The organism is Streptomyces sp. NPDC101152, assembly GCF_044768275.1.
Lineage (GTDB): Bacteria > Actinomycetota > Actinomycetes > Streptomycetales > Streptomycetaceae > Streptomyces.
Window position 1 is genome coordinate 53,808 of the sequence record NZ_JBIWPO010000028.1, and the last position, 54,626, is coordinate 108,433.

The following is a 54,626-nucleotide window of genomic DNA, read 5'->3' on the forward strand; positions in this document are numbered from 1 at the left end:
CCACGACGGCCGCGACTTCCTGGAGTACCGGTCCCACACCTGGGTCCTGGACAACGACGGGAACAAGGTCCGCCCGCTGGAGTCGGAGTCCGGCTTCTGGCGCGTCGACGCCGACCGCAAGGTCGAGGTGACGATGACCCGCGACGACGGTGTCATCGAGATCTGGTACGGCGAGCTGGCGGACAAGAAGCCGCAGATCGACCTGGTGACGGACGCCGTCGCCCGCACGGCCGTCTCCCGCCCCTACACCGGCGGCAAGCGCCTGTACGGCTACGTCAAGAGCGACCTGATGTGGGTCGGGGAGAAGCAGACCCCCGAGGTCGAGCTGCGCCCGTACATGTCCGCCCACCTGAAGAAGGTCGTCACGCCCGAGGACGTCGAACGCTGGGCCAAGGCCCTCCCGGACGACCTGCCGGACGACGGGATCGCCTTCTTCAAGTAGGGCCCTAGACTCGGCGGTGTGGTGAGCATCGACTGGAAGAGCGACCTCAGGCAGCGCGGCTACCGGCTGACGCCGCAGCGTCAGCTTGTCCTCGAGGCCGTGGACACCCTTGAGCACGCGACCCCCGACGACATCCTCACGGAAGTGAAGAAGACGGCGTCGGGGGTCAACATCTCGACGGTCTACCGGACCCTGGAGCTGCTGGAGGAGCTGGGGCTGGTCAGCCACGCCCACCTCGGGCACGGGGCGCCCACCTATCACCTCGCCGACCGCCATCACCACATCCACCTGGTCTGCCGGGACTGCCAGAACGTGATCGAGGCGGATGTCTCCGTGGCGGCCGAGTTCACCGCGAAGCTGCGGCGGGAGTTCGGCTTCGAGACGGACATGAAGCACTTCGCGATCTTCGGCCGCTGCCGGGACTGTTCGCTGAAGGGTTCAACTACCGAGTCGTAGGCTTGTCCCATGAAGAGCCCCCTGCTGTCCCTGCCCGGCGCCGTCCCCGCCGAGGGCGTGGACGAAGGCGTAGCCGCCCACTACGGCGACCTGTTCCGCGAACAGCGCGCCCTCGCCGACGGCACCGGCTTCGTCGACCTCTCGCACCGCGGCGTCGTCACCGTCTCCGGCGAGGACCGGCTGAGCTGGCTGCACCTGCTCCTCACCCAGCATGTGAGCGACCTCGCGACCGGCCAGGCCACGGAAGCCCTGATCCTCTCCGCCCACGGCCACATCGAGCACGCCCTGTACCTGGTGGACGACGGCTCCACGGTCTGGGCCCATGTGGAGCCCGGCACCCAGGACGAGCTGATCGCCTACCTGGAGTCGATGAAGTTCTTCTACCAGGTCGAAGTCGCCGACCGCACGGCCGAGTTCGCGGTCGTGCACCTGCCGGCCGGTTCGATCGCGGAGGTCCCGGACGGGGTCGTCGTGCGCGAGACGCCGTACGGCCGTGACCTGTTCCTGCCGCGCGCGGACCTGGAGTCGTACGCAGGGAAGGCCGGACCGCCGGTCGGGATCCTCGCCCACGAGGCGCTGCGCGTCGAACAGCATCGCCCGCGCCTCGGCTTCGAGACCGACCACCGCACCATCCCCCACGAGCTGGGCTGGATCGGCACCGCGGTCCACCTGCAGAAGGGCTGCTACCGGGGCCAGGAGACGGTGGCCCGCGTGCAGAACCTGGGCAAGCCCCCGCGCCGCCTGGTCTTCCTGCACCTGGACGGCAGCGAGGTCCACCTGCCCACCCCGGGCACCGAGATCCGCCTCGCCGACGAGGACCCCGACGGCCGCAAGATCGGCTTCATCACGACCTCCGTACGCCACCACGAACTCGGCCCCGTCGCCCTGGCCCTGGTGAAGCGGAACGTCCCGCTGGACGCCCGCCTGATGGCGGGGGACACGGCGGCGGCGCAGGAGGTCGTCGTCGAGCCGTAGGCGAGCCGGGCGTCAGCGTGGCACCGCGACCTTTGCCGCGAGGGTGAAGCCCGATCCGGTGATCGTCACGGCGCTGCCGAGCGCTTCGAAAATGCCCGGCGTCACCAGCAGCACGGCGATGCCGCCGACGAGCGCCGCGACGGCGATGATCACCGCGGCGACCGCGTTGACTGTCGGCAACCGGGCGACACCGACGCCGTCGCCCGACTGCCGTGGTGTGGACGGCACGCCGGGATCCTGTCCAGTGGGCGGTTGGTGTTCCATGCCGCTTCCTCCTTCGTTCCATCGATCTCGTCAGCCCAGGTGAGAGGCAGGACAACGGAGGTCGCGGTGCCGACCGCGTGTTCCGTGCTGCGAGAGATGCCCCGGAGGCGGGTAGTCCAACACGCCCTGAACGCAAGGGGATTGGGTCAGCACAATGCAGTGGCCGACCATCCTGTGCACGGCGTACGGAATGCACGGCCGACGACCCGGGCGGCAGATGAGTCGGCCGGGGTCTCTCCGTGAACCTGTGTGCCCGTCTCACCTGGGTTGACAGGGAGAAAGAGGTGTTCGTCAGCCGGTCCGTCCAATTGGACTGGAACTCGTAGGTTGGTTCTGCCCGCCAGGGATGATCCCTTAACTCTTCCTCAGATCTCCAGCAGCACCGTGAACGGGCCGTCGTTCGTCAGGGACACGCGCATACGGGCACCGAAGCGGCCCGTCTCCACGGTCGCGCCGAGCGCGCGCAGTTGGGCGACCACCTCGTCGACGAGGGGCTCGGCGACGTCGCCGGGGGCGGCGGCGTTCCAGGTGGGGCGGCGGCCCTTGCGGGCGTCACCGTAGAGGGTGAACTGGCTGACCACCAGGAGCGGGGCGTCGACGTCGCTGCACGACTTCTCGTCCTGCAGCACGCGCAGCGACCAGAGCTTGCGGGCGAGTTGGGCCGCCTTCTCCTTGGTGTCCTCGTGCGTGACCCCGACCAGGACGCACAGTCCCTCGCCGATGATCTCGCCGACCGTCTCGCCGTCCACGACGACGCTCGCGCCGTCCACCCGCTGCACCACTGCTCGCATACGACCATCATGCCGGGCGGTCCGCGGGGGGCCGTGCGCGGGTTTGTTTTTGTTCCTTAACCCCCCATCTGGGGCCGATCGGGGGCACTCGGTCACATAGCGGCCACTTGGGGTGGCACGATGCTTCCACACACCGGTCGAGGGGACGGTTGAGGCACATGAGCACACCGAGCACCGGGCAGCCGCCCGTCTCGTGCACGGAAGAACGGGTGGCCGCACCACGGCCGCCGACACAGCGCACCGACAGCCCGGCCGGCCCGCCGGTCCCGGACGGCCCGTGGCTGCCGGTCGGGCCGGCCGAGCCCGACCTGGCCGTGCTGAGCCTGCCCGAGTTGCGCACCCTGCGCCGGGACGCCCAGCGCGACGAGGCGGACCTCAGCTATGTCCGGCGGCTGCTGCAGGGCCGGATCGACATCCTGCGCGCGGAGCTGGCGCGGAGGTCACCGGCGGGCGCGGCGTCCGTGGTCGACCGGCTCCCGGAGATCCTGACGGACGGCCCCGCCCGGCACCGCTCCTCGGCCCGCCACGTCACGCTGGGCACCCCGCACAACGAGGAGTACCGGCGGCTGGCGGCCGACATGCTCGCCGAGGTCGAACTCTCCGACCTGGCCGCGCGGACGGACCTGGAGCTGACCACCGCGATGGGCCGGCTGGTGCGGTACGAGCAGCAGGTCTCCCGGCGCCGCCAGCGGCTGCAGCGCACGACGGACGAGTGCAGCGCGGAGATCGCGCGCCGGTACCGCGAGGGGGAGGCGCAGGTCGACGATCTGCTCGTGTGACCGCGCCGCCGGTGCCGTTCGGGACTCCTCCACAGGCTGTGGAGGAGCCGTCGGCGCCCGGAAATCCCCGCGACACCGCGACCGCCTCCCCCTACCGTGATCCCATGAGCCGACCCGCCGACATCGACGTCCGCCCGATCACCGAGGCCGAGTTCCCCGACTGGATACGCGCGGTGAAGACCGGTTTCCTGCGGGAGCCGACTCCCACGGAGGCCGAACTCGAGGCCCGCCGCACCATGTTCGTGCCGGGCCGCTATCTCGGCGCCTTCGACGCGGGCCGCTGTGTCGCGACCTTCTTCTCCTTCGACCAGGAGGTCACCGCCGTGGGCGGCGCCCCGGTCCAGGCGAACGCGGTCTCCGCCGTCACCGTGACCGCCACCCACCGCCGCCGCGGCCTGCTCACCCGCATGATGAGCCAGGACCTCGCGGCCGCGAAGGAGCGCGGCGACGTCGTGGCGACGCTCATCGCCGCCGAGTACCGCATCTACGGCCGCTACGGCTTCGGTCCGGCCACCTCGGCCACCGAGTGGATCGTGGACGTCCCCCGCACGGGCCTAGACGCCCGCTGGTCCGGCCCGGCCGACGGCGCCCGCGTCGACCTCGTGGACGCCGAGGAGGTGCGCAAGTACGGCCCCGAGCTCCACGACCGGTTCCGCCGCGCCACCCCCGGCGCGGTGAGCCGCAGCGACTGGTTCTGGCAGATCAACACCGGTGCCTTGCGATTCGACCCGAAGTGGACCGAGCCGTTCTTCGCCGCGTACCGGGCGGCGGACGGCACCCTTGAGGGGCTGCTCGCCTACGAGGTGGACGACAACTGGGGCGAGGCCAAGCAGCCGCTGGACACGGCGACCGTGCGGGGCATGATCGCGACGACGCCGGCCGCCGAGCGGGCGCTGTGGTACCACCTGTGCTCGATCGACTGGGTGACCCGGGTGAAGACCGGCGAGCGGGCCCCCGACGACCTGCTCCCGCTCCTGCTCCCCGATCCCAGGGCTGCCCGCGTCAGCACCCAGGCGGACTGGCTGTGGGTGCGGATCCTGGACGTCGTACGGGCGCTGGAGGCGCGGACGTACGAGGGCACGGGCTCGCTGGTGCTGGAGGTCGTCGACCGCGCCGGGTACGCGCAGGGCCGCTACCGGCTGGAGGCGTCGCCGCAGGGCGCGTTCTGCGCGCGGACCACCGAGAGCGCGGACCTCTCCCTTGACGTGGCCGAGTTGGCGGCGCTGTGGCTGAGCGACGAGTCCGCCGTGCGGCTGGCGGCGCTGGGCCGCGTCCGGGAAGAACGAGCGGGCGCCGCCCAGGTGGCCGACGCCCTGCTGCGTACGTCCAGGCGGCCTTGGTGCCCGGACATGTTCTGAACCTCCCTGTCGTGGACGGCGGTTGCTGATCGATCTATCCGTAGCCGTGCTCTTCGGTTGTGGCTGTGCTGATGGATCTGCTCTCTTCGGTTGTGACTGTGCTGATGAGCTGTTGAGTTGTCGGTGTTCAGTTGTGACGGTGCGCCTGGTGCGGGCCGACCGGGCTCCCGGCTCCCCTCCGGAAGGGAGCCCGGCCGGCCGAACCGGGTTCGGCCGACTGGGCGTCAGCCCGTCTGGGCGAGCAGCATCACGAGGATGACCGCGCCCAGGCCGCTGATGGCGGTGTTCCTGGCCTTGAGCCCGATGGACAGCGCGAGGAAGGCGATGATGCCCATCGGCCCGTACTTCCACTGGACGAGTTGCTCGAATCCGAAAGCGAGGGCGGCGACAGCGAGGGCGACGAGTGGCATGGCGGTCCCTCCTTCGGGACGGGAGGCGGACCCTGCTGGCCAACCCTCCAGAGTTGGTTACCAACTTGACTGTAGTTATCTCCGCTTGGAAGCGTCTTATAACCACCTTCTCTGGAACTGCCGAAAGATGGCGGGAAGTTGTAGGGTTTGGTCGTGGACCCGAAACACGCCTCCGTCAATGGGCGGAAGAGGTCACAGCGGCCACAGAAGTCCCACAGAGAGGTGGCCGACGAGCTGCGTGCCCGGATCAGGTCGGGCGAGCTCCGCCCGGGTCAGCGCATGCCCACCCAGGCCAGGCTGGCCGACGAGTTCGGCGTCGAGCGCGGTGCCGTACGCCAGGCGCTGCGGATCCTGCAGTCGGAGCACCTGCTGACCAACGTGTCCAAGGGCGCGCCCGCGACCGTCGCCCCCGACCTGGGGCCGAGCGGCGGCCTGACCGGCCCCGAGGCGCCGCCCCTGCCCACCATGGTGGCCCTGGCGCCCCGGATCGCGGCCGCCTTCGCCGAACCCCACGTCGAGATAGACGCCCTCTGCCTGACCTCGGTCTCCCTCACCCTCGCCATCGGCGAACCGCTGCGGCAGATCCACGCCGGACAGCTGAAACCGGCCAAGGTGGACGTCCGCGTCCTGCTGCCGAGCAGCGACATCGACCTGGCCTTCCCGACGCCGGTGGACGCGGGGCAGGACGGCCGGCTGCAACGCCGTTGGCTCGCTCATCGCAACGCCCAGGTGCAGGTGCTCAGGCACAACCTGCTCGCCCTGCGCGGCACGCACGGCATCGACGTGCGCGTCACCTTCCGGGCGCTGCCGTTCACCCCGCCGGTGAAGCTGTACCTGCTCAACGGCATGGAGGCCCTCTTCGCGTACTACACGCTGACGCGCCGCGAGGAGGAGGTCGACCACGAGCCCCTGGAGATGTACGACGCCGAGGGCACCCAGTCCATGCTGTTCGCCTTCGAGCAGGGCGCCGGCCTCCGGGACACCACCTTCGTGGAGCAGTCGCACCTGTGGTTCAACGCACTGTGGGAGACGATCAGTTCGGAGCTGTCGCTCACGACCTGACCGTCTCCCACGGCCGGTGACCCGGACAGTCGCCGCTCACAGGGTGGGCCCGGTGACCAGCAGGGCGAGGACGACGGCGCCGACGGAGCTGACCGTCGGGTTCTTCGCCTTGATGCCGATGGTCAGCAGCGTCAGGCCGATGATGCCGGTGACGCCGTACTTCCACTGGACGGTCTGTTCGACGCCGACGACGAAGACGGCGGAGAGGAGGGCGAGGACGGGCATGGCGGTTCCCCCTTCAGGCTTCGCGGGCGGGACGGTGCGGTGGGGGGTGCGGAGGCGGGACGGGCGGGGCAGGGAGCAGAACTAGAAGCAAAACTTCCGCCAACTCCACTAAGTTGGCAACCAACTTTGACTAAGTTATCCCCACTTGGTCCCTACTCATAAACAAGTTCCAAACAACTCCCGATAGATGGATCGGAGTTGTAGCGTTTGGTCGTGACCCAGGAGAACGTGGCAGTGAACGGCAGCAGAAAGCTCTCCCCCCAGGACATCGCCGACAACCTCCGGGAACGCATCCGCACCGGCGACCTGAAGGCGGGCGACCGCCTGCCCACGCAGGCCGAACTGGCCGACGAGTTCGGCGTGGAACGGGGGGCGGTCCGACAGGCCCTGCGCGTCCTCCAGGACGGCGGCCTGCTGAGCAACGTCAGCAAGGGCAGCCCGCCGAGGATCGCCGAGCCGCCGCCCGCCAAGGGGGCGCCGCAGCCGACGGTGGTGGGGCTGGCGCCCCGGTTGACCGAGGCGTTCTCGGCGCGGGAGGTGTGCGTGGACGTCGTCTGCCACACGTCCGAGACCCTGATGCTGGCCCTGAGCGAGCCGCTGCGCCAGATACACGAGGGCCGCATACGCCCCGAGTCGATCACGTTCCGCGTCCTGCTGCCCAGCCGCGACATCAACCTCGCCTTCCCCGTCCTGATCGAGGGCCCCAGCGACGACGACACCGTCCACCAGCGCTGGCTGTCGATGCGCGACGCACAGGCACGGGTGCTCCAGCACAACCTGCACGCCATACGCGCCACCCACGGCATCGACGTGCACGTCACCTTCCGCGCCCTGCCCTTCACCCCGCCGGTGAAGCTGTACCTGCTCAACGGCGCGGAAGCCCTGATCGGGTACTACATCCCGACCCGGCGCGAGGAGGAGTGGCAGAGCCAGACGCTGGAGATGTACGACGCGCTCGGCTCCAAGTCCGTCCTGTTCTCCTTCGTCAAGCAGGCCGGTCAGCGTGACGGGGCGTTCGTCGACGAGTCACAGAAGTGGTTCGACGCCCTCTGGGAAACCATCACGTCGGACCTGACACTCTCCTAGTGACTTCTGATACGGCGCAGACTGATCCGGTGACAGCAGAGACAGAGAACCTGCGGGGACTGATCACCAACGCTCACTTCGTCCTCTTCGACTTCGACGGCCCCATCTGCCGGCTGTTCGCGGGGCACACGGCGGAGCGGGTGGCGAAGGAACTGGTCGACTGGCTGGAGCGGCAGGGACTGCGCGGCCTGCTGACCGAGGAGGAACGCGTCCACCCGGACCCGATGGTCGTGCTGTACGCCGTCAACCGACGGCATCCCCGCAGCGACCTGGTGGCCGAACTGGAGGAGTGGCTCACCCAGCAGGAGCTCAAGGCCATCACCTCCGCCATGCCGACGGCCTACGCCGACCCGTTGATACGCACCTGGAGCGCCCTGGGCCGAAGGCTCGCCGTGGCCACCAACAACTCGCCGCGCACGGTGGAGGGTTACCTCTCACAGCGCGAACTGGCCGACTGCTTCACCCCGCACGTCTACGGCCGCACCGACGACCTCGATCTCCTGAAGCCCGACCCGCACACCCTCAACCGTGCCCTGAACGCCCTGGGCGCCGCGCCGGCCGCCGCCCTGATGATCGGTGACGCCCCCACCGACCTGCACGCCGCCGAGCGGGCGGGAGTGCCCTTCCTGGGCTACGCGCGCACCGAGACCAAGGAGAAGCTGCTGCGCAACGCGGGCGCCCGCACCGTGGTCGACTCCCTGGAACCCGTCCTGCGCATCCTGCGCGGTCAGGCCTGAGTCATCAGCAGCACGAAGATCACGGCACCGGCGGACAGGCAGGCGGTGTTGCGGGCCCGGAACCCCGCACCGAGCAGGAACAGGCACAGGAACCCGAGGGTCCCGTAGCGGGACTGGAACAGGTGCTGGGCGCCGAGTGCGACGACCGCCCCCACCAACTGGAAGAAGACCATGGGACCCCACCCCTCAAGTCGCTGACAACCGATCAACAACTGGTCCAATTGGACTGGTTGACTCGAATTGGATGTGCCCTGCCCGCGTGATCCCTTAACCGGCCGACAAGTTTGAATGTCGAAAACAGTCACCCCGACCGCCAATGTGACTGCAAGTGGTTTGCTCGCCCGGGCGAAGAGGTACGGTCGCGGTGTGAGCTCAGGACGCGGTGACGGCGGCGGCGTGAAGGGGGCCAACTCCCTTCTGGAGGAACTCCGCGCCCGCATCGCCGACGGCACCTACGCGGTGGGCAGCGTGCTGCCGACGCAGCGTGAGCTGGCGGAGGAGTTCGACGTCTCGCGCGACACCGTGCAGCGGGCGCTTCAGGAGCTGAAGAACGAGCGCTGGATCGAGTCCCGCCAAGGCAGCGGGTCGCGGGTCGTGAAGAGCCCGATCCACTCGGGCAAGGAACCGCAGAAGGCCCCACGGCTGCGCGCCGCGCTCGGCCCCTTCATCACGCGCGCCTTCGCCCAGCCCGTCGTCCAACTGGACGTCTTCACGCTGACGTCGGAGAGCCTGGACGCACACATCCGGCTGCAGGCCGAGCGGATCCGTACGGGCGAGATAGCCACTCCGCAGCGGATCGAGGTACGGCTGCTGCAGCCGTCCGAGTCCATGGTGCTGCCCTATCCGCGGGCGAAGCCGTCCGCGGACAGGGCGGACGACCCTGAACAAGCGGCGCTGCTGGAGCGGCAGATACACGAGCGGCTCGTCGGAATCACCCGGCGCCATACGTCCTCGTTGCGGTCGGCGCTGCGTGACCTGGAGACGGAGGGCCTGGTGCCGTCCGTGGACGTGGAGATCCGGCAGGTTCCGCTGGTTCCCACCTTCAAGCTGTACCTGCGTCGCGGTTCCGAGGCGCTGTTCGGCCCGTACGAGGTGATCGAGCGCAAGATCCTGCTCGACGACGGCACCGAGGTCGAGGCCCTGGACGTCCTGGGCCTCGGCTCGACGCTGACCCGACACGTCAACGACGAGGGCGATCCCAACTCCACCGGGTCCGTGTTCCTGGAGAGCATGCAGACCTGGTTCGACTCGCTCTGGGAGCGGCTGGCCGAAAGGTTCTGACGCGGATCTCGTACGCGCGGCGGTTCTTGCGCCAGGCCTTGCTGGGCTGGCGGGCCCCCCTACCTGGTCGCAGCGGTCCTGGCCCTGCTCCTCGTCAGCGTCTTGGCGTTCGCGGTGCCGACCACCACCCCGTCCTCCCGCCAGCCGTACACAGCGCTCCTGGCCGAGCCGCTGCGCCTGCTGCGTACGAGCCGGACCTGCGCCGCTCGTGCTTCTACCAGGCAACCGTCTTCGCCGGGTTCTCCGCGGTCTGGACCTGCCTCGCACTCCTGCTCACCGGACCGGCCTACGGTCTGGGTGCCCAGGCGGTGGGAACGGTCGCCCTGGTCGGCGCGGCGAGCATGGTCTGCACCCCGCTCGCGGGCCGTCTGGTGGACCGCTACGTCCCTGATCCGGTGAACCCGGTCTGCATGCTCGGCGTCCTCCTCTCGGCCGCGATCCTCACCCTTGGTGCCCGGGGCGGCACGCTGGGTCTGGCCTCCCTGAGAGTCGGCACGCTGCTCCTCGACACCGCGATGCAGTCCGGCATGGTGGCCAATCAAGTCCGCGTCTACGCCCTGCGCGTCGACGCCCGCAGCAGGCTCATCACCGCCTACATGACCTGCGCCTACCTGGGCGGCAGCGCAGGTTCCTGGCTCGGGACACGCGTCTGGAGCCAGGTCGGCTGGTGGGGCGTGTGCGTGCTCGTCGCGCTGCTTGCCGCACTCGCCCTGGCCCGCCGCCTACTGGCGTTCCGATACTCCCTGAGGGGCCAAGTACGGCGACTGATTGTGGCGGTTGTTCAACCTGCGCGCCTCTGGGGCACTACAGTGTGCCCACCCAACGCGTCGTATGAACATCGTCGGCGTCGTACATCCATTCAGGAGTGACCTTTGGGCGGTCCACCCATGCTCCGGACCCCCGCCTCGGCGCGGGACGGGGCGTTCGATCGCCTGGTGGCCCATGCCAGGGCCGAAGGCGAGGCCAGCCGTGGCCACCACAATCTGAACCATGTGGTGCGCCCGCCCAAGGACGCCACCCTGTTCCTTCCGGAACTGGCCGGCCACGACCGGGTGACCGTAAGACGTCGGATCCGTGGGGCCCTGCCGGTCGTCATCAGGACCTGGCAGGACGAGGCGGGGATCCTGGGTGCCCTGCACGGCGTACTCCCGCATGTTCCGCACTGTCTGGCCAAGCGCGGGGACGTGACCATCCTCAGCTATGTGCAGGGTGTGCCGTTGTCGACCATCTGCCGCAACGGCAAGGAGGTGGAACCGGATCTCGTCGCCGCCCTCGCCGATCTGCTCGCGGACATGACGAGGGTACGCAGAAAGGATCTGCCTCCGCTGCCGCAGTCCTGGCCCCGCAGCAGCCGGGACGGCCGGGCCTTCCTGCGAGCCCTCGTACAGGCGACGGAGGAGCAGATCAGGCAGCCCAACTGTGCGAGTTTCGGTGGTCTGTTCGCCGCGCTGGGGATCCCCGCGGACGCGATGGTGGGCTTCGCCGAACGGGTCCCGGCGCTGATCAGCCGTCCGTTCAGCCTGCTCCACACCGATCTGCACCGCGACAACGTCATCTTCTCCTACCACGGGGCCCCGCCCCTGATCTGCGTCGACTGGGAACTGGCCACCTACGGCGACCCGGTACACGACCTCGCCACCCATCTGGTGCGCATGCAGTACCCCACGACCCAGTGGGACGAGGTCATCGACGCCTGGTGCGAGGCCATGGGCCGGCACCGCAGCAAGGCGGTCAACGGCGCCAGGCGGGACCTCAAGCACTATGTGGACTTCGAGCATGCGCAGTCCGTGTATCCGGATGTCATGCGCGCGGTGACCTCGCTCGGCGACAAGTTCGACCAGCGGGACCTGGACGCCGCGACGTCCGCGGTGCACCGGGCGCTCGAGGCGGCGGCCGAACCTCTTCGGCTCAAGAGCGTGCCGGACGAGAAGGCCATCGAGGGCATCCTGCTCCGGTGGAACATGGCCCACGGCAAGCGGCACAACCGCGACCGGGGCGTGATGTCCTTTCCTCTGACCCGCGACACACGGGTCCCCGAGCATCCGAGATTCCCCTCCTGGGCGGTCAGGGAGGCCCTGTTCAACGAGGGTGCCGCCCCGGCCGACCATGTGTTCAAGGGGACCGCCCACCTCAGCACCGCGGTGTGGGTGCGGGGCATTCCGTTCGCCGTCATGGTGCGACGGAAGACGGGATCGGCCCTTCCGCGTGAGCGTCGGTTCCTCAACGAACACGCCGTTCTGAGAGCGATCGAGAAGTCCGGTGTGGCGGTGGCCGCCCCCCGTGTCCTGGCTCTGGGGACGAGCCACCGGGACCAGTTCACCATTCACACCTACGAGGGCCCACCCGGCTTGATCCGGACCCCGAACCATCCCGTGGACGGGCTGCGGCCGCATGAGGCGGACGACCTCGTCGACCAGCTGTCCGCGCTGACCTCGGTCGACTGCGAGGAGCTGGGTCCGGACACCCTCGGCCAGGACTTCTACCACGGGCTGCGCACGGAACTGCAGCGCATGGTGTCCGAACTCCCCAGGGATACGTTGAGACTTGCCCGGGAGCTGGGCCTGCCCGGGAACGCCGACAGACTCGGGGAGATCCTCGACCGGCATCTGCCCGCCCCCCGGCGGGCCGTACTGCTGCACGGTGACCTCAACCCCTGGAACCTGATCCGCCGTGAGGACGGCACGGGGCTGACCCTGATCGACTGGGAAATGGCGATAGTGGGCGATCCGCTCTACGACCTGGTCCGCCACCTGCACCTGACACCGACGCTCCCGGACATCCGGGAACGTCTGTTCTCCCGCTGGTCCCGGTTGTTGCCGGAGGACTGCACCAAGGGCTGGCGCGACGACTGGCGGGTGTACCGCTGGATCGAGATCGTCCGTTCCGCGTACGTGGATCTCGACCGCCTCGTCACCGGCGACAGCCTGGAAGCTCCGAACGTCCGGCGGGCCGTGGACACGTACGCCATGACCCTCAAGTCGGCCACCGCGGCCCTCGGCCTCAAGGACAGGGTGACCACCAACCCCTATCTTGCCTTCGCCTTGCCCCGCCCCGACCATAAGGGAGCGCCCATGGTCGGGGAGCCCATGGAGACCTGACCCGGCCCGGCGCCCGTACGGGGGAGGGGGCTGCGGATGTCCGGTGGCAGGAGTGGGCCGGCCGACGACGGTATGGGTGCTGGAAGGCAAGACCTTCCTCGGCGGAGCCTTGCTCAGCCTGGTCGGCTACGCGCTCTACGACACGGTGAAGGACCTCTCCGCATCCCTCAGGCTGCCGACGCGCGCCCAGGTGAAGTCACGGGAGCCGGGCAGTTTCGTGACCGAGGCGTTCCGCGAGCGGACCGTGGAGATCAGCTTCCAACCGATGACGGTGCCCTCCACGGCCTGCATCGCCCCACGGCAGTGTGACGCCTCAGCACCGCAGCACCACCTTGCCCACCAGCCGCCGGTCCTCGATGGCGGCATGCGCCTCGCTCGCCCGTTCCAGCTCCACCACCTCCCCCACCACCGGCCGCACCCGCCCCGCCGCCGCCTGCGCCAACGCGTACGAGGCCAGGCGCGCGTGTTCGTCAGGGCCGAACTGCACGTCGCCGATGCCGAACAACCTGATCCCCCGGCGCCGGGCCGCCTCCCCGTCGATCCCGGCGAAGCCGCCCGCCGGCGCCCCGTGCGCCGAGAACCGTCCGCCGTCGGCCGTCAACGCGAAGGCCGACGTGCCCAGTTCGCCGCCCACCCCGTCCAGCACCAGGTCGGCTGCCCCGCCCAGCGCCTCCCGCGCCGCGTCCACCCACCCGGAGTCGGAGACGTCCACCGTCGCCGGCGCCCCCAACTCCCGTACCAGCGCCAGTTTCCGCGCCCCCCGAGCCGCCCCGACCACCCGGGCGCCCCGAGCCCGCGCCCACTGCACCAGCACCGTCCCCATACCCCCGGACGCCCCGAGAACCAGCACCCGCTCCCCGTCCGCCGCGCCTGTGAGCTCGAGCAGCGCCGCCGCCGTCACTCCGTCGTGCACCAGTGCCGCCGCGGTCCGCAGCTCCAGCCCCTCCGGTACGGCGGCGAGCCCGGAGACCGGTGCCACGGCCCGGGAGGCGTAGCTGCCGTGGACGTGGGCCACGACCCGGCGCCCCAGCCACTCCTGCGGTACGCCGGGGCCCGTCTCCGTGACCGTCCCCGAGACCCCGCCCCCGGGGACGTACGGCGGTGTCACGTCGAAGTACTCGCGACCCCACCCCGCCCGCACCTGGGTCTCCACGAAGAGCGTGTCGGCGTACGCGACGTCGATCAGCACCTCGCCCGGTCCGGGCAACGGGTCCGGCAGGTCCACCGGCACCAGGACCTCCGGTCCGCCGAACTCCTTCGCCTGTACCGCTCGCATGACATGCCCCCGGTCGTCAGGTTCCTCAAGGACTCCCGCGCAGTCTTCGACCTCAAGCAGAGTTGAGGTCAAGCGGCACTGGTCAGGCTCGTCGCATGGGCGAGATCGGTCTGCGTGAGCGCAAGAGGCAGCGGATGTGCCGGGACGTCTCCGAGACCGCCATCCGGCTGTTCCTGGAGCGCGGCTTCGACGCCGTGTCCGTCGCCGAGATCGCGGCCGCCGCCGAGATCTCCAAGCCGACGCTCTTCCGGTACTTCCCGGCCAAGGAGGACCTGGTCCTGCACCGGATCGCCGACCACGAGCGGGAGGCCGCCCGGGTGGCCGCCGAGGGACCCACGCCGATCGCCGCCCTGCGCCGGCACTTCCTCGACGGCCTCGAGCGGTCCGATCCGGTCACCGGGCTCAACGGCCACCCGGCCGTCCTCGCCTTCCGCTCCCGAACGCCTGGGCGCAGACGATCTCGCGGTCGCAGGCGGTGAAGGAGTACGTCGACCTGGTGTGGCCCCCCCCGTGCGGCCGACGGAGGTCCTCGCCCGACTGCTCACCGACCCGGCGGCGTTGAGCGGGGCCGCCGACGGCCTGCTGGACGCGGACGAACAACGGGCCCTCCTCTGGGCGAGGCCGCCGCGGTCGTGGAAGTCGGCTCGCTGGTCCGCCGCCGATCTCGTCCTCCTCGACGAGGTCGCGGGCCTGATCGAACACCCCGAGGGGTACGGCCATCTCGTCGTCGACGAGGCGCAGGACCTCTCCCCGATGGAGTGCCGGGCCATCGCACGCCGGGCGCGCTTCGGTTCGCTCACCGTGCTCGGCGATCTCGCCCAGGGCACCACACCATGGGCCGCCCGGTCCTGGGAGACCACCCTGCGCCATCTCGGCAAGCCGGACGCGGCCGTCGTACCGCTGACGACCGGGTTCCGGGTGCCCGAGGCCGTCGTGACGCTCGCCAACCGGCCGCTGGAACGGCTCGACGTCGATGTCCCGGCCGGGCGGTCCCTGCGCCGGGACGGGGAGTTGAGGGTGCGGGAGGTGGCGGGGGAGGTGGCCGGCGCGGTCGTGGACGCCGTACGCGACGCGCTCGGGCGGGAGGGGTCCGTGGGGGTCGTCGCCGCGGACCAGGACGTGGAGCGGGTGCGGGCGGCGCTCACCGCGGCCGGGATCGGGGCGGCGGGGCCGCGAGAGCTGGGGGCCCGCGTGACCGTCGTACCGGCCACCCTGGTCAAGGGGCTCGAGTACGACCACGTCGTCGCCGTGGAGCCGGCGGCCATCGCGGAGGCCGAGGCGCGCGGGCTGCACCGGCTGTACGTCGTGCTGACCCGGGCGGTGTCACGGCTGGAGGTGGTGCACGGGCGGCCGTTGCCTTTCCAGGGCGTACTCCCACGGCAGTCGGCGACGGCCGCCCGGCATTCAGGCGTCGAGGAGGGGGATCAACTCCTCCTCCTCGTACGTCAGATGGGCCTCCAGGGCACCCGTCAGGCGCTCCACCTCCGCCCGTGCGACGGCCGGGTCGGCATCCGCGGCGGCCACCGTGCGGCGCAGCTCCTCGACGAGTTCCGCGATCCGGCCGTGTTCCTCCCGCAGGCGTCGGAGCGCGCCGGCCGCCGAGGGGTGGCGGTCCTCGACGTACGGGAACAGGGACAGGTCCTCGCCGGCGTGGTGGTGGTGCAGGCCCTGGCAGAAGGTCAGGCAGTTGATCCGCAGTTGCGCACCGAGTGTGCTCGACCCCGCCGTCATCTCCCCTCTGATCAGGGCGAGTTCACGGCGGAAGGCGTCGTGCACCACCTTGATCGCCTCGCCGGGGGAGGAGGCGTCGACGTTCGGCGGACCGCCGTCCGGGATCGTGTGCAGGGCGACCACGGGGATCGTCCGCGCGGTCTTCCTCTGGTACGCCGCCCACCCCTCGTCCGCCTCGACGACCCGCGCCCAGGCCCGCTCGCGCTCCTCGCCGGTCAGGACGACGGCCCGCGCCGAGTAGGTGAACACCCCGCTCTCGACGGTTACTTGGGGATGGGCGAGGAGGTTGCGGTACCAGTGCGGGTGCCGGTCGGCGCCCCCGGCCGAGGCGATGACCAGGACACGGTCGCCGCCGTCGGGGAGGTAGCCGACGGGGGTGGTGTGGCGGGCGCCGGTACGGGCGCCGGTGGTGGTCAGCAGGAGCAGGCGGGCGGCGGCGAAGTAGCCGGTCAGACGGCCCTTGTTGGCCCGGAACTCGTCGATGACCCGTTGGTTGAAGTCGTTGGGCAAGGGAGTGGTTCTCCTTCTCTGTCGCTGGTGTCTTCGGTGGATCGCGAAGGCGGCGCAGAGAGGACGGCGGGCTCCTGGCCCGCCCCTGCCTCACTCGGAGGCCGGGTACCCGACTCGTTCACGGCTCAAGGCCGACCCGGCAGTCATGGGAGGGAAGGTAGCGTCACCGGTACGACCGACGCCAGCGCATTCCGGGCCGTCCCCACCACGACCCTCGCCGACCTGCTCGGCCGTGCGCAGGTCATGGACATCGGGATCCGCCCGCTGTGGGGGCCGGCGGGACGGGTGGCGGGGCCCGCGTTCACCGTGCGGTGCCCTCCCGGGCACAACCCATGCTGCACGCGGCGATCCACCGTGCCGCCCCCGGTTCGGTCGTGGTCGTGGAGTCCGGTCCGGCGACCTCGACCGGGCGCTGGCCGGCGGCAACGTGTGTGCGGTGGCCCGGCGGCGGGGCATCGCCGGCTTCGTCCTGGACGGCCTGATCCGCGATCTCGCCGAGGTCCGCGAGGCCCGCTTCCCGGTGTTCGCCCGCGGGGTGATCCCGATCCCCGGCGCCAAGTCCGCCGCGGCGCCGCTGGGTCAGCCGGTGACCTGCGGTGGCGTACGGGTCGAGGCCGGTGACGTGGTCGTGGCCGACGAGGAGGGCGTGGTCGCCGTCCCCGCGGCCCGACGGGCGGAGATCCGCGACCCGGCCCGCGCCAAGCTCGCCAAGGAGGCCGCCGAGTCCCTGGACGCGTGGGAATCGGCGCACGGGCACGGATCGACAAGATCCTCGCGGAACAGGGGTTCCAGGGCTGAGACGCGGCCCTTCAGCCGGCCTTCGGCGCGCGGTACGAGAAGTCGTAGGCGGCGAAGTCGGTGACGCGGACATAACCGAGGCGTTGGTAGAGGGCGTTGCTGGTGGGGTTGGCGGCGTTCGTGAAGAGGACGACCTCCTTCGCGCCCGCGGCGAGCGCGGCCCGGCTGACCTCGACGGTCACGGCGCCCGCGTAGCCCTGGCCGCGCAGGTGGGCCGGGGTGTAGACGGGGTCCACCCGGACCTGGCCGCCGACCATCGGGTTGGCGCCCGCCATGGAGACGGGCGTGCCGTCCGGCGTCTCCCAGAAGGTGTAGCGCTTCTCGGCGAAGCGGGTGCCCGCCCAGGAGGCGGCGTCGATGGTGACGTCCTCCCCGACGTCCGCCGCGAACTCCCGGCACCAGCGCATCAGGTGTTCCTGGTCTCCCTCGCCGACGAGGCGGCCCCGGCCCGCCGGGAACGGCTCCGGCGGGGTGAGGGTGCCGAGGCGGTAGAGGTGAAGCTGGACCCGCAGCGCCCAGGTCGCGCCGGTGTGGCGCTGCCAGGCGTCGGTGAAGGCGATGGCGGTGCCGTGGTCCGCGGTGACGGAGGGCAGGGTGTGTCCGAGGCCGACCAGGTACGCGGCGAGCGTGTCGGCCTGCTCGGGGGTGAGGGCGGTGACGCTGAGCCCGCGGGGCGGAAAGCGGTAGAAGACGGCCTGGACCTCGCCCCCTTGCTCCAGCCGGCCGAAGAGGGGGACTCCGGCGCCGTGCGCGGCCATCCCGACCCTGCGCAGTTTCTCGGTCAGCGTCAGGGGCGTGTTGTGCAGGACGGGGCGCGAACGCAGGAAGTCCCCCGCCCGGGTGAGGAAGTCGTCGACGTCTTCGGTGAGGTACCAGCCATCGGGCAACATGTGGACATGATCCCGGAGGCCGCGGGGGCACCCGCCTGGTTTCCGCCACACCCGAACCACGTGGCATGGCGCACTATTGCAAGCAGGTGCTTGCAATAGTTAGCGTCGGTGGTGCACAGTGGAGTCATGGCATCGCTCAACGTCGGCAATCTCGGTGAGTACCTGCGTGAGCAGCGGCGCAGTGCGCAGCTCTCGCTCAGGCAACTCGCCGACGCCGCCGGGGTGTCCAATCCGTATCTGAGCCAGATCGAGCGCGGGCTGCGCAAGCCGAGCGCGGAGGTGTTGCAGCAGGTCGCCAAGGCGCTGCGGATCTCCGCGGAGACGCTGTACGTGCGGGCCGGCATCCTCGACGCCGAGCGCGACCGCGACGAGGTGGAGACGCGCGCCGTCATCCTTGCCGACCCCACGCTCAACGAGCGGCAGAAGCAGGTCCTGCTGCAGATCTACGAGTCGTTCAGGAAAGAGAACGGCTTCGGGGCCGACGACGGCGAGGCGGCCGACGCGGTCGCGCAGACGAACGCTGCGGTCGTCGAGGCCGTGACGTCGGGCGACGGTGCGGTGGGCACGGACGGCGACGCCGCCGCCGTACGCCAGGCGCGCAAGGGCTCCGGCGCGGCCATACCCCGCACGTCCGACGGCAGCGACGCCGAACCGCACGACCCGCAGCGGCCCACCGGCTGAGCAGGGCGACCAGGCTGCCCCGCGGGACCAAAACCCTCAACTGAAAGCGACCGGAGGACCATCACCATGGCCATCACCGACGACCTCCGCAAGACCCTCAGCGACCCCACGCCGCTCTACTTCGCCGCCGGCACCGCCGACCTGGCCCTCCAGCAGGCCAAGAAGGTCCCCGGCCTGGTGGAGCAGCTGCGCGCCGAGGCCCCGGCCCGTATCGAGGCCGTCCGCAACACCGACCCGAAGGCCGTCCAGGAGAAGGCCCAGGCGCGCGCCAAGGAGGCCGGCGCCAAGGTCAAGGAGACCCAGGAGTCCTTCCAGGCCAAGGTCAACGAGTTCATCGCGACCCTCGACGGCGACATCAAGAAGCTCGGCTCCACCCTCGACGCCGACCTGAAGAAGCTCGGCGAGTCCGCCCAGGACCTCGCGCTGCGCGGTGTCGGCGTGGCCGCCGAGTACGCCGTCAAGGCCCGTGAGACCTACGAGAAGGTCGCCGAGCACGGCGAGCAGGCCGTACGGACCTGGCGCGGCGAGGCCTCCGAGGGCATCGAGAGCATCGCCGAGGAGGTCGAGGAGCTCGCCGTCGCCGTCGAGCCGAAGGCCGAGCCGGTCACCGTCAAGGACGAGCCCGGGAAGCCCGCCACGGCGGTGGCCGCCCCGGCCAAGAAGGTCCCCGCCGCCAAGAAGGCGCCGGCCCGCAAGCCCACCACCGCGAAGAAGACCACCCCGCCCGCCATGTGACACGAACGGGTGACAGAGCACGGGCCGGGCACTCCTGGAGGGCCCGGCCCGTTCCCTGTGTAGCGGGAACGCCTGAACGGGTACGGTGACCGCGTAAGGACTAGCCGAAACGGGTGGTGGACGTTGTGCTGATGTCGGGCTTCGCAGGGTTCATGTGGCTGCTCTACCTCGCCATGCTGGCCCTCGCCGTGGTGGCGCTCCTGATGGCCGCCCTCTTCCGTGACGACGCGTACCGCGCCGCCGACAAGCAGAACAAGGGCTTCTGGCTGATCATCCTGGGCATCGCGGTCGCGGTGAACCTCCTGGTCCCGATGCTCTTCCTCCAACTGGCGGGCCTTGTCGCGTCCATCGTCTTCTTCGTCGACGTCCGCCCGGCCCTCCGGCATGTCTCGGGAGGCGGCTTCGGCCGCAGAAAGGGCGGCAGCAGCAGCGACGGCCCTTACGGCCCCTGGAACGGCGGCCGGTAGAAACCCGAGGGGGTCACCCCTCCCGATCCAGCAGCAGCACCGCGACATCGTCCGTCAGCTCGCCGCCGTTCAGCTCCCGCACCTCGGTGACGGCGGCCCGCAGCAACTCCTCGCCGGCGAGCCCCTCACCCAGCAGCCGCCGGACGATCTCCACCATCCCGTCCTGCCCGAGCCGCTCCCGGCCCGCCCCGACCCGCCCCTCGATCAGCCCGTCCGTATAGAGCATGAGGCTCCACTCGCGCCCCAGCTCCACCTGCATCCGGGGCCACCGGGCCCCGGGCAGCAGCCCGAGCGCCGGCCCGTTGTTGTCGTACGGCAGCAGCTTCGCGTTCCGCCCCGGCCGGGCGAGCAGCGGCGAGGGATGCCCGGCCAGGCACAGCCCGGCCCGCCGGCCGTCCGGTGCGATGTCCACCGTGCACAGGGTCGCGAAGATCTCGTCGTCGGACCGCTCGTGCTCCAGCACCTGCTGCAAGGTACCCAGCAACTCGTCCCCGCACAGACCGGCCAGGGTCAGCGCACGCCAGGCGATCCGCAGCTCCACCCCGAGCGCGGCCTCGTCCGGCCCGTGCCCGCAGACGTCACCGATCATGGCGTGCACGGTCCCGTCCGGGGTGCGCACGACGTCGTAGAAGTCCCCGCCGAGCAGCGCCCGCGAGCGCCCCGGCCGATACCGCGCGGCGAACCGCAGTGACGACCCCTCGAGGAGCGGTGTCGGCAGCAGACCCCGCTCCAGGCGCCGGTTCTCCTGCGCCCGTACCCGCCCCTCAGCGAGCCGCCGCTCCGCCGTGTCGGAACGTTTCCGCTCCACCGCGTACCGGATCGCCCGGCTCAGCAGCCGCTCGTCCAGCTCGTCCCGGAAGAGATAGTCCTGGGCGCCCACCCGCACGGCCTCGGCGCCCCGCTCGGCGTCCCCGGAGGGCGCCAGGGCGAGAACGGCATGCCGCGGAGCGAGCCGCAGCACGTGCCGGAGCACGGCGAGCTCGTCGGCGTTGTCCCCACCGCGCCCCGGCGCCGGCAGTGCGAGGTCCAGCAGGATGCAGTGCACGTCGTCGGTCAGCAGCCGCTCCGCCTCGGTGAGGTTGCGGGCGTGCCGGACACGGATCGGCCGGCCGGCCGCGTCCCGGGGTTCGGGCACGACCGTGGAGCCGCCGGGATCGTCCTCGATCAGCAGCAGCGTGAGATGAGTGGTGGCGTTGTTGTCGACCGTGGCTTCCTGGTGCGTGGAGGGACCGCCGAGCGTGGTCTGCGCCGGACCGCTCTCCGCGGCCGGGACCGATCGCTGCCGCGGTATGGGTGCGGGCATCGCCTTCAGTTCCTTCCCTCCCCCCGAGGGCGCGGCGGACCGAGGGGTCTCGATCCACCGACGGGGACCATAGCGGTAGTCGGCGGGCGAGCGGAATGGTGTGAGCCACGTCGCCCGCACACCGGCCACCGTCATATGCCACGTTCCGTACCGCAGTTGGACAGCTCGGCCCACCAGGAGGAATGACGAAGGTCACGTCCGCAAGGGGTTTGAGAGCCACCGGACGTGCGCTGGATCACGCGTCGGGCCGTACCACCCCGAGGATCGGCATCGACCCGGCCCCCGCGATGGTCACGGTCCGCCCCGGCCGGGGCGCGTGCACGATCGCCCCGTCACCGATGTACAGGGCGACATGGCTGGCGTCGTCGAAATAGATGATCAGATCCCCGGGCCGCATGTCCTTGATGTCCACGTGCTTGAGCTGCTTCCACTGCTCCTGGGAGGTCCGCGGTATGGGCTTCCCCGCGCTCAGCCAGGCCTGCGAGGTCAGCCCCGAGCAGTCGTAGGACAGCGGCCCTTCCGCCCCCCACTCGTACGGCTTCCCGATCTGCTGCGTGGCGAACTGAACGGCCTGCTTCCCCTGCGCGGACGCCGCCCCCTTGATCTGATCAAGAATCCCGGTCCCGAGCCAGGCGCTCTGCGCCTGGTAGGCGGCCTGCTGCTCCAAGGCGGCCAGCCGCTCCTTCTCCTTCGCCTGCAACCGGGACTCGATCTCCTCAGCGGCCGCGATCTGCTCCTTGATCCTCTTCCGGGCCGCGTCCTTGGCCTTCCGGTCGGCGTCGAGCCGCTGCCACTGCTCGGAGGCGTCCGCCGCGTACTGCTGCAAGTCCTGCTGCGTCCGCGTCAGTTCCGTGATCAGCCCCTTGGCGGCCCGCTCGCCCTCCACCACGCGCCCCGCCCCGTCGAGGAACCCCTGCGGATCGTTACTGAGGAGCAACTGGGCCGCGTCCGGCAACCCACCCGTACGGTACTGGGCCGCGGCAGCGGCCCCGGCCCGCTGCTTCAAGTCGTCGAGCTTCTTCTGCCCCTCGACGATCTTCTTGGCCAGATCGACGATGGCGGCGGACTGCTGCTTGGCCTTCTCCTCGGCGGCGTTGTACGAATCCGTGGCGACGGCCGCATCGTGATACAGGCCGTCGAGCTTCGCCCGCACCGCCTCAAGCCCCGCATCCGGCGCGGGAGTAGACGAGGCCGAAGGGGTCGGATCCGGACTCGCGAACGCCACGCCCGGTGCGGTCAGCACAGCCACACAGACCGCGGCAGCCACCACCAGGCGACGCTCGCCCGCACCCATACCGCTTCCCCCAACCTGATTTACCGTCAGTAACTTACGGCACCCGGGGGATCGTGCCACGACCAACGGCAAAACGACAGAGGCCGTCCCCCTGCTCCTGTGACGAACGACTCACAAAGATCGTTCCCGGCGTGGGGGCTCACCCGCGCGGCGCCAAAGCCCCCCACGCCACGGTGACTTCCCCCTCCCGCCACCGACGCGGCCCATCGACCACCGGCCAGTCAGCCGCCACCTGCCGCACCGCCCGCATCCACCGCTGCCGGGCACCGTAGGAGGCGAGCGGCGCCGCGGACGCCCAGGCGCGGTCGAAGTCCCGCAAAAAGGCATGAACCCCTTCACCGGGAACGTTGCGATGAATAAGAACCTTCGGCAGCCGGGCAGCAAGCTCCGACGGCCGCTCCAGAGACCCCAACCGAGCGGCAAAGGTGACCGTACGGGCCCCCTCCCCACCCAGAGCGATCCACACGTGCAGACGCCCGATCTCGTCACAGGTGCCGTCGACCACCACCCCACCCGGCGCGAGCCGCCCGCACAGCCGCTCCCACACCCCGGCGACCTCCTCCTCCCCGTACTGCCGCAGCACATTGGCGGCCCGAATCAAAACCGGCCGCTCAGGCACAGGAACCTCGAACCCCCCGTGCACAAAGACAAGCCCCTCCCGCTCGTAGGGCTTGGCGGCAGCAACCCGTTCGGGCTCGATCTCCACCCCCACCACCCGCACACGAGGAGCGACACCCCGCAAATGCCGCAACAACTCCACCGCGGTCCAGGGCGCGGCCCCGTACCCGAGATCAACAACGACGGGATCCACGGCCCGCCGCAACTCGGCACCCAGCGTCACACCGATCCAGCGATCCATCCGCCGCAGCCGATTGGGATTGGTGGTCCCGCGCGTGACGGTGCCCACAGGACGGGCGCGGCTGCTCATACGGCGAGGGTATGCGCCCGCACTGGCGCAACGGCGAGCAGGGGACGTGGCGGGCGATCTCCGCCCGCAGCGTCGGGCGGAGATCGCCGGTCCCCTCCCAGCCAACGGAGGCGCCCGACCGAGGACGGACACCCCCCGCCGCGGCCCCGGCCCCCCACCCACCGCCACGCGCAACGCGCACCCCCACCGCGCCGCACAGGCCGCCGCAGGCACCCACCCACGCACCTCACCCCCCAACGGTTGAGCGCCCCCGGGTAACGGCCAGGCAAAATTCAGAACCCCCGGAATGGGAACCCACCCCTCCGCTGTTGCACCCCTTCGGAGGCGCCCCACACCTCCACCCCGGCATGCCCGCTGCAAGGAGGACCGCCACGTGAGCCAGTACGTCAGCAGGCTCGGGCGCCGCTCCCCGGCAACGCCCTCCCGACTCAGGCTCCACCGCCGCCCCCGCCGCGTGGCGATGCTCTCCGTCCACACCTCCCCCCTCCACCAACCAGGCACCGGCGACGCGGGCGGCATGAACGTCTACATCGTCGAACTCGCCCAGCGCCTGGCAGCGATCAACATCGAAGTGGAGATCTTCACCCGCTCCACCACCGCCGCGCTCCCGCCCACCGTCGAGCTGTCCCCCGGCGTCCTTGTCCGGCACGTGGACGCCGGCCCCTACGAGGGCCTCGCCAAGGAAGACCTCCCGGCCCAGCTCTGCGCCTTCACCCACGGCGTGATGCAGGCGTGGGCCGGCCACCGCCCCGGCCACTACGACCTCGTCCACTCCCACTACTGGCTCTCCGGCCACGTCGGCTGGCTGGCGGCCCAACGCTGGGGCGTCCCCCTCGTCCACGCCATGCACACCATGGCCAAGGTCAAGAATGCCAACCTCGCCGAGGGCGACACCCCCGAACCCCCGGCCAGGGTCATCGGCGAGACCCAGATCGTCGAGGCGGCGGACCGCCTGATCGCGAACACCGCCGAAGAGGCGACCGAGCTGATCCGCCACTACAGCGCCGACCCCGCCAAGGTCGCGGTCGTCCACCCCGGCGTCAACCTCGACCGCTTCCGCCCCGCCGACGGCCGAGCCGCCGCCCGGGCCCGCCTCGGCCTCCCCCAGGATGCCCTGATCCCCCTCTTCGCCGGCCGTATCCAGCCCCTCAAGGCGCCGGACATCCTCCTCCGAGCGGTGGCGAAGCTCCTGGACGACCGCCCCGACCTCCGCTCCCGCATCGTCGTCCCCGTCGTCGGCGGCCCGAGCGGCAGCGGCCTGGCCAAGCCGGAGGGCCTGCAGAAGCTGGCCGCCCGCCTCGGCATCGCGGACGTCGTACGGTTCCGCCCACCCGTCGGCCAGGACCAACTGGCGGACTGGTTCCGGGCGGCCTCCGTCCTCGTCATGCCGTCCTACAGCGAGTCCTTCGGCCTGGTCGCCATAGAGGCCCAGGCGACCGGCACCCCGGTGCTCGCGGCAGCGGTGGGCGGACTCCCGGTCGCCGTACGCGACAACGTCACCGGTTTTCTCGTACGGGGCCACAACCCCGCCGACTACGCCCGCGTCCTCCGCGACTTCGCCGACAACCCCACCCTCACGCCACGGATGGGGGTGGCGGCCGCCCGGCACGCGCAGTCCTTCGGCTGGGACACCGCGGCGGCCGCCACGGCGGACGTCTACACGGCCGCGATGCAGGCGCACCGCCGTCGCGTACGCTCGCAGCATGGCTGACGAAGCGAAGGCGGCGCAGGTCATCGAGGGCGCGCTCAAGGACGCCGAGGTCGAGTGGGAGAGCCCCAGCCCCGGCACGTACGTCGCGCAACTCCCCGGCACCCGCAAGCTGAAAACAACGGTGTCCCTCCTGGTCGGCCGCCACTCCCTCTCCGTCAACGCCTTCGTCATCCGCCATCCCGACGAGAACGAACCGGCCGTCCACCGCTGGCTCCTGGAGCGCAACCTCAAGCTGTACGGGGTGAGTTACGCGGTCGACCACCTGGGCGACGTCTACGTCACCGCGAAACTCCCCCTCTCCGCGGTCACCCCGGACGAGATCGACCGGCTGCTCGGCCAGGTCCTGGAGGCGGCGGACGGCAGCTTCAACACCCTCCTGGAACTCGGCTTCGCTTCAGCGATCCGCAAGGAGTACGCGTGGCGGGTATCCCGAGGCGAGTCCACACGAAACCTGGACGCGTTCACCCACCTGACCCAACGGCCCACTGACTGAATTCAGGTCCGTACCTGATTAACCTCTGCATGCCCCCTTCACGGCAAGGGGGCGTCATGGCATGCTCACGGCCAACGCAGATCTGAACGTCGTTCACATCCATGAAGAGCCGCATGGAAGGGCGTACGGAATGAGCACCGCGCACCACGGCATGACCAGACGGAGCCTCCTGGCCGGAACCACGGCGGTGGCGGCCGCGGCGATCACCGCCACACCGGCGCTCGCCGCCCGCCGGACAACCGCGGGCCAAGTCCCCGCCCTCTGGCATGAGTTCGTCCGAACCCCCTTCACCCACCCTCAGATCCCCTTCATCGGAAGGGCCGGCTGCCGAGGCGGTGAGGAGTGCTTCCCCCGCCACCGTGCCGTCGTCGACGTCCGCCACTACGGAGCCGTACCGGACGGCACGACCGACTGCGCCCCCGCGATCAACCGTGCCATCGCCGCCGCCGCGAAGGCCGGCGGTGGCACGGTCACCATCCCGCCCGGCACCTTCCGCATCGACGGCCTGATCCAGATCGGCTACGACAACGTCGTGCTGCGCGGAGCCGGCAGCACCCGCACCACCCTCCACGCCACCAGGAGCCTCACCGAACTGATCGGCGTGTACGGCTCCCGCTACGGCGGCACCAAGTCGGCCTGGTCCTGGTCCGGCGGCCTCATCTGGCTCGCCCCGAAGGCCCGTTGGGACTCGCTCACCGCGGCGATCAAGGCCAAGACGTGGCCCTTCGAGGGCTGGACCGGCAATAAACGGGACGAGTGGCAGACGCTCACCCCCGTAGAACCAGCCCACCAGGGCGACTGGACGGTCACGGTGACCGACCCCGCCCGCCTCCGCCCCGGCGCCCTGGTCCTGCTCCGCATCGCCGACGACGCCACCCACACCCTCCTCCAGCACATGTCGGGCGGCGGCCTCGGCCCGGCGGCGTACAACTGGGACGACAAGACCAAGCTCCTCTCCTACGTCCCCTACGAATGGCCCGTCCGCATAGCCCACGTCCGAGGCCGCAAGGTCACCCTCGAACGCCCCCTCCCCCTCGACCTGCGCCCCGAGTGGAACCCGCAATTCACCACTCACATCCGTGAGGTGACCGGCTCCGGAGTCGAGGGCCTCACCCTGGACGTGGTGGAGACCCCCCAGTCCCCGCACCTCCTCGACAAGGGCTACAACGGAGTCGTCCTGCAGTGCGCGTATGACTGCTGGGTGGACGACGTCACCGTCCGCAACGTCGACAACGGCTTTGGCCTGGTCGCCGCGTCCTCCTGCACCCTGCGCCGCACCCGCGTGGGCGGCCGGGGCGAACACCACCCGTACTTCTGCCGCGAGGGCTCGCACGACAACCTGATCGAGGACTTCACCATCGAGCAGCGCACGGTCCCGGCCCCCGCCGACACCCAACTGCACGGCATCAACGTCGAGGGCCTGTCCTCCTACAACGTGTGGTCGCGCGGAGACATGCAGATGGGCACCTTCGACTCCCACCGCGGTCTGCCCTTCGCCAACGTCCGCACCGACATCACGGTCGACAACAACGGTCGCCACGGCGGCGACGCGAACGCCGGGCCGCTGTACGGCGCCCGCTTCACCCACTGGAACATCCGCGACACCAACCACCGCGCGGGCCTGGTCAAGATCGACGGCCTGGCACCGTGGAGCGCCACCGTCGGTCTGGACCCGTGCACCGAGTTCGACCAGATCGACGTCCCCGACTTCACGGGCGACCTGCACTCACGGCTGGAGCTCTACGGCACTACCGACGAGGTGCGCCCGAGGAACCTGTATGAGGCCCAGCGCCGGCTGTAGACCGCGCCTCCTGCCCCGCGTACCGCCCCGGCGTCACCCCCACCAGCCTCCGGAAGTGACGCGTGAGATGGGACTGGTCGAAGAACCCCGTCGCCGACGCCACCTCGCCCGGCGTCCCCCCGTCCAGCAGGAGCCGGCGGGCCCGGTCGATGCGGCGGGAAGTGAGGTACTGGTGCGGTGCGATGCCGTAGGCGGTGCTGAACGCCCGTACCAGATGGGCGGGATGGGCGTGCAGCGCTCCCGCCGCGGCGTCGAGCGTGAGGCCGTCGAGCACGTGCTCGTCGAGCAGTTCCCGCAGCCGGCCGGCGAGGACGGGGTCGGCCCGCATGGTCCGCGCGCGTGCCGGCGGCCGCAGCAGGGCCCGCATCCGGTCGCCGATCAGCGTCAGCCTGCTCTCGGCCTCCAGCTCCTCGCCGGGCCGCCCCAGAGCGGTGTGCAACTGCCCGACCCGCCGTCGCAGCACCGGATCGCGCAGGTCGGGGCCGTCGACGGCGGGACCGATGAGGTCGTCGCCGAGACGGGTGCCGTCGAGATAGACGACACGCTTGCGGAAGCCGTGCGGGGTGGCCGGCGAGCCGTTGTGCGGGACGTGCGGCGGGAGCAGGGTGACCGTGTCGTGCGGGGTGCCGTGCTCGTGCCGCTCGAGGTCGTACCGTACGGCCCCGTCGTCCACGATGAGCAGCGTCCACGCCTCGTGGACGTGCATCGGGTAGGCGTACTCGGTGAAGTGCGCGTGGAAGACCTCCACCACGCCCCGGACCTGGGGGCGCCATGCGGAGACCTCCGGTCGGGAACGCTGAGCGGCCATGCAAAAAACGTACAAGACGCGGAGACGGACCGGTCGGCAGTCTCGGAGCATGAGCGACACACCCCTCGACGAACCCCTCCGCTTCGACACCAAGATCGCCGTCCTGCTGCGCGCGGACCTGGAGTCCTGGCAGCGGCTGAACGTCACCGCGTTCCTGGTCAGCGGCCTCGGCACGACGGTCCCCGAGGTGATCGGCGAGCCGTACGCGGACGCGGACGACGTCCCCTACCTGCCGATGTTCCGCCAGCCGGTGCTGGTCTTCGAGGGCACGAAGGAGACCCTGACGGCGGCCCACACGCGGGCCCTGTCCCGCGCGCTGCCACGGGCCCTGTTCACCTCGGACCTCTTCACGAGCGGCAACGACCGCGACAACCGCGCGGCCGTACGGGCCGTGGGGACCGCGGAGCTGGACCTGGTCGGGCTCGCGGTGTACGGGCCGAAGAACGCGGTGGACAAGGTGTTGAAGGGCGCCCGAATGCACCCGTGACGGGCGTTGTCACCGAATCCGCGACCGAACTGCACAGTGCGTACGCAACGGCAGGAGGGGTGGAGCCTGTTGGTGTGGAGTTGTCCCGCTTCGGTGCCGCTGGAACCCCACCTGTCGGCTCCACCGGGGGCCCGTGACGTGGAGAACCCGGCCTCAATTGGTGTGCACGCCCTCACGGATCGGTCGTGGACCCGCCCAACTGCCCTGTCCTGAGGGTCCGTCGACTGGCCGCCGCGCGCGCCCCGTGGTTTGATCCTGCGCACCGCGGCCCGTCGTCTGTCCCCCCAGCCGAGCCGCTTCCCCCCTGGAACATCCATGTGAAGGGCAGTTTCGTCATGAACTCCGCTCCCCAGGTTCAGACCCTCGAGATCTCCGACGCCGACCTCGACGCCGTCTCCGGCGGCCTGAGCCCGCAGGCCAGCCTCACCGTCGGCTCGACCACCCTGAGCAGCGCCGGCCTGCTGGCCGAGGTGGACTCCGTCAAGGCGACGGCCCTGGGCACCCTCGGCGGCAGCCTCGGCGTCCTGCCCCACGAGGTCGGCGTGAACGTCGGTTTCTGATCGACTCGACGCACACGGCAACGAGCCCCCTACCGCAGGAGAAGTGCGGGTAGGGGGCTTGTCTTTGCACGAGCCGCCACCCGCAGCCGCCGGCCGGCCCGCCCTCAGCCCGCAGTCGCCTCGGCCTTCGCCGTTACCGGCGTCTCCGGCGCCGGCCGCTCCTGCGGCATCCGTCGCATCAGCGCCCCGTACCCCACCGCCGCCACCGTGCCGACGGCCGCGCACAGACCCCACAGCCAGTCGGCGCCGAAGCGGTCGATGACCAGGCCGGACATCAGGGGGGCGACCAGGGCGGCCAGGGACCAGGAGAGGGTGTAGACGCCCTGGTAGCGACCGCGTCCGTGGACGGGGGAGAGGCGGACGACCAGGCCCGTCTGCGTCGGCGCGTTGATCATCTCGCCGAGCGTCCACACGCACACCGTGAGCGCGAAGACGCCGATGGAGCCGGCGAAAGCGGTGAGCCCGAATCCGTACCCGGCGAGGATCGAGGAGGCCATCAGCAGCCGCCGCGGGTCGCGGGTCGCGATGAACCGGGTGACCGGGATCTGCAGGGCGACGATCAGGATGCCGTTGACGGCGATCGCCACCCCGTAGTCGGCGGGCGTGAACCCGGCCTTCCCCATCGCGACCGGCAGCCCGACCGAGCCCTGCTGGAAGACGAGGGAGACCAGGAAGGACAGGCCGACGACGCCCATGTAGCGTCCGTCGCGCAGGACGGTGCCGAGGCCGACCTCCGCCGCCGCCGCCTTCTGGGCGGCCGTCCGCTCGGGCCGCGACTCGGGCAGCTTCAGGAACACCACGACGGCGCACAGACCCGTCATGCCCGCCTCGATCAGGAACCCGGCGCGGTAGCTGAACTCGGCGATGAACCCGGCGGCCATGGAGGAGACGGCGAACCCGAGGTTGATCGCCCAGTAGTTGAGCGAGAAGGCCCGCACCCGGTCCTCGGGCCGCACGATGTCCGCCATCATCGCCTGCACGGCCGGCCGGGAGGCGTTGGACGCCATCCCGACGAGGAACGCGACGGCGGCGATCGCGACCGGATCCCGTACGAAGCCGAGCAGGGCCACGGACGCGGCGGTGGAGGCCTGTGCGACCAGCAGCGTCGGCCGCCGTCCGAGCCGGTCGGCCATCACCCCGCCGCCGAGTGAGGAGACGACCCCGCCGAGCCCGTGCAGCGAGGCGACGAGACCGGCGTAGGAGGCGGAGTAGCCGCGGTCGAGCGTGAGGTAGAGCGCCATGAAGGTCGCGACGAACGCGCCGAGCCGGTTGACGAGGGTGCTGGTCCACAGCCACCAGAACGCCCGGGGGAGTCCGGAGACGGTCTCGCGGGTGGCGCGTCTCAGGCTGGCGACAAGCATGGCGATCCCCCAGATGTAAGCGGCTCAAGCGGCGAGCACAACTTACTGTCGGCGGTCTCCCGTCGGCCACCCGATTAACAGATGCCGTCAACTGTCCGGCCCTCGGGCAGCCACGCGAACGGGCGAAAGCGTGGATTACGCTCTGTCCCATGGCCGACGCACCGTACAAGCTGATCCTCCTCCGCCACGGCGAGAGCGAGTGGAACGCGAAGAACCTGTTCACCGGCTGGGTGGACGTCAACCTGAACGAGAAGGGCGAGAAGGAGGCGGTCCGCGGTGGCGAACTCCTGAAGGACGCCGACCTCCTGCCCGACGTGGTCCACACGTCCCTCCAGAAGCGCGCGATCCGCACGGCCCAGCTGGCCCTCGAATCCGCCGACCGCCACTGGATCCCGGTCCACCGTTCCTGGCGCCTCAACGAGCGCCACTACGGCGCCCTGCAGGGCAAGGACAAGGCACAGACTCTCGCGGAGTTCGGCGAGGAGCAGTTCATGCTGTGGCGCCGCTCCTACGACACCCCGCCGCCGCCGCTCGAGGACGGCACGGAGTTCTCCCAGTCCGACGACCCGCGCTACGCCTCCATCCCGCCGGAGCTCCGCCCCCGCACGGAGTGCCTGAAGGACGTCGTGGCGCGCATGCTCCCCTACTGGTACGACGGCATCGTCCCGGACCTCCTGACCGGCCGCACGGTCCTGGTCGCCGCCCACGGAAACAGCCTCCGCGCCCTGGTCAAGCACCTGGACGACATCTCGGACGCCGACATCGCGGGCCTCAACATCCCCACCGGCATCCCCCTGTACTACGAACTGACCCCCGACTTCAAGCCGGTCACCCCCGGCGGCAAGTACCTGGACCCCGAGGCGGCCGCGGCGGCCATCGAGGCGGTCAAGAACCAGGGCAAGAAGAAGTAACCCGCCCTGAGCAAGCCCTCCGCCCGTGGGTTTTCCGCCGGCGGAGGGCTTGTTCACTGGCGGGGCCCGTCTGGGGGCCGGAGTGCCGTTATCCGGCCCGGTGGGTCGCTGGTTCGGCGAACTGGTTGGTGTCGAACAGCTCGTTGATGTGCCCGCCGAGTTCGGACCAGTGCCGTCCGGAGAGTTCGGCTGCGGCGTGCGCGTCGCCGCCGGCGCAGACGGCGACGAGTTGGTCGTGGTGTTCGATGGTGTTGCGGCCCCCGAGCAGGGTGGAGAACTTGCGGTAGAGGATGCGGTGGATCTGCGGGTGGAGCTGCTCGACGATCCGGCTGAGCACGGGGTTGTCCGCGGCCGTGATGGGGACGGCGTGGAAGCGGTCGTCGGCGGCGAGTGCGGCGGCGATGTCGTTGGCGGCAACGGCCCGTTCGAAGTCGCGGTTGGCCTCGCGCATGCGCTGTCGGTCCTGCTCGGTCATGACCGGAACCGCCGTCTCCAGGGCGAGTTGGTCCAGGGAGCGCAGGACGGCGAGGGTCTTCTCGACGTCGCGGCGGTTGAGGGTGGTGATGCGTGTGTAGACGCCGGGCTTCGCCTCGACCAGGCCGATGTCGGCGAGCCGGGCGAGCGCCTCGCGCACCGGAGTTCGGCTGAGACCGAGGCGCTCGGCGAGCTCACCGTCCCTGACCTTCTCGCCGGGGACGAGTTCCCCGCGCACGATGGAGTCGCGCAGGCGGTCGAAGACCTCGTCACTGAGGAGACGGCGGGAGACGGGGTGGTCGAGTGACATATTGCGTACAGTACATCGCCCATCGCGCCTGCCTAGGGGGCCGTGCGCCCGGGTCCGGCCCGCCGGACGAGCGCCTGGGCCAGGACCAGCGACGGGTCGATGAGGGGGACGTCCACGGCGTCGGCCGGCAGTCCGAGGGGGATCTCGGTGCAGCCGGCGATCACCGCCTGGGCGCCCCGCTCGGTCAGGCGCCGTGCGGCGCGGGACAGGAGCGCGGTCGCCGTGGCGTCGCGAGCGCCCGCCTTCACCGCGTGGATGGCGGTCATGACCTCGTCTTCCTGGTCGGCGGCATCGGGCAGCAGGAGGCGGATCCCGGCGCCCTCCAGCCACTCCTGGTAAAGGCCGGCGCGGAGAGTGCCGCTGGTGGCGAGCAGGCCGACGGTACGGATGCGCGGGTTCAGCGTGGTGAGGTGCCGGGCGACCTCGCCGATCATGTGGACGATAGGCAGGCCGACGTGGTCGACGATCCGCGGGACGAAGGCGTGGGCGGTGTTGCAGGGGATGGCGATGACCGTGGCGCCGGCCTCCCGCAGGACGCGGCCGCCGTCGAGGAGCCAGGGCGTCGGGTCCGGGCCGTCGCCCAGCAGGGCCTCGGTGCGGTCGGGGATGGTGGGGTCGGACCAGATGACCGTCCGCAGGTGGTCCTGGTCGCTGGTGCCGGGGGTGGTCGCGACCAGCTTGGCGTAGAAGTCGGCGGTGGCCGCGGGGCCCATGCCGCCGAGGATGCCGATGACCTCGGGGGTGGGGGTGGTCACGACACGGGTTCCTTCTCGAGGGCGGCGGCGCCGGCCGGGGATGGTTCGCGGGTGCCGTACTTGGCCTCGCGCCGCTTCTCGGAGTTGTCGACGACGGCAGCGGCGAGCGAGTTGCCGATCACGTTCACGCCGGTGCGGGCCATGTCGACGATGAAGTCCACGCCGAGCAGCAGGGCGATGCCCTCGGCGGGCAGGCCGAGGGAGTTGCCGGCGGCGATGAGGACGACGACGGAGGCGGAGGCGACGCCGGCCATGCCCTTGGAGAGGATCACCAGCACGCCGACCATGAGCAGCAGGGCGGGCAGGGACGTGTCGGCGCCGTAGGCGTTGGCCAGGAACACCAGGGCGGCGGCCTGGTAGAGGACGGAGCCGTCGGTGTTGAAGGAGTAGCCGAGGGGGACGACGAAGGAGGTCGTCGACCGGCTGACACCGAAGTCCTCCAGCCTGCCCATCAGTGGCGCGAGCACGGACTCGGAGCTGCGGGTGACGAAGGCGATTCCGGCCAGCCCGCCGATCGACTTCAGCAGTTCGACGTAACGGATGCGGTAGAGCGCTGCGATGAGCGGGAAGAGCACGCCGATGACGACGGCCAGGCCCGCGTAGACCACGGCGACGAAGCCCAGCAGGCTGCGCAGGTTGCCGAAGCCGTAGTGGGCGACGTCGAAGGAGATGAAGCCGAGCACGCCCAGCGGCGCGACCCGGATGACGTAGCCGACGACCTTGAACATCACCGCGGCGACGGACTCCAGGACCGAGGCGAAGGGCGCGGACTTCTCGCCGATCGCGGCCATCGCCACGCCCACGAGGAGGGCGAAGACGATCGCGCCGAGCAGGTTGCCCTCGCCGAACGCGGCGAAGATGTTCTTCGGTACGGCGTGCAGGACCAGTGCGTGGAAGTCGATGCCCTGGCTCAGACCGTCCAGGTCCTTGGCGTCCGCCCGGTGGACGGGGGCGCCCTTGCCGATGCCCGTGAGCTTGGCCAGACCCACCGCGATCAGCAGGACGACGGTGGTGACGATCTCGAAGTAGAGGATCGCCTTGCCCGCGATCCGGCCGACCTTCTTGACCGATTCCATGCGGGCGATGCCCAGCACGATGAGCGGGAAGACCAGGGGCAGGACGACGACCTGCACCAGGTTCAGGAACACGTCTCCGAGGATCTTCAGCTGTTCGCCCGCGGACGGCGCGAGGGATCCGATGAGGGCGCCGAGGCCGACGGCGACGACCGACTGGACGCCGATCGGCAGGCGAAGACAGCGCCGCCACCACCGGGACGGGCGGGGCGGTGAGGTGTCCGCGCTGGTGGGGAGAGGGTGAGCGGTGTCGGTGTCCATGAGGCGGCTCCTGCCATATGCAATATATTGCGTTCTGCGTGTTGGTGGGCAACACTGAGGCCGGACGCGGTGGCCTGTCAAGGGGTCCCGCACCGGTACCCCGCCTGACGTCCGGCGGCAGTGACGAGGAGCAGCAGATGGCCCAGGCCCCACGCATCGAGTACGACCTGGTCGGAGCCGCGGAGGTGCCCGCCGGCGCCTACTACGGCGTGCACACCGTGCGGGCCGTGGAGAACTTCGCGATCACCGGGTCGACCATCGCCCGGTTCCCCGACCTGATCGCCGCACTGGCCGCGGTCAAGCAGGCCGCCGCCCAGGCCAACCGGGACCTCGGCCTGTTGCCCCCGGACACCGCCGCGGCGATCACCGGCGCATGCGAGGAGATCCGGGCCGGACGCTTCGACGAACAGTTCGTCGTCGATCCCGTCCAGGGCGGGGCCGGCACCTCCACGAACATGAACGCCAACGAGGTCATCGCCAACCGGGCCCTGGAGATCCTCGGCCACCCCCGCGGCCGCTACGACGTGATCCACCCCCTCGACCACGTCAACCTCGGCCAGAGCACCAACGACGTCTACCCCACCGCCGTACGCCTGGCCCTGGTCGCCTCACTGCGCCGGCTCGGCGATTCGCTGCGGGCGCTGGCCACGGCCTTCACCGAGAAGGCGACGGAGTTCGGCGACGTACTGAAGATGGGCCGCACCCAGCTCCAGGACGCTGTCCCCATGACACTGGGTCAGGAGTTCACCACCTACGCCGTCATGATCGAGGAGGACCGCCGGCGTCTCGCCGAGGCCGCAGCGCTGCTGCTGGAGTCCCATCTCGGCGGCACGGCCATCGGCACCGGCATCAACGGCCACCCCCGCTACGCCGAACTCGCCTGCGCGTATCTCGCCGAGATCAGCGGCGAACCCGTCCGGCCGGCCTACGACTTCATCGAGGCCACCCAGGACTGCGGCGCCTTCGTCCAGCTCTCCGGCGTCCTCAAGCGCGTCGCCGTGAAACTCTCCAAGACCTGCAACGACCTGCGCCTGACCTCCTCCGGCCCCACCACCGGACTGGGCGAGATCAACCTGCCGCCGGTGCAGGCCGGTTCGTCGATCATGCCCGGCAAGGTCAACCCGGTGATCCCCGAAGTCGTCAACCAGGTCGCCTTCGAGGTCATCGGCAACGACCTGACCGTCACCATGGCCGCCGAAGCCGGACAGCTCCAGCTCAACGCCTTCGAACCGGTCATCGCATACAGCCTGCTGCGGTCCCTGGCCCATCTGCGCGCCGCCTGCGACGCCCTCGCCACCCGCTGCGTCCCGGGCATCACCGCCAACCGCGAACGCCTCCACGACAGCGTCCACCGCTCCGTCGGGCTGGTCACCGCGCTGGCCCCGCACATCGGTTACGCCGCGAGCACCGCTCTCGCCCGTCAGGCCCTGGCCACGGGCCGCACCGTCCGGGACCTCGCCGCCGAGGCCGGCCTGCTCACCGCCGACCGACTGGACACACTCCTGCGGCCCGAGAACCTCACCGGTCACTCCGCCCGACCCTGAAGACGTGGTCCTCGGGGCCGTCGACCGACTTGGGTAAGCCGAAGGCCCCGGTGCGCTCGGGCGCCGGGGCCTTGGTCGTACAGACGTACGTGCTCAGCCGCACTGGCACGGGTTGCCCGACTGGCAGCCGCAGCCGCAGCCCGCGCCGCAGCCGCACGCGGCGACCAACGGGAGGCTGCTGACGCCGGCGGGCTGATCCGTCTCGCGCTCCTGCGTCGGATCGGGCGTGCTGGGGGCTTCGGCCATGGGTCCTCCTGGAGGCTGGGGCGTGCCCGTTCGAGGCTGCTGCCTTCGTTCATTGCATGCCCGCCCCGCCAGCCGCATCAACGGCGCACGGATGCGCCCGGCGTCGTGAAGAAGCGCCCGGCTCCACCGGATTCCGCCGGTTACGCCCCTTCGACGCCCGCCACCGGCTGGATGTCGGTCTGGATCTCGTCCGCGTGCTCGCCGGTGACCAGGAACACCACACGCTTGGCGACGGCGACCGCGTGGTCGGCGAAGCGCTCGTAGTAGCGGCCGAGCAGGGTGACGTCCACGGCGGTCTCGATGCCGTGCTTCCAGCGGTCGTCCAGCAGGTGCTGGAAGAGCGTGCGGTGCAGCAGGTCCATCTCGTCGTCGTCCTGCTCCAGCTGCATCGCCAGATCGACGTCCTTGGTGACGATCACCTCGGCCGCCTTCGCCATCAGCCGCTGCGCGAGCTGGCCCATCTCCAGGATGGTCGCATGCAGGTCGTTGGGGATGGCCCGCTCCGGGAAGCGCAGCCGGGCGAGCTTCGCCACGTGCTGCGCCAGGTCGCCGGAGCGCTCCAGGTCGGCGGACATCCGCAGCGAGGTGACGACGATCCGCAGGTCCGTCGCCACGGGCTGCTGGCGGGCGAGGAGGGCTATGGCCCGCGCCTCCAGGTCGTGCTGGAGCTCGTCGACCTTCTGGTCGCCCTCGATCACGCTCTCGGCCAGCTTCAGGTCGGAGTCGAGGATGGCGGTCGTGGCGCGTCCGATCGCCGACCCGACCAGCCGGGCCATCTCCACCAGACCGTCGCCGATCGAGTCCAGTTCCTCGTGGTACGCGTCCCGCATCAGGGGTCCCTCTCTTACGTCTGCCTCGGGGAGTCCGGGGATGAGAACCAGCCGCGAGAACCGGTCCTGTGAACCCCACGCTCCCACGATCGGCCCCGCACGCGTCGATTTCCGTCACCCCAAATGAACCATCCCTGGCTCCCAGGTGAACTCTGGGCGACGAGTGTTCGAGCTCGCACCTCGACGGCTGTGGGGATGTCGTACCCCCTGCTTAACCTGTTTGCATGGACGTGAACGCGGCGGTCGCCGCAGCGGCAGCGATCGCCGGTGTGCTCACCGGTGTGATCGCCATGCTGGCGTTCCGCTGGAGCGAGCGGGAGCAGAAGCGCCCCACGCGCACCTCCCTGCACACCGACCCGGTGCTCCCGCCGGGTGTGGACACCGTCCTGTCGGTCCTGAGGTCCTCGGCCGTCGTGCTCGACGAAGCGGACGCCGTGGTCAAGGCCAGTTCGGCGGCGTACGCCCTGGGTCTGGTGCGCGGGGGCCGGCTCTCGGTCGAGCCGATGCTCAAGATGGCCCGGGACACCAGGCGGGACGGGGAGATACGTCAGGTCGAGCTGGACCTGCCCCGGCGCGGCACCGGGCGGGGTGAGGCCCTCGCGGTGTCGGCGCGGGTGGCGCCGCTCGGCTCCCGGCTGGTGCTGCTGCTCGTCGAGGACCTGACCGAGGCCCGCCGGATCGAGGCGGTGCGCCGCGACTTCGTGGCGAACGTCAGCCATGAGCTCAAGACACCCGTCGGCGCGCTCTCCCTGCTGTCCGAGGCCGTCATGGACGCCTCAGACGACCCGGAGGCCGTCGAGCGCTTCGCCGGACGCATGCAGATCGAGGCCACCCGGCTGACCAACCTGGTGCAGGAACTCATCGACCTGTCCCGCGTGCAGAACGACGACCCCCTCGAGGACGCCGAGCCCGTCCGGGTGGACGAACTGGTCGCCGAGGCCATCGACCGGTGCCGCCACCAGGCCGGCGCCAAGCAGATCACCATGGCCGCCGGCGGCACCGCCGACCTGCATGTCTGGGGCAACCGCGGCCAGCTCGCCGCCGCCCTCGGCAACCTCGTCGAGAACGCCGTGAACTACTCGCCGGCCCGCACCCGTGTGGGCATCGCCGCCCGCCGGGTGACCTCGCCCGGCGGGGACCTGATCGAGGTCGCCGTGACCGACCAGGGCATCGGTATCTCCGAGAAGGACAAGGAGCGCGTCTTCGAGCGCTTCTACCGCGTCGACCCCGCCCGCTCCCGTGCCACCGGTGGTACGGGCCTGGGGCTGGCGATCGTCAAGCACGTGGCCGCCTCGCACGGCGGGGAGGTCACGGTGTGGAGCGCCGAAGGCCAGGGCTCCACCTTCACTCTGCGGCTGCCGGAGGCGGGTGCGGCCCGAGACCGCGCCCAGCAGCACCCCGACCTCGACGATCTCGACGACGAGGCCGGCGAGTCCCACCCCGAGTCATCCCCGTACGAACCGCTTCCCGCCCCGGAGGTCCTTCCGTGACCCGAGTGCTCGTCGTCGAGGACGAGGAGTCCTTCTCCGACGCCCTGTCGTACATGCTCCGCAAGGAGGGCTTCGAGGTCGCCGTCGCGACCACGGGCCCCGACGGACTCGACGAGTTCGAGCGCAACGGCGCCGACCTCGTCCTCCTCGACCTGATGCTGCCCGGGCTGCCGGGTACCGAGGTGTGTCGCCAGCTGCGCGGCCGCTCCAACGTCCCCGTCATCATGGTGACCGCCAAGGACAGCGAGATCGACAAGGTCGTGGGCCTGGAGATAGGAGCCGACGACTATGTCACCAAGCCCTTCTCGTCGCGTGAGCTCGTCGCCCGTATCCGGGCCGTCCTGCGCCGCCGCGGCGAGCCCGAGGAGGTCACCCCGGCGGCCCTGGAGGCCGGCCCGGTCCGCATGGACGTGGACCGCCATGTGGTCACGGTCTCCGGCTCCAAGGTCGACCTGCCCCTCAAGGAGTTCGACCTGCTCGAGATGCTCCTGCGCAACGCCGGCCGTGTCCTGACCCGTATGCAGCTCATCGACCGGGTCTGGGGCGCCGACTACGTGGGCGACACCAAGACCCTCGACGTCCACGTCAAGCGCCTGCGCGCGAAGATCGAACCGGACCCGGGCGCTCCGCGGTACCTGGTGACGGTGCGCGGCCTCGGGTACAAGTTCGAGCCGTAAACCGGATGTAGCTCGGATGTAGTGATGAAGGGCGGGACCTCACCAGGAGGTCCCGCCCTTCATACGTACGGCTGCTCAGTGGCCGCTGGGCGTGGCGCTCGCGGAGGCCGCACTGGTCGGGTTCGGCGAGGCGGGCGCGGACGGCGACGCCGAGTGGCCCGGCTTCGGGGAGCCGGACGCGGTCTTGCCGGGCGTGGGCTTGCCGGGCGTGGGCTTGCCGGGCGTGGCGCTGGTGGAGGGGACGCCCGTCGGGACGGCGCTGGGGCCCCACTTCGTGAAGTAGCTCTCCGCCGGGACCACGAAGGCGCGCAGGCTCACGTCACCGGTCGTGCTGAAGGTGAAGGTGACCTGGCGGACGCTGCCGTCCTGGACGGCAGCGTGTCCGTTGGGCAGCGAGGCGCTGGCGTTGCCCTTGCCGCCGATCACCAGGGAGCCGTGCGCCGGGACGGTCAGCGGGCCGGTGCCCTTGGCCGCCTTGAGCTCGGCGGTCTGGTTGACGTTCGGGAGGGTGATCGAGTCCACGGTCTGCGCGCTGTCACCGTTGTTGAAGAGCGTCGCGGAGATGACGGCGGGACCCGTCGACTGTCGGTCGGGCTGGGTGATGATCAGCGCGTTCTGGACCTTGATGTCGCCGACCTTGGTCTCTGCGTTGTCCGGCTTGACCTGGAGGGTCTGGGCATCACTGCCGGCGCCACACGCGGCGAGCGAGGCGATCGAGACTGCGATGGCGGCGGCGGCGAGAGCGCCGCGTCGAAGGCTGCTGCTCACGGCGGCGGCAACTCCTTGACTCGAGCGTGGCGACCGATAAAGCCGCCCTAAGTGTCTGTCAGCGCGCTCAGGTTACCGAGCCGTTCCCGCGCCGCCGCACCCGACCCTCCCCAAGCCCCTCCGCTTCCCCCGGCAGGCGGTGGCCCGGAGGCTTCGTCCGGCATTCACATAACGCCGTCCGGCATACCCGGGGCACGCGCGCGCAAATTTTACGTGAAGGAATGCGCGGCCTTCCCGAAAATGGATCATCGGCCGCGCCGTCGGCCCCCCGTGATCAATTCGGGAATCGATACGCAAGCGCCACCCGCCACCGAACGGAGTAGCGGAAGTCGCACATCTGGAACCAGACATTTGGGGACGTTCATCCCCTCGGGGGAGGCTCCGGAGGCGTGTAACGCCCGGGTTTCACCTCCCCCGGAGAGCGCCTCCGACCTGCGAATACCTTCTTCCACTGGGTGTGCGAAGCACGTTCCTGTTGCTGTTGTCAAGCCCCGAGATATGCCCTGACCTGCGAAAACGCCATTCAGAACCGCCGGTTTCCGTGTTACCCTGGATAGCCACGGAAGGGGTACCTGTCACATGACGTTCAAGGTTGGCGACACCGTGGTCTATCCCCATCACGGGGCCGCGCTGATCGAGGCCATCGAAACTCGCCAGATCAAAGGCGTGGACAAGACCTACTTGGTGCTGAAGGTCGCCCAGGGTGACCTGACGGTGCGTGTGCCAGCGGACAATGCGGAGTTCGTCGGCGTACGTGATGTGGTCGGTCAGGACGGGCTGGACCGGGTCTTCGAGGTGCTGCGCGCGCCGTACGCCGAGGAGCCCACGAACTGGTCGCGTCGTTACAAGGCAAACCTGGAGAAGCTCGCCTCCGGCGATGTCATCAAGGTCGCGGAAGTCGTGCGTGACCTGTGGCGTCGTGAGCGCGAGCGTGGACTCTCCGCAGGTGAGAAGCGGATGCTCGCCAAGGCCCGCCAGATCCTGGTGAGCGAACTCGCTCTCGCGGAGAACACGAACGAGGACAAGGCCGAGGCTCTGCTCGACGAGGTCCTCGCGTCCTGAACCACTGACGCAGGCGCCGGCCCGCTTCAGCACTGAGTACATCGAAGTACACGTACACCGAAATGCCGCGGTGCCCGATGACATCTCCACTGTCGCCGGGCGCTGCGGCATGTTCGTGCGCGGGCGCCGTAGGTGCGCGACCCTCGGGGGAATCCCCCCGATACTTGGCGTGCCGGGCCCGGGCAGTCGGCTCGACCAGGGTCACGGAAAGGGTCCGGTCAAGTCGTCGCGCCCGGCACTTCCAACGCCATACCCACGCCAGGCTGGCACACAAACCTGACAGGAACCGATGTCTGACGATTCGCGTCCCTCGCCCTCGGAACGCCGTACCGCGGCCGTGATTCCGGCCGCAGGACGGGGCGTGCGCCTCGGTCCGGGCGCCCCCAAGGCGCTCCGCGCGCTGGGCGGGACACCCATGCTGATCCACGCGGTGCGCGCGATGGCCGCGTCCCGCGCGGTCTCCCTGGTCGTCGTCGTGGCCCCGCCCGACGGCGCCCCCGAGGTCAAGTCGCTCCTCGACGCACACGCGCTGCCCGACCGCACCGACTTCCTGGTGGTCCCCGGCGGCGATTCGCGCCAGGAGTCCGTGCGGCTCGGCCTCGACGCGCTGCCGCCCGAGTACGACATCGTGCTCGTCCACGACGCCGCGCGTCCGCTGGTCCCGGTCGACACCGTGGACGCGGTGATCGAGACCGTACGGGAGGGCGCCCCGGCCGTCGTGCCCGCGCTGCCGCTCGCCGACACCGTCAAGGAGGTCGAGCCCGCGCCGGTCGCCGGTGAGCCCGAGCCGGTGGTGGCCACCCCGGTCCGCGCCCGGCTGCGTGCCGTGCAGACGCCTCAGGGCTTCGACCGGGCCACGCTGGTCCGCGCCCACGAGGAGGTCACCGAGGACGTCACCGACGACGCGAGCATGGTGGAGAAACTCGGCCACACGGTCCTCCTCGTCCCCGGCCACGAGGAGGCCTTCAAGGTCACCCGGCCCCTCGACCTGGTCCTCGCGGAGGCGGTCCTGGCCCGCAGGAGGCTGAACGATGGCTTCTGAGGCGTTCCCCGTCCTGCCACAGGTCGGCATCGGCACCGACATCCACGCCTTCGAGGAGGGCCGCGACCTGTGGTGCGCCGGCCTGAAGTGGGAGGGTGAGGGGACCGGCCTGGCCGGCCACTCCGACGCGGACGTCGTCGCGCACGCCGCGTGCAACGCGCTCTTCTCCGCCGCCGGCCTCGGTGACCTGGGGCAGCACTTCGGCACCGGGCGCCCCGAGTGGTCCGGCGCCTCCGGGGTGACCCTGCTGACGGAGGCCGCCCGCATCGTCCGCGAGGCCGGCTTTCGGATCGGCAACATCGCCGTACAGGTGGTGGGCTCCCGCCCGAAGATCGGCAAGCGGCGGGACGAGGCGCAGAAGATCCTCTCGGAGGCGGCCGGAGCACCGGTGTCGGTGTCCGGGGCGACCACGGACGGTCTCGGCTTCCCGGGCCGCGGCGAGGGTCTGATGGCGGTGGCCACGGCCTTGGTGGTGCGCGCGGGATAAACGAAGGGACTGCGCCATCCACTGCCCCGGGCCCACTACCCTGGTGTCGTGACTATTCGCCTGTACGACACCAGTGCCCGGCAGATCCGTGACTTCGCCCCGCTCAAGCCGGGTTGTGTCTCGATCTACCTCTGTGGCGCCACCGTGCAGGCCGCACCCCACATCGGGCACATCCGCTCGGGCCTCAACTTCGACATCATGCGCCGCTGGTTCGAGTACCGCGGCTATGACGTGACGTTCATCAGGAACGTCACGGACATCGACGACAAGATCATCGCGAAGAGCCACGAGCAGAACCGCCCGTGGTGGTCGATCGGCTACGAGAACGAGCGGGCGTTCAACGACGGCTACACCGCCCTCGGCTGCCTGCCGCCCACCTACGAGCCACGGGCGACCGGGCACGTGACCGAGATGGTCGAGATGATGCAGGGCCTCATCGAGCGCGGTCACGCCTACGAGGCGGACGGCAACGTCTACTTCGACGTGCGGTCCTTCCCGCAGTACCTGGAGCTGTCCCGGCAGGAGCTGGACAACCTGCTCCAGCCCTCGGGCGAGGGCGAGACCGGCAAGCGGGACCCGCGGGACTTCGCCATGTGGAAGACGGCGAAGCCGGGCGAGCCGACCTGGCCGACGCCCTGGGGGCCCGGCCGCCCCGGCTGGCACCTGGAGTGCTCGGCGATGGCGCACAAGTACCTCGGCAGCGCCTTCGACATCCACGGCGGCGGCCTCGACCTGATCTTCCCGCACCACGAGAACGAGATCGCCCAGGCCAAGGCCTACGGCGACGAGTTCGCGCAGTACTGGGTGCACAACGCCTGGGTCACCATGGCCGGCGACAAGATGTCCAAGTCGCTGGGCAACAGCGTCCTGGTGAGCGAGATGGTCAAGACGTGGCGCCCGATCGTGCTGCGCTACTACCTCGGCACCCCGCACTACCGCTCGATGATCGAGTACAGCGAGGACGCCCTGCGCGAGGCGGAGTCGGCGTTCGCGCGGATCGAGGGCTTCGTGCAGCGGGTGGTGGAGAAGGCCGGCGCCGTCGAGCCGTCCGCCGAGGTGCCGCCCGCCTTCGCCGAGGCGATGGACGACGACCTGGGCGTCCCGCAGGCCCTCGCGATCGTGCACACGACGGTACGGCAGGGCAACTCCGCGCTGGCCGCCGACGACAAGGAAGCCGCCGTGGCCCGCCTCGCCGAGGTCCGCGCCATGCTCGGCGTCCTCGGCCTGGACCCGCTCGACGAGCACTGGGCCGGCGAGACCGACCGCGGCGAAACCCTGTTCAACAACCGCGTGCACGGTGTCGTCGACACCCTGGTCCGCATGGTCCTCGACCAGCGCGAGGCCGCCCGCTCCCGCAAGGACTGGGCCACCGCGGACGCCATCCGCGACCAGCTCGGCCAGTCGGGCCTCGCCATCGAGGACAGCCCGCAGGGGCCGCGCTGGAGCCTCGGCCCGCGCTGAGTGCGGGGCGCCGAGCAGAAGATCGATTGTGCCGCCCGGGCCTCCGGGCGGCACACTTCATAGACGTCCGTACGAATTTCACGACAGACAGGTAGGTCATGGCCGCGAACAACCGCCGCATGTCCGGCAAGAAGGGCGCGCAGGTCGGCAGTGGCGGCCAGCGTCGCAGGGGCCTCGAAGGCAAGGGCCCGACCCCGCCCGCCGAGATGCGCAAGGGCCACAAGAAGAACCGCATCGCCAGCGCCAAGGCGAAGCAGACCGCGCGCCGTCCCGCGCCCCGCGGGCGCGGCGGCAAGTCGTCCTCCGAACTGGTCGTCGGCCGCAACCCGGTGGTCGAGGCGCTGCGCGAGGGCGTGCCCGCGTCCACGCTCTACGTCCAGCAGTTCATCGACAACGACGAGCGCGTCCGCGAGGCCCTGCAGCTCGCCGCCGAGCGCGGCGGCATCAACCTCATGGAGGCCCCGCGCCCCGAGCTCGACCGCATGACCAACGGGCTCAACCACCAGGGACTCGTGCTCCAGGTCCCGCCGTACGAGTACGCGCACCCCGAGGACCTGGCCGAAGCGGCCTACGGCGAGGGCGAGGACCCGCTGATCGTCGCCCTCGACGGGGTGACCGACCCGCGCAACCTCGGCGCCGTCGTCCGGTCCGTCTCCGCGTTCGGCGGCCACGGTGTCGTCGTACCCGAGCGGCGCGCGGCGGGCATGACGGCCGGTGCGTGGAAGACCTCGGCCGGTACGGCGGCCCGTACGCCCGTCGCCCGTGCCACCAACCTGACCCGCGCCCTGGAGGGGTACAAGAAGGCGGGCATCGTGATCGTCGGTCTCGCCGCCGACGGCGAGCACGAGATCGGCGAGCTGGAGGCCCTGGGGGGCCCGGTCGTGATCGTGGTCGGCAGCGAGGGCAAGGGCCTGTCCCGACTGGTCGGCGAAACCTGCGACTTCCGCGTCCGCATCCCGATGCCGGGCGGCGCGGAGTCGCTCAACGCGGGTGTGGCGGCCGGGGTCGTGCTGTACGAGGCGGCGCGTCGGCGGGGCTGACCGGCGGTCGACGTAAGGAGGCGGAGCCCGCCGGTCGGAGGCCGGCGCGGCCGTCCGAAGCGCGAAGCTGCGAGGGCGGCGGACAAGAGCGGTCGAGGCGGCGCGTCGGCGGGGCTGAACACCCGTGCTCCTTTTCACCCGTGCGGGTCAATCTGGGCGTCTTGGGCGAGCTTGACGGGGTCCGGACACATCCGGCCGGTCAGAGCAGTGTCCTAACCACACGTCACTCGGTTAGATGAGTGTGGACACCAGAACACCCCGCACACCCACGGGGGGCCGCTCGCCGGGGTTCGATTCCGGATTCGACGACGCTCCCGCGCTGAGCATGGTGAAGGTGCCGAGCGATCCGGCGCAGGTCATCGTCAATCATGCGAGCTTCCGCGTGCAGCTCGGCGCGTCGACGCGCGCCCAGGTTCCGCGGATCGCACGGCACCCGGGCGCCGGCCTGGACGCGACCGGGATGCCGGGCTTGGGCGGCGTGCCGGCCTCCCGTCGCCGGCCCGTCGTGTGGAGCGGCAGGTCCGCTCCCGACGACACCGGCGCCCACCGCCTGCTCCAGGCCGTGCGGGCCGGCGTCCGGCACGGCGAGGACCCCTCCGCCGGCGCCGGCGCCACCCAGGTCATCCCGCGCCTCGAGACCGGCCCCGGCTACCACGAGATCTACGACGGTCTCGAGCAGACCGTCGAGACCCCCCTGGTCGGTGCCCAGCGCAGCCACAGGGACACCGGCGGCACCCGCCTCCTGCCGAACATGCGCACCGCTGGCAGCGCCTACGAGGAGGAACAGCACTACGGCGACGAGGACTTCGGGGCGGACGACCCGGAGACCGGCGACCGCCTGGCCAGCCGCCACGGCGACGACCCGGCCCGGCACGCCTACTACCCCGGCCGCCGCATGAACCTGGGCGTGGTCCTCCTCCCCCTGCGCATCTTCCTCGGCTTCATCTCCGTGTACGCCGGCATGGGCAAGCTCTGCGACCCCGTCTACTTCGACGGCGGCAAGCGCGGCTCCATGGTCAAGTGGCTCAACACCCTGCACCCCTGGGACGTCGCCGAGCCGCTGCGCCAGTTCGCCCTGCACCACCCGGTCGGCTCGGGCCTGGTCATCGCCTTCGCGCAGGTGATCGTCGGTGTCCTGACGGTCCTCGGCTGCTGGCAGCGGGTGGCCGCCGTCTTCGGCGCGCTGCTGTCCGCCGCGCTCATCGTCACCGTCAGCTGGAAGACCGTCCCGGCCTACGACGCCCCCGACATCATCTATCTCGCCGCCTGGTCGCCGCTGATCATCGCCGGCGCGCCCGTCTACTCCGTCGACGGCCGCCTCGCGGGCAGCGCCTGGCGGCGGCTCGGCCCGCGCGCCGACATCTGGGAGCTGCGCCGGTACGTCCTGCGCCGCGGCGCCCTGATCACCGCGCTCTCCGTCGGCCTCACCCTGCTCATCGGCTCCCTGCTCGGCGGCGCGGTCCGGGACGCCGGCCGGGTGGTCGCCCCGGGCCCCGGCGAGGCGCCGCGCAACGAACTGCCGGGCTCCCCGCTCCCGCAGGCGCCGGGCAAGCGGCACAGCCAGTCGCCCTCCGCATCCCACAAGCCCTCTCACGGTTCCACCCGGAAGCCCTCCGGCGCCGCGACGACTCCGAGCAGCGCCGTCACCGGCGGCACCCCCAGCCAGACCCAGGGCACCGTGGGACAGACCTTGCCCCGCCACTCCACCCCGTCCGGCGGCCATGCCCCCAGCACCACGGCGGGCCCCACCTCCGGCGGTTCCACCTCGAGCCGCGGCACCGGCTCCGGAGGCACGTCCTCCGGCCAACCGGGCCTGGTGGGCGGCCTGTTGGGGTAACCAGGCCGGTGGGCGACATCCTGGGCGGGCCCACCGGCTAGAACTCCGGCCCACAGAAAGGGGTCCCGCACCTGTGCGGGACCCCTTGGTCGTACGGGAAATCACCCATTTGGCGCCTGAACGGCTCAGCGCCCCAGCGCCGCCAGTTCCTTCGCGGCCTCCGTCAGGTCCTTCGCCGTGTCGATGGCGCGCCAGTAGGCGCCCTGGGGGATTGTGAAGCCCGCCAGACGCCGTTCCCGGGCCAGGTGGGGGAAGGTCGTCCGCTCGTGGTCCCCACGCTCCGGGAGCAGTCCGGCGAACTCGGCCGAGAAGACGTACACGCCCGCGTTGATCTCGAATGTGGACGGCGGCGCCTCGATGAAGTCGGTGATGTGCCCGAAGCCGTCCGTCTTCACGGCCCCCCACGGGATGCGCGGCCGCGCCAGGGCCAGCGTGGCCACCGCGTCGCGCTCGGTGTGGAAGTCGGCCATGTCCCGCAGGGAGAAGCGGGTCCAGATGTCGCCGTTGGTGGCGTACCAGGGCTTGTCGGGGTGGGGGAGGTGCGCGGCGGCGTACTTGAGGCCGCCGCCACGGCCGAGCGGCTCGGTCTCGACGACCGTCGTCACCTTCACCGGCAGCTCCGTCGACTTCAGCCAGTCCTGCAGCACCTCGGCGAGATGCCCGCAGCTGACGACGACGTCCGTCACGCCCTCCTCGGCCAGCCAGTCGAGCTGATGGCCGATGATCGGCGTCCCCGTGCCGGGGATCTCGACCATCGGCTTGGGTCGGTCGTCGGTGTACGGACGCAGCCGTGAGCCCTGGCCCCCGGCCAGGACGACGGCTTGAACGGGGCGGGTAGCGGCGTTCGGATGGGTCATGACCGCACTGTACGGCGCGAACGGGGCGTCACCGACACGGGCAACCCATCCTTAATCAGCCGTTACCCTCCTCCGAATCGAACAGTACCGAACCGGAGGAGGGGCATCCGCTCAGCCCTGCGCGGCCACCACGCCGGTGGCGAAGGACGTGTCGCAGACCGGGCGGGCGAACGACTGCGCCTTCGAGGGCCCGTACACCCGCGCCGCCGCACGGCCGAGCGCGCGGGCGATCCAGGCGCAGTGCCCGGCGAGCGAGGGGCGCCCGTTCACGGCCTCCTGGAGGTGCGTGAGGACCACGCCGGGGTTCTTGTCCTGCAACTCGGCCAGGAGCTGGTCGCGCAGCACCTCCTGCGGGGCCCGGTGCGCCGGCGCCGCGGCCTTGGCGTCGTCGATCGCGTCGGAGGCGGTGAGCACCGAGTTGGACGGGCTCCCCGTCCAGTTGACCCGGGTGACCGCGAGGGTCCCGGACAGCACCAGAAGGACGGGCAGGACGAAGGCGAGGGTACGGCCGACCCGGCGGGCGGGGCCCTGGCCGCGTCGGGTCTGAGGGTTAGTGGAGTGCTTCACGCGAGTGAGGGTAGCGTTCGGTGCTGATATGGCGACATTTAGTCACCGGTTCGGGGGATGAACTCGTGCCTCTTTTTGGGTACTGGGTTGACGTACGGCGCTCGAAATGACCGGTCTGCCGGGGTATTTGTCGACAACGGAAAGGGCCCCGCAGCAGGTGGCGGGGCCCTTCTCGTCAACCCGGGTGAAATTCACCCGGGTTGGTGGCTGTGCGAGGCGTCAGCCGTCTCAGTCGGTGAGGCGCTCGCCCGTGGAGGTCGAGAACACGTGGGTCTCGCCCGGACGCGGCACGACGTGCAGCGTGGCGCCCTTCTCCGGGACCCGGCGGCCCTCGACCCGGACCACGAGGTCCTTGGTCTCGCCGCCGACCTCGGCGGTGCCGTAGACGTAGCCGTCGGCGCCGAGCTCCTCGACGACGTTCACGGAGACCGCGAGACCGGCCGGCTTGTCCTCGGTGTCCTTCGACAGGGTGTTCGCGACGCCGCCGTTCTCCTCGACGATGTCGAAGTGCTCGGGGCGGACACCGACGGTGACCGTGCGGTCGCCCTTGTCGGAGGCGGCCTTCAGGGCGTCACGGTTGACCGGGACGACGCTGTTGCCGAACTTCACACCGCCGTCGGTGATCGGCACCTCGACCAGGTTCATGGCGGGGGAGCCGATGAAGCCGGCGACGAAGAGGTTGGCGGGCCGGTCGTACATGTTCCGGGGCGAGTCGACCTGCTGGAGCAGACCGTCCTTGAGCACGGCCACCCGGTCGCCCATCGTCATGGCCTCGACCTGGTCGTGGGTGACGTAGACGGTGGTGATGCCGAGGCGGCGCTGCAGCGAGGCGATCTGGGTACGCGTCGACACACGCAGCTTGGCGTCGAGGTTGGACAGCGGCTCGTCCATGAGGAAGACCTGCGGCTCACGCACGATGGCGCGGCCCATCGCGACACGCTGGCGCTGACCACCGGAGAGCGCCTTCGGCTTGCGGTCCAGGTACTCGGTGAGGTCGAGGATCTTCGCGGCCTCCTCGACCTTCTTGCGGATCTCCGCCTTGTTGACGCCGGCGATCTTGAGCGCGAAGCCCATGTTGTCGGCGACGGTCATGTGCGGGTACAGCGCGTAGTTCTGGAACACCATGGCGATGTCCCGGTCCTTCGGCGGCAGGTGCGTGACGTCGCGCTCACCGATGCGGATGGCGCCGGCGTTCACGTCCTCGAGCCCAGCGAGCATGCGGAGCGAGGTGGACTTGCCGCAGCCGGACGGGCCGACCAGGACGAGGAACTCGCCGTCCCCGACCTCGATCTCCAGGCCGTCGACGGCGGGCTTCTCGGTGCCCGGGTAGATCCGGGTCGCTTTGTCGAACGAGACAGTGGCCATGGTGAATGGGCCCCCTTCTACCGGCAGGAACGTGCCGGACGATCCGTTGTAGGAAGGTGGTGGTGTAGTCCACGAGGGTGAACTGGCACAGGACGGTACCTGCCGTTCAGCCGGATGTCAGTACCTGAAGGCATGTGAACTTCGCGGAAATTTTCGACAGGCGGTGCCTGGGGCCTGGGTACACTGCACGGGCACGCCCGCGATCGCGCACGTGCAGGCCTCCTTAGCTCAGCTGGCCAGAGCAACGCACTTGTAATGCGTAGGTCGTCGGTTCGAATCCGACAGGGGGCTCTTCCAGGTCCAGGTCAGACCCGCTCTGACCTGGACCTTCGTGTCACTCCCGCGGGCCCTGCGTGCCGAGTGCCGTCAGGGCCGCGTCGGTGAGGCGGTAGACCGTCCACTCGTCCTGGGGACGGGCGCCGAGGGCTTCGTAGAAGGCGATGGACGGGGTGTTCCAGTTCAGGACCGCCCACTCCAGGCGCTGGTAGCCGCGTTCGACGCAGATGCGGGCCAGCTCGGCGAGGAGCGCCTTGCCGTGGCCGGCGCCGCGTGCCTCCGGGCGGACGTAGAGGTCCTCCAGGTAGATGCCGTGGACCCCGCGCCAGGTGGAGAAGTTCAGGAACCACAGGGCGAAGCCGACGGGCTCGCCGGTGGTGTCGTCGACGGCCATGTGGGCGTGGGCGGCGGGCCGGTCGCCGAAGAGGGCCGCGGTCAGCTGGGCCTCGGTCGCCCTGGCCTCGTGCGGGACCTTCTCGTAGGTGGCCAGATCGTGGATGAGGGCGCGGATGACGGGGACGTCGGTGGGCGTGGCGGGTCGGATCATGCGGCGAGGCTATGCGCTGCGCGGGATGTGCGGCGAGGGCTTTGGGGCGCGGTCCAACAGGCGGCGCGCGATGGTCAGGTGGGCGGGGAGGGGGGTGCGGGCCTCCTCGAGTTGCCACACCGAGTTCTGCAGCACCCGGCCCAGGGTCCAGGCGCGTGCCGCTGCCCGGTCCAGGGCCAGGACGTCCGTCATGGCGTCGAAGCGCCAGCGCACCTCGTCCGCGTCGAAGCGGTTCCACAGCACCGGGAAGAGGTCGAACCCGGGGTGGCCGGCGAGCGGCTTGGGGTCGATGGCCAGCCAGGGGGCGCGGTCGGCGCCGAGGACGTTCTCGAAGTGCAGGTCCCAGTGCAGGAGCCGGTCGCCGGGTTCGTCGGCGACCTCGCGGACCGCCGCCGCGCAGTCCGCGAGCAGGCGCCGGTCGGCGGGGTCGGGGACCCGGGCCAGGACCGCCGAGGCCCGCTCCAGGAGCCGGGGCGCGAGGTCGGCGAGGCGGCGCAGCCCCGCAGGGGCCGGGACGGACGTCAGCCGGGCCAGCAGCCGGGCGACCACCAGCGTCGCGGCGCGGGTGTCCGGCAGGTCGGCCGGCAGGCGCCCCGCGTCGAGCCGCTCCAGCAGCAGCGTGCCCGTCGCGCCGTCGCAGTCCAGGAGCCGGGCGGCCCCGTCGCCGTCCCAGGCGCGCAGCGCGACCGGCTCCCCGACGGTCTCCTCGTCCACGTCCTGGAGCTTCAGCACGGCCGGGGTGCCGTCGGCCCGCAGCACGGGCAGCACCAGCGCGCATCGGCCGTGCATCGAGGGGCCGTCCAGCCGCAGCTCCCAGTGCTCCAGAAACCGCTCGGCCCGTTCGGGCAGGCCCGCGACGAATGCGCGTCCCGCCTCCCCGCCGTACCGTACGTGCTGGGCGATCAGCCCGTCCGGAATGTCGATCATCTGACCGAGGTTACTGACATGCGTGAATCGCCTCATGCGAATTGACCGGGGCCTCGGCCACAAGGTGTGGGGTTATGTGTGCAGCGCGCCCGGCACCTACGTCTGGCTGAGCATCCTGTTCGTCACGACCGTCGCCCTGCATCACATGTCCCCCGACTTCGAGCAGGACTTCCTGCGGCAGCGGTCCACCAACATCCACGAGCTGTCGAGAAACCCGGGCCGGGTGCTGCTGCAGAGCGCCTTGTGGATCGACGGCGGGCACTGGCTGCCGTACGCGTTCCTGTACACGGTCTTCCACGCGCAGGCCGAGCGCTGGCTGGGGATCGTGCGCTGGCTGATGGTGTGCGTGGCGGCGCACGTGCTGGCGACGCTGCTCAGCGAGGCGGCGCTGCTGAAGGCGGTCAACGACGGGATGGCCCCGCACTCGGCGGTCAACACCCTCGACATCGGGGTGAGTTACGCGCTGGCGGGGGTGATGGGGGTGCTGACGTACCGGATCGCGGCACCCTGGCGGTACCTGTACCTGGCCGGGGTGCTCGGCTACTACGGGGTCCCGCTGGCCACCTCGCCGACCTTCACGGGCTTCGGGCACTTCGTCTCGGTGCTGATCGGGCTGGCGTGCTATCCGCTGACCACAGGGCACGGAAAAGCATGGAATCCGAAGGAGACATGGGCCGCGCTGAGGGGTTAACTTCCTGCTCATGAGCCCTACGGCAAGCGCGGTCGTCAACGGCGGCATCTCCTTCTGGTACGCGGACGACGGCCTTCCCGCGGTGCGCGAGCCGCTGCCCGGGGACGCGACGGCGGACGTGGTGATCGTCGGCGGCGGTTACACGGGACTGTGGAGCGCGTACTACCTGAAGAAGGCGGCGCCCTTCCTGCGGATCACCGTCCTGGAGCAGAAGTTCTGCGGGTACGGCGCCTCGGGCCGCAACGGCGGCTGGCTCTACAACGGGATCGCGGGCCGCGACCGGTACGCGGCGCTGCACGGGCACGAGGCGGCCGTACGGCTGCAGAAGGCCATGAACGACACCGTGGACGAGGTCGTCCGGGTGGCCGGGGAGGAGGGCGTCGAGGCCGACCTGCACAAGGGCGGGGTCCTCGAAGTGGCCCGCACACCCGCGCAGTTGGCGCGGCTGAAGGCCTTCCACGCGCACGAGCTGTCGTACGGGGAGAAGGACCGCGAGCTGTACGGCGCCGGGGAGACCGCCGAGCGGATCCGGGTCGCGGGCGCCGTCGGCGCGACCTGGACCCCGCACGGGGCGCGGCTGCACCCGGTGAAGCTGGTGAAGGGGCTCGCGGCGGTCGTCGAGGCGCTCGGCGTGACCATCCACGAGTCGACACCGGTGACGGAGATCCGCCCGAAGCACGCGGTCACGCCGTACGGCACCGTGCGCGCGCCCTACGTCCTGCGCTGCACCGAGGGCTTCACCGCGAACCTGAAGGGGCAGCGGCGGACCTGGCTGCCGATGAACTCCTCGATGATCGCGACCGAGCCGCTGACCGAGGAGCAGTGGCAGGCCCTCGGCTGGGCAGGGCGCGAGACCCTCGGCGACATGGCGCACGCCTACATGTACGCGCAGCGCACCGCCGACGGCCGGATCGCGCTCGGCGGACGCGGGGCGCCGTACCGCTTCGGATCCCGCACGGACAACGACGGTCGCACCCAGGAGGCGACGATCGGGGCGCTGCGCGACATCCTCGTCGCCTTCTTCCCCGCGCTGGCCGGTGTGCGGATCGAGCACGCCTGGTCGGGGGTCCTCGGGGTGCCCCGGGACTGGTGCGCGACGGTCACCCTGGACCGCTCGACGGGCCTCGGCTGGGCGGGCGGTTACGTCGGTTCGGGCGTCGCCACCACCAACCTCGCCGCCCGCACGCTGCGCGACCTGGTCCAGCTGGACTCCGGCCAGGGCGGCCCGACCGACCTCACCGACCTGCCGTGGGTCGGCCACAAGGTCCGCAAGTGGGAGCCCGAGCCCTTCCGCTGGCTGGGCGTGCACGGCATGTACGCCACCTACCGCGCCGCCGACCGCCGCGAAGTGACCACGCACAGCGCCCAGTCGTCGAAGCTGGCGCGTTTCGCGGACCGGGTGGCGGGACGGCACTGACGACGGTCGCGCCGGCGAAAGGGGAGGGGCCCGCGGTCCGAGCGGCCCCTCCCCGTCTGTGTGGCGGGCGCCCTATCCCACCGGTTCCGGGACCGGCGCGTCGGCCGGCACTCCGTGTTTCGGGGCGCTCGCCGTGACCATGAGGCCGGCCACCGCTCCCGCCAGCAGCATGATCCCGGCGGCGCACCAGATGGCGATCGTGTAGCCGTGGACCACGCCCTGCCGGACGATCAGGGCCCGCTGGGCGGGGTTGTGCAGATGGGCGGCGACGTAGGCGGCGCCGCTGCTGGTGGCGATGGTGTTGAGCAGCGCCGTACCGATCGAACCGCCCACCTGCTGCGAGGTGTTGACGGTCGCCGAGGTCACGCCGGAGTCCTGCGGGGCGACACCCGCGGTGGCGGTCGCGAAGACCGGCATGAAGGTCAGGCCCATGCCCAGGCCCATGAGGAGCAGCGCGGGCAGGATCTCGGTGGTGTACGAGGACTGGACCGTCATCCGCGTGAGGATCAGCATGCCGCTCGCGGCGAGGATCATGCCGGGCACCATCAGCAGCCGCGGCGGCACGTGGTTCATGAGCCGTGCGGAGATCTGGGTGGAGCCGGTGATGATCGCGGCCGTCAGCGGCAGGAACGCCAGTCCGGTCCGCACCGGCGAGTAGCCGAGCACGACCTGCAGGTAGTACGTCATGAACAGGAACAGCCCGAACATCCCGATCACCGCGAGCGCCATGGTCAGGAAGCAGCCGGCCCGGTTGCGGTCCTTGACGACGTGCAGCGGCAGCAGCGGCATGGGCGCCCGCGCCTGCCACCACACGAACGACGCCAGCAGTACGGCTCCTGCGGCGAACAGCCCCAGCACCAGCGGGTCGCTCCAGCCGCGCGGTTCGGCCTCGCTGAAGCCGTACACGATGGCG

Annotated in this window: 55 protein-coding genes, 1 tRNA gene and 4 pseudogenes (2 of these 60 cut by a window edge); 35 read left to right on the top strand and 25 right to left on the bottom strand. The window is 70.7% G+C overall.

The features are described from left to right. The 3 genes in view from ACIRVK_RS29730 to ACIRVK_RS29740 are tightly spaced (at most 18 nt apart) and all read left to right on the top strand, a layout consistent with a single transcriptional unit that may run on beyond the window. Positions 1–442: the 3' portion of an FABP family protein gene (locus tag ACIRVK_RS29730; RefSeq protein ID WP_404252396.1), read on the top strand. Its footprint begins 134 nt before the window's first position; the window shows 442 of its 576 coding nt (coding positions 135–576); its start codon lies off the left edge, out of view; its stop codon occupies positions 440–442. Positions 443–460: 18 nt separating this feature from the next. Next, the gene (locus ACIRVK_RS29735; protein ID WP_404252398.1) at positions 461–898 is read left to right on the top strand and encodes a Fur family transcriptional regulator; all 438 of its coding nucleotides are present in this window, start codon (positions 461–463) and stop codon (positions 896–898) included. A 9-nt stretch (positions 899–907) separates the two neighbouring features. After that, positions 908–1,873, top strand: coding sequence for a YgfZ/GcvT domain-containing protein (locus tag ACIRVK_RS29740; RefSeq protein ID WP_404252400.1), 966 nt, complete (start codon positions 908–910; stop codon positions 1,871–1,873). A gap of 12 nt (positions 1,874–1,885) precedes the next feature. Here the strand turns inward: ACIRVK_RS29740 and ACIRVK_RS29745 are convergent, their stop codons facing one another. Next, positions 1,886–2,137, bottom strand: coding sequence for a hypothetical protein (locus tag ACIRVK_RS29745; protein ID WP_404252402.1), 252 nt, complete (start codon positions 2,135–2,137; stop codon positions 1,886–1,888). A 365-nt stretch (positions 2,138–2,502) separates the two neighbouring features. After that, the gene (dtd, locus tag ACIRVK_RS29750; protein ID WP_404252404.1) at positions 2,503–2,928 is read right to left on the bottom strand and encodes a D-aminoacyl-tRNA deacylase; all 426 of its coding nucleotides are present in this window, start codon (positions 2,926–2,928) and stop codon (positions 2,503–2,505) included. A 158-nt stretch (positions 2,929–3,086) separates the two neighbouring features. Between dtd and ACIRVK_RS29755 the strand changes: the two genes are divergently transcribed. Together ACIRVK_RS29755 and ACIRVK_RS29760 are read left to right on the top strand one after the other, a co-directional pair. Continuing rightward, positions 3,087–3,707, top strand: a complete 621-nt coding sequence (locus ACIRVK_RS29755) for an aerial mycelium formation protein (protein WP_404252406.1) — start codon at positions 3,087–3,089, stop codon at positions 3,705–3,707. A gap of 104 nt (positions 3,708–3,811) precedes the next feature. Beyond that, positions 3,812–5,065, top strand: a complete 1,254-nt coding sequence (locus ACIRVK_RS29760) for a GNAT family N-acetyltransferase (protein ID WP_404252408.1) — start codon at positions 3,812–3,814, stop codon at positions 5,063–5,065. Between the two features lie 224 nt (positions 5,066–5,289). Here ACIRVK_RS29760 and ACIRVK_RS29765 read toward each other — a convergent pair whose 3' ends face one another. Then, entirely contained in the window at positions 5,290–5,475 is a 186-nt protein-coding gene (locus ACIRVK_RS29765) for a hypothetical protein (protein WP_404252410.1), read from the bottom strand. A 147-nt stretch (positions 5,476–5,622) separates the two neighbouring features. Between ACIRVK_RS29765 and ACIRVK_RS29770 the strand changes: the two genes are divergently transcribed. Continuing rightward, the gene (locus ACIRVK_RS29770) at positions 5,623–6,537 is read left to right on the top strand and encodes a GntR family transcriptional regulator (RefSeq protein ID WP_404252412.1); all 915 of its coding nucleotides are present in this window, start codon (positions 5,623–5,625) and stop codon (positions 6,535–6,537) included. Positions 6,538–6,573: 36 nt separating this feature from the next. On the opposite strand, the gene ACIRVK_RS29775 is transcribed toward ACIRVK_RS29770, so the two are convergent. Beyond that, a complete protein-coding gene (locus tag ACIRVK_RS29775) occupies positions 6,574–6,762 on the bottom strand; it encodes a hypothetical protein (RefSeq protein WP_404252414.1) in 189 nt (62 codons plus the stop codon). A 207-nt stretch (positions 6,763–6,969) separates the two neighbouring features. On the opposite strand from ACIRVK_RS29775, the gene ACIRVK_RS29780 reads away from it, so the two are divergent. Further along, positions 6,970–7,848 (top strand): FadR/GntR family transcriptional regulator, encoded by an 879-nt coding sequence (locus ACIRVK_RS29780; RefSeq protein WP_404252416.1) that lies wholly within the window; start codon positions 6,970–6,972, stop codon positions 7,846–7,848. Then, complete coding sequence (locus ACIRVK_RS29785; RefSeq protein ID WP_404252418.1) at positions 7,848–8,585, top strand: HAD family hydrolase; 738 nt, start codon at positions 7,848–7,850, stop codon at positions 8,583–8,585. Before ACIRVK_RS29780 ends, ACIRVK_RS29785 begins: the two co-directional genes overlap by 1 nt. On the opposite strand, the gene ACIRVK_RS29790 is transcribed toward ACIRVK_RS29785, so the two are convergent. After that, positions 8,576–8,758, bottom strand: coding sequence for a hypothetical protein (locus tag ACIRVK_RS29790; protein WP_404252420.1), 183 nt, complete (start codon positions 8,756–8,758; stop codon positions 8,576–8,578). The two genes, ACIRVK_RS29785 and ACIRVK_RS29790, sit on opposite strands and share 10 nt — an antisense overlap. A gap of 193 nt (positions 8,759–8,951) precedes the next feature. Between ACIRVK_RS29790 and ACIRVK_RS29795 the strand changes: the two genes are divergently transcribed. The 3 genes and pseudogenes from ACIRVK_RS29795 (at position 8,952) to ACIRVK_RS29805 (ending at position 12,964) form a co-directional block, all read left to right on the top strand. Continuing rightward, positions 8,952–9,866 (top strand): GntR family transcriptional regulator, encoded by a 915-nt coding sequence (locus ACIRVK_RS29795; RefSeq protein ID WP_404252422.1) that lies wholly within the window; start codon positions 8,952–8,954, stop codon positions 9,864–9,866. A gap of 41 nt (positions 9,867–9,907) precedes the next feature. Further along, positions 9,908–10,735: pseudogene (locus ACIRVK_RS29800) on the top strand (MFS transporter); the annotation flags it as partial. Between the two features lie 18 nt (positions 10,736–10,753). Further along, on the top strand, positions 10,754–12,964 hold the full coding sequence (locus tag ACIRVK_RS29805) for a phosphotransferase (RefSeq protein ID WP_404252424.1): 2,211 nt from the start codon (positions 10,754–10,756) through the stop codon (positions 12,962–12,964). Between the two features lie 135 nt (positions 12,965–13,099). Here ACIRVK_RS29805 and ACIRVK_RS29810 read toward each other — a convergent pair whose 3' ends face one another. Continuing rightward, positions 13,100–13,255 (bottom strand): hypothetical protein, encoded by a 156-nt coding sequence (locus tag ACIRVK_RS29810; RefSeq protein WP_404252426.1) that lies wholly within the window; start codon positions 13,253–13,255, stop codon positions 13,100–13,102. A gap of 22 nt (positions 13,256–13,277) precedes the next feature. Next, the gene (locus ACIRVK_RS29815; RefSeq protein WP_404252428.1) at positions 13,278–14,240 is read right to left on the bottom strand and encodes a zinc-binding dehydrogenase; all 963 of its coding nucleotides are present in this window, start codon (positions 14,238–14,240) and stop codon (positions 13,278–13,280) included. A gap of 95 nt (positions 14,241–14,335) precedes the next feature. Between ACIRVK_RS29815 and ACIRVK_RS29820 the strand changes: the two are divergent. Further along, positions 14,336–14,671, top strand: a pseudogene (locus ACIRVK_RS29820) (TetR family transcriptional regulator); the annotation flags it as partial. Continuing rightward, positions 14,611–15,602 (top strand): annotated as a pseudogene (locus ACIRVK_RS29825) (AAA family ATPase); the annotation flags it as partial. The pseudogenes ACIRVK_RS29820 and ACIRVK_RS29825, both read left to right, overlap by 61 nt. Before the next feature lie 42 nt (positions 15,603–15,644). Here the strand turns inward: ACIRVK_RS29825 and ACIRVK_RS29830 are convergent. Beyond that, the gene (locus ACIRVK_RS29830; protein WP_404252430.1) at positions 15,645–16,481 is read right to left on the bottom strand and encodes a nitroreductase/quinone reductase family protein; all 837 of its coding nucleotides are present in this window, start codon (positions 16,479–16,481) and stop codon (positions 15,645–15,647) included. Between the two features lie 222 nt (positions 16,482–16,703). Here ACIRVK_RS29830 and ACIRVK_RS29835 point away from each other — a divergent pair. Then, a pseudogene (locus tag ACIRVK_RS29835) lies at positions 16,704–17,279 on the top strand (RraA family protein). A gap of 11 nt (positions 17,280–17,290) precedes the next feature. On the opposite strand, the gene ACIRVK_RS29840 reads toward ACIRVK_RS29835, so the two are convergent. Next, positions 17,291–18,169, bottom strand: coding sequence for a GNAT family N-acetyltransferase (locus ACIRVK_RS29840; RefSeq protein ID WP_404252432.1), 879 nt, complete (start codon positions 18,167–18,169; stop codon positions 17,291–17,293). A gap of 126 nt (positions 18,170–18,295) precedes the next feature. Here ACIRVK_RS29840 and ACIRVK_RS29845 point away from each other — a divergent pair, with 126 nt between their 5' ends. The 3 genes from ACIRVK_RS29845 (at position 18,296) to ACIRVK_RS29855 (ending at position 20,052) form a co-directional block, all read left to right on the top strand. Next, positions 18,296–18,850, top strand: coding sequence for a helix-turn-helix domain-containing protein (locus ACIRVK_RS29845; protein ID WP_404252434.1), 555 nt, complete (start codon positions 18,296–18,298; stop codon positions 18,848–18,850). A 66-nt stretch (positions 18,851–18,916) separates the two neighbouring features. After that, positions 18,917–19,585: a hypothetical protein gene (locus ACIRVK_RS29850; protein WP_404252436.1), complete on the top strand. Its 669-nt coding sequence runs from the start codon at positions 18,917–18,919 to the stop codon at positions 19,583–19,585. 131 nt (positions 19,586–19,716) lie between these two features. Next, on the top strand, positions 19,717–20,052 hold the full coding sequence (locus ACIRVK_RS29855) for a DUF2516 family protein (RefSeq protein WP_404252438.1): 336 nt from the start codon (positions 19,717–19,719) through the stop codon (positions 20,050–20,052). A 13-nt stretch (positions 20,053–20,065) separates the two neighbouring features. Here the strand turns inward: ACIRVK_RS29855 and ACIRVK_RS29860 are convergent, their stop codons facing one another. From ACIRVK_RS29860 to ACIRVK_RS29870, 3 genes are all read right to left on the bottom strand, one after another. Continuing rightward, positions 20,066–21,355, bottom strand: coding sequence for a PP2C family protein-serine/threonine phosphatase (locus ACIRVK_RS29860; RefSeq protein WP_404252440.1), 1,290 nt, complete (start codon positions 21,353–21,355; stop codon positions 20,066–20,068). Between the two features lie 235 nt (positions 21,356–21,590). Further along, positions 21,591–22,649 carry an NlpC/P60 family protein gene (locus ACIRVK_RS29865; protein WP_404252442.1) on the bottom strand — a complete coding sequence of 353 codons (1,059 nt, stop codon included), beginning with the start codon at positions 22,647–22,649 and terminating at the stop codon, positions 21,591–21,593. Between the two features lie 139 nt (positions 22,650–22,788). Further along, positions 22,789–23,577 (bottom strand): class I SAM-dependent methyltransferase, encoded by a 789-nt coding sequence (locus tag ACIRVK_RS29870; protein WP_404252444.1) that lies wholly within the window; start codon positions 23,575–23,577, stop codon positions 22,789–22,791. A 373-nt stretch (positions 23,578–23,950) separates the two neighbouring features. Between ACIRVK_RS29870 and mshA the strand changes: the two genes are divergently transcribed. From mshA to ACIRVK_RS29885, 3 genes are all read left to right on the top strand, one after another. Continuing rightward, positions 23,951–25,288: a D-inositol-3-phosphate glycosyltransferase gene (mshA, locus tag ACIRVK_RS29875; RefSeq protein WP_404252446.1), complete on the top strand. Its 1,338-nt coding sequence runs from the start codon at positions 23,951–23,953 to the stop codon at positions 25,286–25,288. Beyond that, complete coding sequence (locus tag ACIRVK_RS29880; RefSeq protein WP_404252448.1) at positions 25,281–25,781, top strand: YbjN domain-containing protein; 501 nt, start codon at positions 25,281–25,283, stop codon at positions 25,779–25,781. Before mshA ends, ACIRVK_RS29880 begins: the two co-directional genes overlap by 8 nt. Positions 25,782–25,911: 130 nt before the next feature. Then, on the top strand, positions 25,912–27,582 hold the full coding sequence (locus ACIRVK_RS29885) for a glycosyl hydrolase family 28-related protein (RefSeq protein WP_404252450.1): 1,671 nt from the start codon (positions 25,912–25,914) through the stop codon (positions 27,580–27,582). On the opposite strand, the gene ACIRVK_RS29890 is transcribed toward ACIRVK_RS29885, so the two are convergent. Continuing rightward, positions 27,530–28,390, bottom strand: a complete 861-nt coding sequence (locus ACIRVK_RS29890; protein WP_404252452.1) for an AraC family transcriptional regulator — start codon at positions 28,388–28,390, stop codon at positions 27,530–27,532. The genes ACIRVK_RS29885 and ACIRVK_RS29890 overlap by 53 nt on opposite strands. Here ACIRVK_RS29890 and ACIRVK_RS29895 point away from each other — a divergent pair. Then, positions 28,389–28,877 (top strand): DUF2000 family protein, encoded by a 489-nt coding sequence (locus ACIRVK_RS29895; protein ID WP_404252454.1) that lies wholly within the window; start codon positions 28,389–28,391, stop codon positions 28,875–28,877. The genes ACIRVK_RS29890 and ACIRVK_RS29895 overlap by 2 nt on opposite strands. A gap of 335 nt (positions 28,878–29,212) precedes the next feature. Then, entirely contained in the window at positions 29,213–29,437 is a 225-nt protein-coding gene (locus tag ACIRVK_RS29900) for a hypothetical protein (RefSeq protein WP_404252456.1), read from the top strand. A 104-nt stretch (positions 29,438–29,541) separates the two neighbouring features. Here the strand turns inward: ACIRVK_RS29900 and ACIRVK_RS29905 are convergent, their stop codons facing one another. Then, complete coding sequence (locus tag ACIRVK_RS29905; RefSeq protein ID WP_404252458.1) at positions 29,542–30,798, bottom strand: MDR family MFS transporter; 1,257 nt, start codon at positions 30,796–30,798, stop codon at positions 29,542–29,544. 149 nt (positions 30,799–30,947) lie between these two features. Between ACIRVK_RS29905 and ACIRVK_RS29910 the strand changes: the two genes are divergently transcribed. Next, complete coding sequence (locus ACIRVK_RS29910) at positions 30,948–31,709, top strand: phosphoglyceromutase (RefSeq protein WP_404252460.1); 762 nt, start codon at positions 30,948–30,950, stop codon at positions 31,707–31,709. 88 nt (positions 31,710–31,797) lie between these two features. Here the strand turns inward: ACIRVK_RS29910 and ACIRVK_RS29915 are convergent, their stop codons facing one another. From ACIRVK_RS29915 to ACIRVK_RS29925, 3 genes are read right to left on the bottom strand one after another with little or no spacing between them, the layout of a single operon-like run. Then, a complete protein-coding gene (locus ACIRVK_RS29915; RefSeq protein WP_404252462.1) occupies positions 31,798–32,493 on the bottom strand; it encodes a GntR family transcriptional regulator in 696 nt (231 codons plus the stop codon). Positions 32,494–32,525: 32 nt separating this feature from the next. Beyond that, positions 32,526–33,248, bottom strand: a complete 723-nt coding sequence (locus ACIRVK_RS29920; RefSeq protein ID WP_404252464.1) for an aspartate/glutamate racemase family protein — start codon at positions 33,246–33,248, stop codon at positions 32,526–32,528. After that, positions 33,245–34,582: a dicarboxylate/amino acid:cation symporter gene (locus tag ACIRVK_RS29925; RefSeq protein ID WP_404252466.1), complete on the bottom strand. Its 1,338-nt coding sequence runs from the start codon at positions 34,580–34,582 to the stop codon at positions 33,245–33,247. The genes ACIRVK_RS29920 and ACIRVK_RS29925 overlap by 4 nt, the downstream gene beginning before the upstream one ends. Positions 34,583–34,719: 137 nt before the next feature. On the opposite strand from ACIRVK_RS29925, the gene ACIRVK_RS29930 reads away from it, so the two are divergent. Further along, entirely contained in the window at positions 34,720–36,126 is a 1,407-nt protein-coding gene (locus ACIRVK_RS29930; protein ID WP_404252468.1) for an aspartate ammonia-lyase, read from the top strand. 386 nt (positions 36,127–36,512) lie between these two features. On the opposite strand, the gene phoU is transcribed toward ACIRVK_RS29930, so the two are convergent. Beyond that, positions 36,513–37,202, bottom strand: coding sequence for a phosphate signaling complex protein PhoU (gene phoU, locus ACIRVK_RS29935; RefSeq protein ID WP_404252470.1), 690 nt, complete (start codon positions 37,200–37,202; stop codon positions 36,513–36,515). 224 nt (positions 37,203–37,426) lie between these two features. Between phoU and ACIRVK_RS29940 the strand changes: the two genes are divergently transcribed. Both ACIRVK_RS29940 and ACIRVK_RS29945 read left to right on the top strand, forming a co-directional pair. Further along, positions 37,427–38,692, top strand: coding sequence for a sensor histidine kinase (locus ACIRVK_RS29940; protein ID WP_404252472.1), 1,266 nt, complete (start codon positions 37,427–37,429; stop codon positions 38,690–38,692). Next, positions 38,689–39,369: a response regulator transcription factor gene (locus ACIRVK_RS29945; protein WP_015659563.1), complete on the top strand. Its 681-nt coding sequence runs from the start codon at positions 38,689–38,691 to the stop codon at positions 39,367–39,369. The genes ACIRVK_RS29940 and ACIRVK_RS29945 overlap by 4 nt, the downstream gene beginning before the upstream one ends. Before the next feature lie 75 nt (positions 39,370–39,444). Here the strand turns inward: ACIRVK_RS29945 and ACIRVK_RS29950 are convergent, their stop codons facing one another. After that, positions 39,445–40,137, bottom strand: coding sequence for a DUF461 domain-containing protein (locus tag ACIRVK_RS29950; protein WP_404252474.1), 693 nt, complete (start codon positions 40,135–40,137; stop codon positions 39,445–39,447). Between the two features lie 579 nt (positions 40,138–40,716). Between ACIRVK_RS29950 and ACIRVK_RS29955 the strand changes: the two genes are divergently transcribed. The 6 genes from ACIRVK_RS29955 to ACIRVK_RS29980 all read left to right on the top strand — a co-directional run bounded on the left by ACIRVK_RS29955 (position 40,717) and on the right by ACIRVK_RS29980 (position 47,066). After that, positions 40,717–41,199 (top strand): CarD family transcriptional regulator, encoded by a 483-nt coding sequence (locus ACIRVK_RS29955; RefSeq protein ID WP_003953493.1) that lies wholly within the window; start codon positions 40,717–40,719, stop codon positions 41,197–41,199. A 289-nt stretch (positions 41,200–41,488) separates the two neighbouring features. Continuing rightward, entirely contained in the window at positions 41,489–42,241 is a 753-nt protein-coding gene (gene ispD, locus ACIRVK_RS29960) for a 2-C-methyl-D-erythritol 4-phosphate cytidylyltransferase (protein WP_404252476.1), read from the top strand. After that, the gene (gene ispF / locus ACIRVK_RS29965; RefSeq protein WP_404252478.1) at positions 42,231–42,728 is read left to right on the top strand and encodes a 2-C-methyl-D-erythritol 2,4-cyclodiphosphate synthase; all 498 of its coding nucleotides are present in this window, start codon (positions 42,231–42,233) and stop codon (positions 42,726–42,728) included. The genes ispD and ispF overlap by 11 nt, the downstream gene beginning before the upstream one ends. Positions 42,729–42,776: 48 nt before the next feature. Next, positions 42,777–44,189, top strand: coding sequence for a cysteine--tRNA ligase (cysS, locus tag ACIRVK_RS29970; RefSeq protein WP_404252480.1), 1,413 nt, complete (start codon positions 42,777–42,779; stop codon positions 44,187–44,189). Positions 44,190–44,287: 98 nt separating this feature from the next. Then, on the top strand, positions 44,288–45,229 hold the full coding sequence (rlmB, locus tag ACIRVK_RS29975) for a 23S rRNA (guanosine(2251)-2'-O)-methyltransferase RlmB (RefSeq protein ID WP_404252482.1): 942 nt from the start codon (positions 44,288–44,290) through the stop codon (positions 45,227–45,229). Between the two features lie 235 nt (positions 45,230–45,464). Beyond that, positions 45,465–47,066 carry a DoxX family membrane protein gene (locus tag ACIRVK_RS29980; protein WP_404252484.1) on the top strand — a complete coding sequence of 534 codons (1,602 nt, stop codon included), beginning with the start codon at positions 45,465–45,467 and terminating at the stop codon, positions 47,064–47,066. A gap of 125 nt (positions 47,067–47,191) precedes the next feature. On the opposite strand, the gene ACIRVK_RS29985 is transcribed toward ACIRVK_RS29980, so the two are convergent. From ACIRVK_RS29985 to ACIRVK_RS29995, 3 genes are all read right to left on the bottom strand, one after another. Further along, the gene (locus tag ACIRVK_RS29985; protein WP_404252486.1) at positions 47,192–47,923 is read right to left on the bottom strand and encodes an NDP-sugar synthase; all 732 of its coding nucleotides are present in this window, start codon (positions 47,921–47,923) and stop codon (positions 47,192–47,194) included. A 111-nt stretch (positions 47,924–48,034) separates the two neighbouring features. Further along, the gene (locus ACIRVK_RS29990; RefSeq protein WP_404252488.1) at positions 48,035–48,490 is read right to left on the bottom strand and encodes a hypothetical protein; all 456 of its coding nucleotides are present in this window, start codon (positions 48,488–48,490) and stop codon (positions 48,035–48,037) included. Positions 48,491–48,718: 228 nt separating this feature from the next. Then, the gene (locus ACIRVK_RS29995; protein ID WP_404252490.1) at positions 48,719–49,855 is read right to left on the bottom strand and encodes an ABC transporter ATP-binding protein; all 1,137 of its coding nucleotides are present in this window, start codon (positions 49,853–49,855) and stop codon (positions 48,719–48,721) included. A 217-nt stretch (positions 49,856–50,072) separates the two neighbouring features. Between ACIRVK_RS29995 and ACIRVK_RS30000 the strand changes: the two genes are divergently transcribed. After that, positions 50,073–50,146, top strand: a tRNA-Thr gene (locus ACIRVK_RS30000). Positions 50,147–50,189: 43 nt separating this feature from the next. Here the strand turns inward: ACIRVK_RS30000 and ACIRVK_RS30005 are convergent. Further along, positions 50,190–50,678 (bottom strand): GNAT family N-acetyltransferase, encoded by a 489-nt coding sequence (locus ACIRVK_RS30005; RefSeq protein WP_404252492.1) that lies wholly within the window; start codon positions 50,676–50,678, stop codon positions 50,190–50,192. Between the two features lie 9 nt (positions 50,679–50,687). Then, a complete protein-coding gene (locus ACIRVK_RS30010) occupies positions 50,688–51,641 on the bottom strand; it encodes an aminoglycoside phosphotransferase family protein (protein ID WP_404252494.1) in 954 nt (317 codons plus the stop codon). Between ACIRVK_RS30010 and ACIRVK_RS30015 the strand changes: the two genes are divergently transcribed. Together ACIRVK_RS30015 and ACIRVK_RS30020 are read left to right on the top strand one after the other, a co-directional pair. Then, positions 51,640–52,296: a rhomboid-like protein gene (locus tag ACIRVK_RS30015; protein WP_404252496.1), complete on the top strand. Its 657-nt coding sequence runs from the start codon at positions 51,640–51,642 to the stop codon at positions 52,294–52,296. The genes ACIRVK_RS30010 and ACIRVK_RS30015 overlap by 2 nt on opposite strands. A 10-nt stretch (positions 52,297–52,306) precedes the next feature. Beyond that, positions 52,307–53,713 (top strand): NAD(P)/FAD-dependent oxidoreductase, encoded by a 1,407-nt coding sequence (locus ACIRVK_RS30020; protein ID WP_404252498.1) that lies wholly within the window; start codon positions 52,307–52,309, stop codon positions 53,711–53,713. A 72-nt stretch (positions 53,714–53,785) separates the two neighbouring features. Here the strand turns inward: ACIRVK_RS30020 and ACIRVK_RS30025 are convergent, their stop codons facing one another. Beyond that, on the bottom strand, positions 53,786–54,626 hold the 3' portion of the coding sequence (locus ACIRVK_RS30025; protein ID WP_404252500.1) for an MFS transporter. It continues 653 nt past the right edge of the window; only the last 841 of its 1,494 coding nucleotides appear in the window; the start codon falls outside the window, past its right edge; the stop codon is at positions 53,786–53,788.

Excerpts from the sequence above, each read along its gene's own strand:
- ACIRVK_RS29740 (WP_404252400.1), top strand. The coding sequence starts at position 908 with ATGAAGAGCCCCCTGCTGTCCCTGCCCGGCGCCGTCCCCGCCGAGGGC.
- ACIRVK_RS29745 (WP_404252402.1), bottom strand. The coding sequence starts at position 2,137 with ATGGAACACCAACCGCCCACTGGACAGGATCCCGGCGTGCCGTCCACA.
- dtd (WP_404252404.1), bottom strand. The coding sequence starts at position 2,928 with ATGCGAGCAGTGGTGCAGCGGGTGGACGGCGCGAGCGTCGTCGTGGAC.
- ACIRVK_RS29755 (WP_404252406.1), top strand. The coding sequence starts at position 3,087 with ATGAGCACACCGAGCACCGGGCAGCCGCCCGTCTCGTGCACGGAAGAA.
- ACIRVK_RS29760 (WP_404252408.1), top strand. The coding sequence starts at position 3,812 with ATGAGCCGACCCGCCGACATCGACGTCCGCCCGATCACCGAGGCCGAG.
- ACIRVK_RS29765 (WP_404252410.1), bottom strand. The coding sequence starts at position 5,475 with ATGCCACTCGTCGCCCTCGCTGTCGCCGCCCTCGCTTTCGGATTCGAG.
- ACIRVK_RS29775 (WP_404252414.1), bottom strand. The coding sequence starts at position 6,762 with ATGCCCGTCCTCGCCCTCCTCTCCGCCGTCTTCGTCGTCGGCGTCGAA.
- ACIRVK_RS29790 (WP_404252420.1), bottom strand. The coding sequence starts at position 8,758 with ATGGTCTTCTTCCAGTTGGTGGGGGCGGTCGTCGCACTCGGCGCCCAG.
- ACIRVK_RS29805 (WP_404252424.1), top strand. The coding sequence starts at position 10,754 with ATGCTCCGGACCCCCGCCTCGGCGCGGGACGGGGCGTTCGATCGCCTG.
- ACIRVK_RS29810 (WP_404252426.1), bottom strand. The coding sequence starts at position 13,255 with ATGCAGGCCGTGGAGGGCACCGTCATCGGTTGGAAGCTGATCTCCACG.
- ACIRVK_RS29815 (WP_404252428.1), bottom strand. The coding sequence starts at position 14,240 with ATGCGAGCGGTACAGGCGAAGGAGTTCGGCGGACCGGAGGTCCTGGTG.
- ACIRVK_RS29840 (WP_404252432.1), bottom strand. The coding sequence starts at position 18,169 with ATGTTGCCCGATGGCTGGTACCTCACCGAAGACGTCGACGACTTCCTC.
- ACIRVK_RS29845 (WP_404252434.1), top strand. The coding sequence starts at position 18,296 with ATGGCATCGCTCAACGTCGGCAATCTCGGTGAGTACCTGCGTGAGCAG.
- ACIRVK_RS29850 (WP_404252436.1), top strand. The coding sequence starts at position 18,917 with ATGGCCATCACCGACGACCTCCGCAAGACCCTCAGCGACCCCACGCCG.
- ACIRVK_RS29855 (WP_404252438.1), top strand. The coding sequence starts at position 19,717 with ATGTCGGGCTTCGCAGGGTTCATGTGGCTGCTCTACCTCGCCATGCTG.
- ACIRVK_RS29860 (WP_404252440.1), bottom strand. The coding sequence starts at position 21,355 with ATGCCCGCACCCATACCGCGGCAGCGATCGGTCCCGGCCGCGGAGAGC.
- ACIRVK_RS29865 (WP_404252442.1), bottom strand. The coding sequence starts at position 22,649 with ATGGGTGCGGGCGAGCGTCGCCTGGTGGTGGCTGCCGCGGTCTGTGTG.
- ACIRVK_RS29870 (WP_404252444.1), bottom strand. The coding sequence starts at position 23,577 with ATGAGCAGCCGCGCCCGTCCTGTGGGCACCGTCACGCGCGGGACCACC.
- ACIRVK_RS29880 (WP_404252448.1), top strand. The coding sequence starts at position 25,281 with ATGGCTGACGAAGCGAAGGCGGCGCAGGTCATCGAGGGCGCGCTCAAG.
- ACIRVK_RS29885 (WP_404252450.1), top strand. The coding sequence starts at position 25,912 with ATGAGCACCGCGCACCACGGCATGACCAGACGGAGCCTCCTGGCCGGA.
- ACIRVK_RS29895 (WP_404252454.1), top strand. The coding sequence starts at position 28,389 with ATGCAAAAAACGTACAAGACGCGGAGACGGACCGGTCGGCAGTCTCGG.
- ACIRVK_RS29890 (WP_404252452.1), bottom strand. The coding sequence starts at position 28,390 with ATGGCCGCTCAGCGTTCCCGACCGGAGGTCTCCGCATGGCGCCCCCAG.
- ACIRVK_RS29900 (WP_404252456.1), top strand. The coding sequence starts at position 29,213 with ATGAACTCCGCTCCCCAGGTTCAGACCCTCGAGATCTCCGACGCCGAC.
- ACIRVK_RS29905 (WP_404252458.1), bottom strand. The coding sequence starts at position 30,798 with ATGCTTGTCGCCAGCCTGAGACGCGCCACCCGCGAGACCGTCTCCGGA.
- ACIRVK_RS29910 (WP_404252460.1), top strand. The coding sequence starts at position 30,948 with ATGGCCGACGCACCGTACAAGCTGATCCTCCTCCGCCACGGCGAGAGC.
- ACIRVK_RS29915 (WP_404252462.1), bottom strand. The coding sequence starts at position 32,493 with ATGTCACTCGACCACCCCGTCTCCCGCCGTCTCCTCAGTGACGAGGTC.
- ACIRVK_RS29925 (WP_404252466.1), bottom strand. The coding sequence starts at position 34,582 with ATGGACACCGACACCGCTCACCCTCTCCCCACCAGCGCGGACACCTCA.
- ACIRVK_RS29930 (WP_404252468.1), top strand. The coding sequence starts at position 34,720 with ATGGCCCAGGCCCCACGCATCGAGTACGACCTGGTCGGAGCCGCGGAG.
- phoU (WP_404252470.1), bottom strand. The coding sequence starts at position 37,202 with ATGCGGGACGCGTACCACGAGGAACTGGACTCGATCGGCGACGGTCTG.
- ACIRVK_RS29940 (WP_404252472.1), top strand. The coding sequence starts at position 37,427 with ATGGACGTGAACGCGGCGGTCGCCGCAGCGGCAGCGATCGCCGGTGTG.
- ACIRVK_RS29955 (WP_003953493.1), top strand. The coding sequence starts at position 40,717 with ATGACGTTCAAGGTTGGCGACACCGTGGTCTATCCCCATCACGGGGCC.
- ispD (WP_404252476.1), top strand. The coding sequence starts at position 41,489 with ATGTCTGACGATTCGCGTCCCTCGCCCTCGGAACGCCGTACCGCGGCC.
- ispF (WP_404252478.1), top strand. The coding sequence starts at position 42,231 with ATGGCTTCTGAGGCGTTCCCCGTCCTGCCACAGGTCGGCATCGGCACC.
- rlmB (WP_404252482.1), top strand. The coding sequence starts at position 44,288 with ATGGCCGCGAACAACCGCCGCATGTCCGGCAAGAAGGGCGCGCAGGTC.
- ACIRVK_RS29980 (WP_404252484.1), top strand. The coding sequence starts at position 45,465 with ATGAGTGTGGACACCAGAACACCCCGCACACCCACGGGGGGCCGCTCG.
- ACIRVK_RS29985 (WP_404252486.1), bottom strand. The coding sequence starts at position 47,923 with ATGACCCATCCGAACGCCGCTACCCGCCCCGTTCAAGCCGTCGTCCTG.
- ACIRVK_RS29995 (WP_404252490.1), bottom strand. The coding sequence starts at position 49,855 with ATGGCCACTGTCTCGTTCGACAAAGCGACCCGGATCTACCCGGGCACC.
- ACIRVK_RS30005 (WP_404252492.1), bottom strand. The coding sequence starts at position 50,678 with ATGATCCGACCCGCCACGCCCACCGACGTCCCCGTCATCCGCGCCCTC.
- ACIRVK_RS30015 (WP_404252496.1), top strand. The coding sequence starts at position 51,640 with ATGCGAATTGACCGGGGCCTCGGCCACAAGGTGTGGGGTTATGTGTGC.
- ACIRVK_RS30010 (WP_404252494.1), bottom strand. The coding sequence starts at position 51,641 with ATGAGGCGATTCACGCATGTCAGTAACCTCGGTCAGATGATCGACATT.
- ACIRVK_RS30020 (WP_404252498.1), top strand. The coding sequence starts at position 52,307 with ATGAGCCCTACGGCAAGCGCGGTCGTCAACGGCGGCATCTCCTTCTGG.